The sequence below is a fragment of the Mycolicibacterium flavescens genome, assembly GCF_001722335.1.
In the GTDB taxonomy this organism is placed as follows: domain Bacteria; phylum Actinomycetota; class Actinomycetes; order Mycobacteriales; family Mycobacteriaceae; genus Mycobacterium; species Mycobacterium flavescens.
Map to the genome: position 1 here is coordinate 1 of NZ_MIHA01000032.1, position 43,328 is coordinate 43,328.

Annotated in this window: 44 protein-coding genes; all 44 read left to right on the plus strand. The window is 62.6% G+C overall.

Annotation, left to right across the window (positions count from 1 at the left end; all coding sequences use genetic code 11):
• Positions 1–191 (plus strand): aromatic-ring-hydroxylating dioxygenase subunit beta (locus BHQ18_RS27055; RefSeq protein ID WP_234794333.1); only part of this gene is annotated, 191 nt, incomplete at its 5' end.
• Between the two features lie 60 nt (positions 192–251).
• Positions 252–1,619 carry an aromatic ring-hydroxylating dioxygenase subunit alpha gene (locus BHQ18_RS27060; protein WP_069416742.1) on the plus strand — a complete coding sequence of 456 codons (1,368 nt, stop codon included), beginning with the start codon at positions 252–254 and terminating at the stop codon, positions 1,617–1,619.
• Positions 1,620–1,683: 64 nt separating this feature from the next.
• Positions 1,684–2,466, plus strand: coding sequence for an SDR family NAD(P)-dependent oxidoreductase (locus BHQ18_RS27065; RefSeq protein WP_069416775.1), 783 nt, complete (start codon positions 1,684–1,686; stop codon positions 2,464–2,466).
• 57 nt (positions 2,467–2,523) lie between these two features.
• Complete coding sequence (locus BHQ18_RS27070) at positions 2,524–3,549, plus strand: 2,3-butanediol dehydrogenase (RefSeq protein ID WP_069416743.1); 1,026 nt, start codon at positions 2,524–2,526, stop codon at positions 3,547–3,549.
• 14 nt (positions 3,550–3,563) lie between these two features.
• On the plus strand, positions 3,564–4,649 hold the full coding sequence (locus tag BHQ18_RS27075) for a beta propeller repeat protein (RefSeq protein ID WP_069416744.1): 1,086 nt from the start codon (positions 3,564–3,566) through the stop codon (positions 4,647–4,649).
• The gene (locus tag BHQ18_RS27080; protein ID WP_069416745.1) at positions 4,646–5,827 is read left to right on the plus strand and encodes an aromatic ring-hydroxylating oxygenase subunit alpha; all 1,182 of its coding nucleotides are present in this window, start codon (positions 4,646–4,648) and stop codon (positions 5,825–5,827) included. The genes BHQ18_RS27075 and BHQ18_RS27080 overlap by 4 nt, the downstream gene beginning before the upstream one ends.
• A gap of 41 nt (positions 5,828–5,868) precedes the next feature.
• Entirely contained in the window at positions 5,869–6,318 is a 450-nt protein-coding gene (locus BHQ18_RS27085) for an aromatic-ring-hydroxylating dioxygenase subunit beta (protein WP_234794334.1), read from the plus strand.
• A 28-nt stretch (positions 6,319–6,346) separates the two neighbouring features.
• Positions 6,347–6,745, plus strand: coding sequence for an SCP2 sterol-binding domain-containing protein (locus BHQ18_RS27090; RefSeq protein WP_069416747.1), 399 nt, complete (start codon positions 6,347–6,349; stop codon positions 6,743–6,745).
• A 1-nt stretch (position 6,746) separates the two neighbouring features.
• Positions 6,747–7,265: a dioxygenase family protein gene (locus BHQ18_RS27095; RefSeq protein WP_069416748.1), complete on the plus strand. Its 519-nt coding sequence runs from the start codon at positions 6,747–6,749 to the stop codon at positions 7,263–7,265.
• A gap of 151 nt (positions 7,266–7,416) precedes the next feature.
• On the plus strand, positions 7,417–8,226 hold the full coding sequence (locus BHQ18_RS27100; protein ID WP_069416749.1) for an MlaE family ABC transporter permease: 810 nt from the start codon (positions 7,417–7,419) through the stop codon (positions 8,224–8,226).
• Positions 8,223–9,080 (plus strand): ABC transporter permease, encoded by an 858-nt coding sequence (locus tag BHQ18_RS27105; RefSeq protein ID WP_069416750.1) that lies wholly within the window; start codon positions 8,223–8,225, stop codon positions 9,078–9,080. Before BHQ18_RS27100 ends, BHQ18_RS27105 begins: the two co-directional genes overlap by 4 nt.
• Before the next feature lie 5 nt (positions 9,081–9,085).
• Positions 9,086–10,432, plus strand: coding sequence for an MCE family protein (locus BHQ18_RS27110; RefSeq protein ID WP_069416751.1), 1,347 nt, complete (start codon positions 9,086–9,088; stop codon positions 10,430–10,432).
• A gap of 57 nt (positions 10,433–10,489) precedes the next feature.
• The gene (locus BHQ18_RS27115) at positions 10,490–11,518 is read left to right on the plus strand and encodes an MCE family protein (protein ID WP_069416752.1); all 1,029 of its coding nucleotides are present in this window, start codon (positions 10,490–10,492) and stop codon (positions 11,516–11,518) included.
• Positions 11,515–12,843, plus strand: coding sequence for an MCE family protein (locus tag BHQ18_RS27120; RefSeq protein WP_069416753.1), 1,329 nt, complete (start codon positions 11,515–11,517; stop codon positions 12,841–12,843). Before BHQ18_RS27115 ends, BHQ18_RS27120 begins: the two co-directional genes overlap by 4 nt.
• Positions 12,840–14,180 carry an MCE family protein gene (locus BHQ18_RS27125; protein WP_069416754.1) on the plus strand — a complete coding sequence of 447 codons (1,341 nt, stop codon included), beginning with the start codon at positions 12,840–12,842 and terminating at the stop codon, positions 14,178–14,180. Before BHQ18_RS27120 ends, BHQ18_RS27125 begins: the two co-directional genes overlap by 4 nt.
• Positions 14,177–15,316 (plus strand): MCE family protein, encoded by a 1,140-nt coding sequence (locus BHQ18_RS27130; RefSeq protein ID WP_069416755.1) that lies wholly within the window; start codon positions 14,177–14,179, stop codon positions 15,314–15,316. The genes BHQ18_RS27125 and BHQ18_RS27130 overlap by 4 nt, the downstream gene beginning before the upstream one ends.
• Positions 15,316–16,770, plus strand: a complete 1,455-nt coding sequence (locus BHQ18_RS27135; protein WP_069416756.1) for an MCE family protein — start codon at positions 15,316–15,318, stop codon at positions 16,768–16,770. Before BHQ18_RS27130 ends, BHQ18_RS27135 begins: the two co-directional genes overlap by 1 nt.
• Complete coding sequence (locus tag BHQ18_RS27140; protein WP_069416757.1) at positions 16,767–17,432, plus strand: Rv1363c family protein; 666 nt, start codon at positions 16,767–16,769, stop codon at positions 17,430–17,432. The genes BHQ18_RS27135 and BHQ18_RS27140 overlap by 4 nt, the downstream gene beginning before the upstream one ends.
• Positions 17,429–18,088: a hypothetical protein gene (locus BHQ18_RS27145; RefSeq protein ID WP_069416758.1), complete on the plus strand. Its 660-nt coding sequence runs from the start codon at positions 17,429–17,431 to the stop codon at positions 18,086–18,088. The genes BHQ18_RS27140 and BHQ18_RS27145 overlap by 4 nt, the downstream gene beginning before the upstream one ends.
• Before the next feature lie 87 nt (positions 18,089–18,175).
• Complete coding sequence (locus BHQ18_RS27150; protein WP_069416776.1) at positions 18,176–19,300, plus strand: epoxide hydrolase family protein; 1,125 nt, start codon at positions 18,176–18,178, stop codon at positions 19,298–19,300.
• Between the two features lie 162 nt (positions 19,301–19,462).
• Complete coding sequence (locus BHQ18_RS27155; protein ID WP_011559069.1) at positions 19,463–20,896, plus strand: aldehyde dehydrogenase family protein; 1,434 nt, start codon at positions 19,463–19,465, stop codon at positions 20,894–20,896.
• 315 nt (positions 20,897–21,211) lie between these two features.
• Positions 21,212–22,672: an MFS transporter gene (locus tag BHQ18_RS27160; RefSeq protein ID WP_013470367.1), complete on the plus strand. Its 1,461-nt coding sequence runs from the start codon at positions 21,212–21,214 to the stop codon at positions 22,670–22,672.
• The gene (locus BHQ18_RS27165) at positions 22,662–23,090 is read left to right on the plus strand and encodes a MarR family winged helix-turn-helix transcriptional regulator (protein WP_069416759.1); all 429 of its coding nucleotides are present in this window, start codon (positions 22,662–22,664) and stop codon (positions 23,088–23,090) included. Before BHQ18_RS27160 ends, BHQ18_RS27165 begins: the two co-directional genes overlap by 11 nt.
• Before the next feature lie 284 nt (positions 23,091–23,374).
• The gene (locus BHQ18_RS27170; RefSeq protein ID WP_069416760.1) at positions 23,375–24,766 is read left to right on the plus strand and encodes a Rieske 2Fe-2S domain-containing protein; all 1,392 of its coding nucleotides are present in this window, start codon (positions 23,375–23,377) and stop codon (positions 24,764–24,766) included.
• Positions 24,763–25,305 carry an aromatic-ring-hydroxylating dioxygenase subunit beta gene (locus tag BHQ18_RS27175; protein ID WP_069416761.1) on the plus strand — a complete coding sequence of 181 codons (543 nt, stop codon included), beginning with the start codon at positions 24,763–24,765 and terminating at the stop codon, positions 25,303–25,305. The genes BHQ18_RS27170 and BHQ18_RS27175 overlap by 4 nt, the downstream gene beginning before the upstream one ends.
• A 106-nt stretch (positions 25,306–25,411) precedes the next feature.
• A complete protein-coding gene (locus tag BHQ18_RS27180) occupies positions 25,412–26,443 on the plus strand; it encodes a 2,3-butanediol dehydrogenase (RefSeq protein WP_069416762.1) in 1,032 nt (343 codons plus the stop codon).
• 54 nt (positions 26,444–26,497) lie between these two features.
• Positions 26,498–27,751, plus strand: a complete 1,254-nt coding sequence (locus BHQ18_RS27185) for a CaiB/BaiF CoA transferase family protein (RefSeq protein ID WP_069416763.1) — start codon at positions 26,498–26,500, stop codon at positions 27,749–27,751.
• The gene (locus BHQ18_RS27190; RefSeq protein ID WP_069416764.1) at positions 27,748–28,914 is read left to right on the plus strand and encodes a thiolase C-terminal domain-containing protein; all 1,167 of its coding nucleotides are present in this window, start codon (positions 27,748–27,750) and stop codon (positions 28,912–28,914) included. The genes BHQ18_RS27185 and BHQ18_RS27190 overlap by 4 nt, the downstream gene beginning before the upstream one ends.
• 36 nt (positions 28,915–28,950) lie before the next feature.
• The gene (locus BHQ18_RS30815; protein ID WP_069416765.1) at positions 28,951–29,409 is read left to right on the plus strand and encodes a Zn-ribbon domain-containing OB-fold protein; all 459 of its coding nucleotides are present in this window, start codon (positions 28,951–28,953) and stop codon (positions 29,407–29,409) included.
• A 52-nt stretch (positions 29,410–29,461) separates the two neighbouring features.
• Positions 29,462–30,442, plus strand: a complete 981-nt coding sequence (locus tag BHQ18_RS27200; protein ID WP_234794336.1) for an FAS1-like dehydratase domain-containing protein — start codon at positions 29,462–29,464, stop codon at positions 30,440–30,442.
• A gap of 30 nt (positions 30,443–30,472) precedes the next feature.
• Positions 30,473–30,670, plus strand: coding sequence for a ferredoxin (locus BHQ18_RS27205; RefSeq protein ID WP_069416767.1), 198 nt, complete (start codon positions 30,473–30,475; stop codon positions 30,668–30,670).
• A 251-nt stretch (positions 30,671–30,921) separates the two neighbouring features.
• Positions 30,922–32,337, plus strand: a complete 1,416-nt coding sequence (locus tag BHQ18_RS27210; protein ID WP_069416768.1) for an aromatic ring-hydroxylating oxygenase subunit alpha — start codon at positions 30,922–30,924, stop codon at positions 32,335–32,337.
• Positions 32,334–32,888: a 3-phenylpropionate/cinnamic acid dioxygenase subunit beta gene (locus BHQ18_RS27215; protein WP_011559080.1), complete on the plus strand. Its 555-nt coding sequence runs from the start codon at positions 32,334–32,336 to the stop codon at positions 32,886–32,888. The genes BHQ18_RS27210 and BHQ18_RS27215 overlap by 4 nt, the downstream gene beginning before the upstream one ends.
• 99 nt (positions 32,889–32,987) lie before the next feature.
• On the plus strand, positions 32,988–33,431 hold the full coding sequence (locus BHQ18_RS27220; RefSeq protein ID WP_011559081.1) for a cupin domain-containing protein: 444 nt from the start codon (positions 32,988–32,990) through the stop codon (positions 33,429–33,431).
• Between the two features lie 89 nt (positions 33,432–33,520).
• The gene (locus BHQ18_RS27225) at positions 33,521–34,399 is read left to right on the plus strand and encodes an NAD(P)-dependent oxidoreductase (protein ID WP_069416769.1); all 879 of its coding nucleotides are present in this window, start codon (positions 33,521–33,523) and stop codon (positions 34,397–34,399) included.
• A 165-nt stretch (positions 34,400–34,564) separates the two neighbouring features.
• Positions 34,565–35,083 (plus strand): MarR family winged helix-turn-helix transcriptional regulator, encoded by a 519-nt coding sequence (locus BHQ18_RS27230; protein ID WP_036348802.1) that lies wholly within the window; start codon positions 34,565–34,567, stop codon positions 35,081–35,083.
• 451 nt (positions 35,084–35,534) lie between these two features.
• Complete coding sequence (locus tag BHQ18_RS27235; RefSeq protein WP_069416770.1) at positions 35,535–36,434, plus strand: alpha/beta fold hydrolase; 900 nt, start codon at positions 35,535–35,537, stop codon at positions 36,432–36,434.
• The gene (locus BHQ18_RS27240; protein ID WP_011891579.1) at positions 36,434–37,750 is read left to right on the plus strand and encodes an aromatic ring-hydroxylating oxygenase subunit alpha; all 1,317 of its coding nucleotides are present in this window, start codon (positions 36,434–36,436) and stop codon (positions 37,748–37,750) included. Before BHQ18_RS27235 ends, BHQ18_RS27240 begins: the two co-directional genes overlap by 1 nt.
• Before the next feature lie 2 nt (positions 37,751–37,752).
• Complete coding sequence (locus tag BHQ18_RS27245; RefSeq protein WP_069416771.1) at positions 37,753–38,265, plus strand: aromatic-ring-hydroxylating dioxygenase subunit beta; 513 nt, start codon at positions 37,753–37,755, stop codon at positions 38,263–38,265.
• 36 nt (positions 38,266–38,301) lie between these two features.
• Complete coding sequence (locus BHQ18_RS27250; RefSeq protein WP_069416772.1) at positions 38,302–39,531, plus strand: Gfo/Idh/MocA family protein; 1,230 nt, start codon at positions 38,302–38,304, stop codon at positions 39,529–39,531.
• Between the two features lie 19 nt (positions 39,532–39,550).
• Positions 39,551–40,504: a DODA-type extradiol aromatic ring-opening family dioxygenase gene (locus BHQ18_RS27255; protein WP_069416773.1), complete on the plus strand. Its 954-nt coding sequence runs from the start codon at positions 39,551–39,553 to the stop codon at positions 40,502–40,504.
• Positions 40,505–41,031: 527 nt separating this feature from the next.
• Complete coding sequence (locus BHQ18_RS29360) at positions 41,032–41,811, plus strand: 3,4-dihydroxyphthalate decarboxylase (protein WP_036348132.1); 780 nt, start codon at positions 41,032–41,034, stop codon at positions 41,809–41,811.
• A gap of 236 nt (positions 41,812–42,047) precedes the next feature.
• A complete protein-coding gene (gene hcaB / locus BHQ18_RS27265; RefSeq protein ID WP_122963548.1) occupies positions 42,048–42,899 on the plus strand; it encodes a 3-(cis-5,6-dihydroxycyclohexa-1,3-dien-1-yl)propanoate dehydrogenase in 852 nt (283 codons plus the stop codon).
• Positions 42,900–42,911: 12 nt separating this feature from the next.
• A partial coding sequence (locus BHQ18_RS27270) for a VOC family protein (protein ID WP_459167238.1) occupies positions 42,912–43,328 on the plus strand: 417 nt, incomplete at its 3' end.

Genomic DNA, 43,328 nt, shown 5'->3' on the forward strand with positions numbered 1-43,328 from the left:
CTGATGAGTTGACCGTGCGCTCGAATCTCTTGTTCTTCCGCAGCCGCGGAGACAGCGGCCGCTGGGAGTTGCTGTCGGCCGAACGGGTCGACGTGTTGCGCCGGACCGACGATTCGCTGCGGCTCGCTCGGCGCGAGGTGTTGCTCGACCACTCGACGTTGCCTATCGACAACCTGTCGGTAGTCCTGTAGGGCCAGCTCCGTTCACCACCTCCGCGTGGATATCGCCGATTCCAGAAAGGGCCCAACCATATGACCACCGAAACAACCGGAACAGCTGACGCGACCGATCCCTACCTGCGGCGCGCGTTGCGGGAGGTAGCGGACGGGCTCAAGGTCGGGCGCTTACCGGCCCGCGTCGTCAGCGATCCCGCGCTACACACGATCGAGATGGAGCGGATCTTCGGGCGCGCCTGGGTGTTTCTCGGACACGAGTCGGAGTTGGCCAAGTCCGGCGACTTCGTCGTGCGGCACATCGGGGCCGATTCGGTGATCGTTTGCCGGGACAACTCCGGCCGCATCCAGGCGCTGTCCAATTCTTGTCGCCACCGTGGTGCGCTCGTGTGCCGCGCTGAGATGGGAAACACCGAGCACTTCCAATGCCCGTACCACGGCTGGGTGTACAGCAACACCGGAGAGCTCGTCGGCGTGCCGGCGATGAGGGAGGCCTATCCCGGCGGCTTCGACAAGTCGCAGTGGGGATTACGTCACATCCCCCATGTCGACTCGTACGCCGGATTCATCTTCGGCAGCGTCGATCCGAAGGCGCCGAGCCTGACCGACTACCTCGGCGACACGACCTTCTACCTCGACCTCATTGCGAAGAAGACAGCGGGCGGTCTGGAGGTGATAGGGGCACCGCATCGATGGGTGATGTCAGCGAACTGGAAGACAGCCGCCGACAATTTCGTCGGCGACTCCTACCACACCCTCTTTGCTCACCGCTCGATGGTCGAGCTAGGCATGGCGCCCGGTGATCCAAACTTCGCGAGCGCACCAGCGGAGATCTCGCTGCAGAACGGCCACGGCGTCGGCGTACTCGGCTTTCCGCCCACGCTCGCCGATTTTCCCGAGTACGAGGGATACCCCGACGAAGTCGTCGACCAGATGGCGACGTCCTACCCGTCGCCGGCACACAAGGACATGATGCGACGCTCAGCCTTTATTCACGGCACCGTGTTCCCGAATCTGTCGTTCATCAACGTGACCATCGCGCCGGACCACATGTCGCCCCCTACCCCCTTCATCACGTTCCGGGTATGGCATCCGCTCTCCCATGATCGGATGGAGATCCTCTCCTGGTTCCTGGTCGAACGCGATGCTCCGGAATGGTTGCGCGAAGCGTCCCAGGCGTCCTACGTCAACAACTTCGGCCCAGGCGGGGTTTTCGAACAGGACGACGCCGAGGCATGGAAGGCCATCACCGAATCTGTCCAGGGCCCGTTCGCCGGTGCAGGCCTGCTGAACTACGAAATGGGCATGGACTTGACTCCGCTCACCGACTGGCCAGGGCCGGGAGAGGCCCTCCCGAGCGGGTACGCCGAGCAGAATCAGCGGCGGTTTTGGGGGAGATGGCTGGAATACATGGGTCAGCCTCCCGCATTCGGCGGGCGTGCTTGATGAAGCTGCTGCCCAGGCTGTGCGCGAAATGCGCCCGTACAACGATCGGCGCCGCGTGAGTGCCATGACGGCGGGGGACCGCCGGGTCGCAATCGTCACCGCCGCCGCCGCGGGAATCGGAAAGGCGATCGCCCTGCGGTGGTGCCGCGAAGGTGGGTGCTGTGTCATGGCCGACACCGACGGCGAGGGCCTCGATGCCGCCGTGGCCGAATTGGCCGAGTCCGGCGCGGCGGTTTGCGGCGTCGCCGGCGACGTTTGCCTCAGCGAGGTTGCCGACAGTGTCGTCGAACGGGCGCTGACCGAGTTCGGGCGGCTCGACACACTGTTCAACGTCGTCGGCGGGAGCCTGGCCCGCAACGTGGAGGAGATCAGCGAGGAGCAGTGGCGCAGCCAGATCGACATGAACCTCGGCAGTGTCTTTCAGATGTCCAAACCCGTCATCCCACTCCTGCGCCAGGGTGGCGGCGGGTCGATCGTCAACGTCGCGTCGACGGCCGGGATCCTCGCCGAGAACAGGTGCTCCGCCTACAGCGCAAGCAAAGGCGGGGTCGTGCTGCTCACGAAGAACATGGCCCTCGACTTCGCCCGCGACAACATCCGCGTGAACGCGATCGCCCCCGGGGGCACCCGCACGCCGAGGATCGAACGGTTCCTGGCCGAGCACCCCGAACACGCCTCGATGATGGTGGACCTCTGCGCGATGCAGCGTTTCGCAGGACCAGACGAGATCGCGGCGCCGGCTGTGTTTCTTGCCTCGCCCGAGGCGTCCTACATCACCGGTGCCGTACTGCCGGTCGACGGAGGCATGACCGCCGGCGTCACTTTCCGGGCGTTCGAGGCGGTATGAGCATGATCCCCAACCGCTGGAATCGGCACCGGACCCACGAAAGCATCGCGAGCTGAGATGGAAGCGATCGTTCTCAACGGCACCAACGACGTCCGTCTGACGTCGGTGCCAGACCCGGCGCCGCAGGACGGTGAGGTCATCATCGAAGTGGCGGCGACAGGACTGTGTGGAACTGACCTCCACGAGTATGTCGCGGGGCCCACCTTCTCGCAGCCGCCGGTGGTGCTCGGTCACGAGGTCTCGGGCCGGATCGTGGAGGTCGGAGCGGGCGTCGACCAATCCCGCATCGGGGAGGGCGCCGCGGTGATCCCGATGGATTTCTGCGGGAGCTGCCACTACTGCCACCGGTCGCTCTACCACCTGTGCCAGCGCCCAGGATGGATCGGCTTCACCCGAAACGGAGGCCTCGCGAACTACGTCGCAGTGCCCTCTCGGCTCGCAGTCCGAGTGCCGGACGTGGTGGACCTCGAGGAGGCGGCGCTGACCGAGCCGACGGCGGTGGCGTTCCACGCGGTGCGGCGAGCGGAACTGCTCCTCGGCGAAACGGTGATGGTCCTCGGTGCCGGGGCACTCGGGCTCACCGTGATCCAGTGTGCACGCGCGGCCGGAGCTGCGCGAATCTTCGTCACGGAACCAAGCGGCGTGCGGGCCAGCCTGGCGCGCGACCTCGGCGCCACGTTGGTGCTCGATCCGCATGACCCCGGGACCACCGCGTGCATCCTGGAGGAGACCCGCGGCGTAGGGGTGGACGTGGTCTTCCATGTGGCGGGCAGCGCGGAGGCGTTCACACAGGGCCTGGACTGCCTCCGCAAACAGGGCCGTTTCATGGAGATGTCGTCGTGGGCCGGCGCGGCCTCGCTCGATGTCAACCGCCATCTGCTCAAGGAGATTCAGCTCCGGATGGTTTTCGGTTACGACATGTTCGACGATTTCCCGGCCGTTCTCGCCCTGATCGCCGACGGAAAACTCGCGCTCGCGCCGCAAATCACCGCTCGAGTCCCGCTGGACCGCGCCGTCAAGGAGGGATTGGGCGGGCTATTGGAGGGCCGGGAGGGTCTGGTCAAGGTGCTGGTGAAGCCGTGAGTGAGGGAGGCTTGATGGTCGTTGCCGCGACAAGCCGCGGTGTATTCACCGTGTCCGGCGACGGCAAGGCCCGGGCCTGGCCCGAGTTGCCGGGGCAGGTCATGGCCATGGCTGTCCAGGACGAGCGCGTCGCCGTCGCCGTCCACAAGCACGGCGTGTTTCTGGCCACCGCGGGCGCAGACCACTGGACTGACCTCGGCGATGGCCTCGCCCACCGCGACGTGCGCGCGCTGGCGTTCGACCCGCACACGCCCAACGCGCTCTACGCCGGAACAGAACCAGCGCACTTGCTGCGGTGGCAAGACGGGATCTGGGCCGAGTGTGGAAACGTCCTCGGCGTACCCGAAGCGAAAAGGTGGAGCTTCCCCATCCGCCCGGGAATCGCGCACGTCCGTACCATCGCCGTGCACCCACTAGAAGCTGACGTCGTCTACGTCGGCATTGAAGTTGGATCCCTCCTGATCACCCGGGACCGGGGACAGACGTGGGAGGAGATCGATGGCCTCGGTCACGACATCCACCGCGTGGTCCTGCACCCGGAAGCTCCCGACCGGCTCATCGTCACCACCGGCCAGGACACCAAGCCTTACCGCGGCGGCAAGGGCATTTACCGCAGCACCGACCGCGGATCGAGTTGGGTGCAGTCCAACAACGGACTTGGCGAGCGCAACTACACCGAAGACGCGATCGTGGTGCATCCTGCCGACCCCGACGTGGTGTTCCTCGCCGCCGCCGACGGCATCCCACCGAAGTGGGCCGCAGTGCGCCGGCTGGTGATGGGCGTGCTCAGCGGCAACGTCTATTTCTTGTCGCCGTCCAAACTGCGCCGACGCCGCGGCGCCGACGTGGGATTCTTCCGCAGCAACGACGGTGGCGCCTCCTGGGTACGGCTGGATACCGAGGACGACCGCGGCCTGTTCGACATGGTCTGGGCGCTGGAGGGCGAGCTCACTGATGGCGGCGAGCTGCTGCTGTACCACGGCACCACGGCGGGTGGGCTTTACGTGTCGGAAGACGAGGGCCACACCTGGAAGTGCCTGGCCGACGGCCTGGGCGCGATCACCCACATCGCGACGCCGAAGAAGGGAACAGCGCAGTGAAGCACGGACCGACGCTGGAGTTCGACCACGTACAGCCGGCGATCCGGAAACGGTTCACCTCTGCCGCGGACATCCCCAAGGAGGTGTTCAGCGACCCCGACGTCTACCGGGAAGAGCTCACCCGCATCTTCTATGGCCCCTACTGGCATCCGATCGCGCACCGGGCCGAGCTGGCCAAGCGCAACGCCTTCCGGACGAGATGGCTGGCCGACGTGCCGCTGCTGATGGTGAGGGACGGCGATGACCGCATCCGCGTGTTCGTCAACTCCTGCGCCCATCGGGGAACGCTACTGGAACAGCGCCGGTGCGGGGTGGCGGAGCGATTCGAGTGTCCGTATCACCGGTGGCTCTTCAACAATGACGGCCGTTTCGCCGGCGCGCCCCGCCGCATGCAGTTTCGCCCGGACTTTCGCGAGGAGGACTACGGCCTCCGGGAGCTGCACGCAGTCGAGGCGTGGGGTTTGATCTTCGTCAGCATGGCTGAGCAGCCGCCGCCGTTCGACGATTATCTCGGCGATAGCGCGGATCCGTTGCGCGACTGCATGGTCGATGACGGGAACTTGACGTTGCTGGGCTACCAGACGGTGGTGTTTCAGAGTAATTGGAAAACCTACATCGACAACGATCCCTATCACGCGCCGCTGCTGCACAGCGCATTCAAACTGCTCAACTGGCAGGGCGGCAGCGGAAACGTCTTGGTCAGCAAGCCCTATGGGCACATGTCGATTCTGTACGATGCGCAACCCTACGTGGACAACGGTTTCCTGGCTGACCCGAGTGTGGTCACGCGGATGGGGGATGACAGCCGAGCCCGCGTGATTGCGTTACGGCCGGTTACCGGGATCGTGCGTCACGTCGACACAATCAACATCCGGTACGCCCGCCCGCTGGGGGTTGATCGAACCGAGGTGCGATACACGTTCTTCGGCCATGCCAGTGACACCGAGGACTTCGCACGCCACCGAGTCCGCCAGTCGTCAAACCTGCTGGGGCCGAGCGGCTTCATCAGTATCGAGGACGCCGCCGTCTACAACCGCGTGCAGGCGACCGCGCGTGACGGCGGCTATCAGCGCTTTGTCGCCGGCGTCGGCCGACCATTGTCGGAGTCGTCGCAGAACGACGAGGTCGCCAATACCGGCTGGTGGGCGCACTACCAGGAGGTGATGGAGTTTTGCTGACATCGAGCGTCGAAGATCGGCGGGCACGTGCCGCGTACCTGGTGGACGAACTGCTGGCAGCCTACGCCCGCGCAGTCGACGATCAAGACTTCACCGCGTGGCTTGCCCTGTTCGCGCCGGAATGTGCCTACGAGGTGCGCGCGATGGAGAACGTCCGTGAGGGGCTGCCGCTGGCGTACATGATGGACGATTGCCGAGAACGGCTGGCCGACCGCGTGAAGATGATCCAGGAGGTCTGGGCGGGCACGGTTGAACCCTACGACACCCGCCACTTTCAGCAGCGTGTGGCGATGCGTGAGCTCGGCGAAGACCGCTGGGACGTACGGTCCAACGTCCTCGTCACCTACACCGGCGCCTCCGGCGAGCCCGGGATCTTGGTCAGCGGCTACAGCGAAGACGTCGTCGTCTTCGACGGTGAAACCGCGCTGTTTCAGCAGAAATTCGTGGTGGTGGACAACACTCCGCCGCGCTATCTGGTGTACCCCGTTTGACTCGTCGACCGAAAGAGAGGATTCGATAATGAGTGCCGTTGCGTTGATGTCGCCCGAGTGGGCACGCGCGTACCGCGACCTGTGGAACGACTCGGCCGAGATCCGGCAGGGCGCCAAAGAGTTGAGCATGCTCATCGAATGGCGAGTTCAGGACGCCAACGACCAGGTCTCACAGTTGGCGATCACCGAAGGTGAGGCCGTCTACGGCGGGGTGCAGATCGAAGGGCGAAAGCCTGACTTCGTTCTGACTGCCACCGCGAGCGTCTGGCACCGGGTCGCGGATGGCGAGCTCGGCATTGCGAACGCCATCTCAACGCGCAAGATCAAATTCGTCGGCCCGATCAAGGTGGCGATGGCCAACATGGCGGTGCTCGGCGCCGGACTCCGCCTCGTGGGCCAGGTCGACGGACTCGTCTGGGGAGATTGAGATGGCAGCTGTTTCACGGTGGCAGTGCGACCGGGCGGTCGGTGCGTCCGGGGCCATTCAGTTTCACGGGGTGATCACGGATGAAGATGGTCGACGAGTTCCTAACGTCCTGATCGAGACCTGGCATTCCGCGGGCGACGACAACAACGCGGCGACGAAGATCGGACGGCTGCGGTGCGACGGCCGGAACTACACCCTCCCGAAGAGCGTCATCACCGACCAACAGGGTCGTTACAGCATGAGAATGGTGCCGCCTCGAGCACCCGAGCACGGAACAGCGCCGTTCATTGCGGTGTCAGTACATGCCCGCGGGCTTCTCGATCGGCTGATCACCCGCGCCTACCTTCCAGGGTGCCATCTCGCCAAAGACTCCCTGCTCCGCCGCCTGCCCGCCGAGCGGCGGCAAGCCCTTATTGCCACCCGCGACGACATCGGACTGCGTTTCGACATCACGCTGCGGCCAGCAATTTACGTGACGGCTGAAATCTCTGATGAGCCGCTCCCGGAAGCAGCGAAATGACCGTTTGGGGGGTCCCGCTGATCGGGCGATGCGGTCTCGCCGTACCTGCTGTCACGGACGCATTCTGGCGGTGCTGTTGGCGTCGGAGTGGCCGCGGCGACGCCGACTCCGGTCCCGGAGTCGCACCTCAGCAAGGTAATGGGGGCTTCGAGTGAAACGCTTTACGCTCCGTAACACGGTCGAAGCCTTCCCGACTGCGGCTGACGTCAAAGCGTTGAAACCGCTCAGCGTGATCGGCGGGCTCTACGCGATGACGCTGGACATGTTCGTCAGCATGGTGAAACCACCGTTCCAGGGGCGCGAGTATCTGCTTCAATGCTGGTTCGTGGCGCGGGTGTCCATGGTTCCCGCGCTGACGTTGTCGATTCCCCTCGTGGTCTTGACATCATTTACCTTCAACACGTTGCTCGGCGAATTCGGCGCCGCCGACTTCTCCGGTACCGGCGCAGCTTTGGGCGCGGTCAACCAGATCGGCCCCTTCGTCACCGTTCTCGTCGTCGCCGGTGCCGGCGCTTCGGCGATGTGCGCCGATCTGGGGTCGCGCACCATCCGCGAAGAAGTCGACGCGATGCGGGTCCTCGGCCTTGACCCGATCCACTCTCTCGTCGTCCCCAGGGTGCTGGCGACGACGACGGTCGCGGTGCTTCTGTCCGCCGTCGTGACCCTGACCGGCCTGGTGGGCGCTTTTCTGTTCTCGGTGTACTTCCAGCACGTGACACCCGGGTCCTTCGTCGCCAGCATGACGCTGCTCACCGGTCTCGGCGATGTCCTCGTGTCCCTCGTCAAGGCCACACTATTCGGTTTCGTGGCGGGTCTGATCGCCTGCTATCAGGGTTTGCGCGTGCAAAAAGGCGCGGCCGGCGTGGGTAACGCGGTCAACGAAACCGTTGTGATCGCGTTCTTGCTGCTGTTCGTCGTCAATGCCATCGTCACCGCGGTCGGATTCGAGGTCACGAAATGAGCACAAGCGCGGTCTTAAGGCAAAGATATCCCCGCAGTGCTCGCGTTTTGAGTCAGTGGAGGGCCGGGTGGAGAGAGCTTGGCGAGCAGGCCCGCTTCTACGGTCAGTCGATCAGCTCGACCGTGCAGGCGGCCACGACCTACCGTGCCGAGGTGCTACGCCAGATCGCCGCGATTGGTCTCGGCGCAGGATCCTTGGCGGTGGTGGGTGGCACAGTCGCTGTCGTCGCCTTCCTGAACTTGTCGACCAGCGCCGCTCTGGCGAGTCAGGCCTTCAACCAGATGTCGCAAGTCGGCGTGGAAGCGCTGGCCGGCTTCACGTCGGCGTTCGTCAACGTTCGGTTGGTCACCCCGGCCAGCTCGGCCTTCGCGTTCGCCGCCACGATCGGTGCTGGTACCACCGCGCAGCTCGGTGCGATGAAAATCAACGAGGAGGTCGACGCGCTCGCGGTGATGGGCATCCGGCCGATCGCCTACCTAGCCTCAACTCGTCTGCTCGCCGGCGTGATCGTGGTCGTCCCGCTGTACTGCGTGGCCTTGTTGATGTCGTTCTTCGCGGTGCGGGTCATCACCACCGCGTTCTATGGGCAGGGGTCCGGAGTGTTCGGCCATTACTTCGACACCTTTCTCAGTCCGCAAGCCGTGTTCTTCTCCTTCGCCGTCACGGTCGCCGCAGCGCTGGTGATCCTGCTGATCCACACGTACTACGGACTCAACGCCACTGGCGGTCCCGCCGGTGTGGGTGAGGCGGTCGGGCGCGCGACCCGGACGTCGCTGATCGCCTCGCAGATGGTGATTCTCTTGGTCACTCTGGCTCTCTACGGCCAGACCGGCACCTTCAACTACGCGGGGTGAGGCGCATGGCTGACGGTACGGGTGCTCGGCGGATCTCCCCCGGGTGGTGGGCGATGTTGCTGGTCACGGGCATCGTGGCGGCGGTGGTGCTGAGTCTGGCCATGTTCAACAGGACGTTCACCCCGACCGTGCCGGTGACCCTGACAGCGGACCGCTCGGGTCTGGTGCTGGAGCCCAACTCGCGGGTCAAGATGCGCGGGGTGCAGATCGGCCGCGTCAGCGCGGTCACCGGCGGGGATGCCCCGCGCATCCAGCTGGCCATCCACCCCGACCAGATCCGACACATCCCGGCCAACGTCGAGGCACGCATCCAATCCGTGTCCTTGTTCGGGGCGAAGTACGTCGACCTTGTCTACCCACCCGACCCCAGCCCGCAGCGGCTGTCCGCGGGAGCAGTATTGACATCACAGAACACCGCCACCGAGGTCAACACCGTGTTCCAAAATGTGGTGCAGCTGATCAAGACGATCGACCCGCTCAAGCTCAACGCCGTACTTAGCGCGCTCGCCGAAGGGGTGCGAGGACAAGGCGACAGGATCGGTGAAGCGATCACCGCGAGCAATCAAGTTCTACTTGAGCTGAATCCACGCACCGACACTGTGCGCGAGGACTTCCGCGCGCTCAAAGGTGTCAGCGACACTTACAGTGCGGCAGCCAAGGACATCATCGACACCGTAGCCGCGGCGACCACCACCAGCGCAACAATCACCAGCCACGCTCAGCAACTCGACACGCTGCTGCTCAACGTGGTGGGGCTATCCCGCAGCGGAATCGACCTGCTAGGCGCCAGCAAAGACAACCTGGTGAAAGCGGTCAACCTGCTGGAACCCACAACGAACTTGCTGATGAAGTACAACCCTATGCTCACCTGCTTGTTTGTTGGCGCCAAGACCACACTCGACAACGGCTATGCCGACATGCTCGGCGGAAACGGCAAGTCTCTCATCATGGACGCTGCGCTGCTGCTGGGAGACGATCCATACCGTTATCCGGACCATCGGCCCATCAACGCCGCTAAGGGCGGGGAAGGTGGTAAGCCCAGCTGCGGCTCGCTGCCCGACGTCGCCCAGGACTTCCCGGTGCGCCAGCTGATCGCCAATACCGGGTTCGGCACCGGACTAGATTGGCGACCCAATCCCGGCATCGGCTTCCCCGGGTACGCCAACTATTTCCCGGTGACTCGGGCGGTCCCCGAACCGCCGAGCATCCGTTACCCGGGCGGCCCAGCACCCGGACCGATGCCCTACCCCGGTGCACCGCCCTACGGCGCTCCCCAGTATGGCCCCGACGGAACGCCCCTCTATCCCGGTGTCCCGGTCCCGCCACCGCCCTCCGCAGGACCCACACCGTGACCGCCGGCCGCGCAGATCGTCGAAAAATACCTGTAAACGTCGGAGGGGAGCATCGCCGTGACCAATAAGATGTCGGCCGTCTTGTGGCGCCTCGGAATCTTCGTCGTCGTGTGCGCTCTGGGTGCCTTCGCCCTCATCGCCGTCTTCGCGCAGCTGCGCTTCGAGCGCGAACAGCGCTACACCGCTGTGTTCGCGAATGTCAGCGGACTGACGAGCGGCGACTTTGTCCGCATCGCCGGTGTCGAGGTCGGCAAGGTCAGAACCCTCGCTGTCCGGGATGATTCCACCGTGGCGGTCGAGTTCGGGGCCGACGACTCGGTGGTACTCACCGACGGCAGCCGCGCTGTCATCAAATACGACAACCTGATCGGCGACCGTTACCTGGCGATCGAGGAAGGCGCGGGCGGAACCACGAAACTGCGGCCCGGCGACGCAATCCCGTTGGACCGCACCGCGCCGGCACTGGATCTCGACGCCGTGATCGGGGGCTTCCGGCCTCTGCTGAACGCGCTAGACCCCACCCAAGTCAACACCCTCACCAGCCAGCTCATCGCAGCCTTTCAGGGGCAAGGCGCCACGATCGGTTCCATACTGGCTCAGACCGCAGCGCTAACGAACACCCTGGCCGACCGGGACGAGCTCATCGGGCAAACCATCGTCAACTTGAACGTGGTGTTGGGATCGCTGGCCGGGCACAGCGACCAGTTCGGCAAGGCCATCGACTCACTGTCGCAGCTCGTGCACGGACTTCAAGCCCGTAAACAGGACATTAGCAACGGAGTGGCCTACGCCAACGAGGCCGCCCGCTCGATCGCCGACCTTCTCGCCCAAGCACGACCACCGCTGCAGAAAACGGTCCATGAAACCGATCGCACCGCGACCGCTGTGCTCGCCGATCGCGACTACTTCGACAACCTCCTGAACACCCTGCCCGACACATATCGGGTAATGCTCCGGCAAGGTCTCTACGGCAACTACTTCACCTTCTACCTGTGCGATCTGCTGCTGAAAGTCAATGGGAAGGGTGGGCAGCCGGTGTACATCAAACTGGTCGAACAATCCAGCGGTAGGTGCACGCCCCAATGAAGACCTTCAGCGAGCGCAACGTCATTGTCATCGGCGCCATCGGTGTCCTTCTCACCGCGGCTATCGTCGCTGGTGCGCTCAACTACAACAAGCTGCCGTTCGTTTCCTCCGGCAAGAGCTATTCGGCGTATTTCGACGAGGCCGGCGGACTGACCACCGGCGCTCCGGTGCGGGTGTCGGGGGCTCCCGCCGGCCAAGTGCAGAGCATCACCCTCGACGGGCAGTGGGTACTGGTCACGTTCACGGTAGCCGACGGCATCCGGCTGGGCGACCGTACCGAGGCTGCGGTCAAGACGACCAGTGTGCTCGGCAATAAGGTCCTCGACCTAACCAGCCGCGGCGCCGGGACGCTTGCGGGCACCATCCCCGTTGAGCGGACCACTTCGCCGTACCAGTTGCCGGACGCTATCGGAGACCTCACGACCACCATCAGCGGACTCGACACCGGCCAGCTGTCCGCTTCGCTGGCAGTGCTGTCCCAGACCCTCCAAGACACCCCCGACGATCTGCGGTTCGCCGTCGCCGGGATCGCCCGCTTCTCGGAAACCCTCAACCAGCGCGACGCCCAGCTGCGCGACTTACTGGCCAATGCCGCCAAGGCGACGACCGTCCTGGGCGAACGCAGCAACGACATCGTGCGGCTGATCTCCGACACCAACGCGGTGTTGGCGCAGCTGCGCACCCAAAGCGCAGCGCTCGACGAGATCTCGACCAGCATCTCCGCGGTAAGTCGCCAACTCGCGGGCTTCATCGCCGAGAACAAGACAACACTCAAACCCGCCCTCGAGAAACTAAACGGGGTTCTCGCGATCCTCGACAACCGGAAAGCTCAGATCCAAGAATCCATCAAGGGTCTGGCCGCCTACGCGATGCAGTTCGGCGAGACTATCGCAGCCGGCCCCTTCTTCAACGCCTACCTCGCCAACCTCGTGCCCGGACAGTTCATCCAACCGTTCGTCGATGCGGCGTTCTCCGATCTCGGTCTGGATCCCAACGTGCTCTTACCTTCTGAGCGCACCGACCCTCAGGTGGGCCAGCCCGGCACCCCGGCGCTGCCGATTCCGTATCCGAGGACCGGCCAAGGGGGCGACCCCAAACTGACTCTGCCCGACGCGATCACCGGAAACCCGGGTGATCCCCGCTACCCGTATCGCGAATCGGTACCGGCCCCTCCGCGAGGTGGTCCCCCACCAGGTCCGCCGGCACCGCCACCACCCGATCAGCAGGCCCCGCAGCCGCCGACCCCAAGCCCGGTCGTCGTGCCGGCGCCCGACGAAGTCGCGCCGGGACCAACAGATTCCTCGATCCCCCAAGGCAGACGATGACGAACTCTCGGACCAAACTCGGATTGGCAATCATTTTGGTCAGCCTCGTCGTGGGCGGCGCGATTGCGGTGACACGCGCGGCACACGAGCTCGATCGTGTTCACGTCGTCGCCTACTTCGACAACAGCAACGGTGTGTTCGTCGGCGACGACGTCCGCATCAAGGGCGTCCGCGTCGGCAGGATCGAGGCCATCGAACCGCAACCCACACAGGTCAGAATCACCTTCTGGTTCGACGCGAAATACCCGGTGCCCGCCGACGCCAAAGCCGTGATCTTATCCCCGACACTGGTCACGTCCCGCGCCATCCAATTAACCCCGGGCTACACTGGTGGCCCGACGCTGCAGAACAACGCGACCATCCCCCGGGCGCGCACCGCTGTTCCGGTGGAGTTCGACGAATTCCGCCAACAGCTCGAACGGCTGACCGCTTTGCTGCAGCCCACCGAGCCGGGCGAAGTGAGCACGCTGGGCTCCCTGGTGAACACCGCCGCCGACAACTTGCGCGGTCAGGGTCCGGCGATCCGCGACGCCATCATCAGGCTGTCCCAATCGGTGTCCGCGCTCGCCGATCACAGCCCGGACATCTTCACCAGCGTCAGAAACCTGTCGACACTGGTCTCGGCGCTGCAGGACAGCACCGTCCTGATACGTCAGCTGAATCAGAACCTTGCGTCGGTCACCGGGCTTTTGGCCAACGAGCCCACCGAAGTCGGGGACGCGGTGAAAAACCTCAATGACGTGGTGGGCGAGGTGACCGCGTTCGTCGCCGCAAACCGCGACACGATCGGCGCCACCTCGGACAAGTTGACGTCGGTTTCACAGGCGCTGACAGACAGCACCGACGACATCGAACAGCTGCTGCACATCGCGCCGACGACGCTGTCCAACGCCGCCAACCTCTACCAGCCCGCCCAGGGCACGCTCACCGGAGCTCTTAATGTCGCCAACTTCTCCGATCCGATCACCTTTTTGTGCGGCGCAGTGCAGGCCGCCTCGCGACTGAACAACGAGCAGTCGGCGAAATTATGTGTGCAGTACTTGGCGCCGATCATCAAGAACCGCCAATACAACTTCCCGCCGATCGGGGTCAACCCCTTCGTCGGTGCGACTGTTCGACCGAATGAAGTCACCTACAGCGAGGATTGGATGCGCCCGGACTACGTTCCGCCGCAGCCGACGCTGCCGGCCGCGACCGGCGCCGACCCGGACGCGCCGCCACCGCTTACCGGGCCAGCGCTGCCGGCCGAAGTGCCGATTCCCGGCCCGTCGAATCGGCAGACCGACCCAGCCGCCGGGTTGCCCGGCATGATGATTCCAATCGGGGGCGGCTCATGACATGCACGAGGCCTGCCCGCGCCGCCGCGGTGATCATGATCGCGCTGACCGTCGCCGGGCTGTCGGGATGCGGCTTTCGCGGGTTGAACTCCTTTCGGCTGCCCGGGACGCAAGGCCACGGGCAGGGCTCCTACACGATTCAGGCCGAAATGCCCGATGTCGAAACCCTTCAGCCGAACTCACGTGTCCGCGTGGGCGACGTCAATGTGGGCACCGTCACGAAGATCGAGCGTCGAGGCTGGCATGCGCTGCTCACACTCGCACTCAACGGCGACGTCGACCTTCCCGCCAACTCGACCGTGTCGTTGGGTCAAACCAGCCTGCTGGGCTCACTGCACATCGAGTTGGCACCCCCCACCGATGTTCGTCCCGCGGGAAAACTCCGGGCCGGTTCACTGATCCCGTTGACCTCAGCTGGGGCTTACCCGTCTACCGAACAGACCCTGGCGTCGGTATCCCTCCTGCTCAACGGTGGCGGAGTGGGGCAAGTACAGGACATCACCACCGCCCTCACGTCTGCGCTGGGAGGCCGCGAAGCCGACTTCCGCAGCCTGCTTACACAATTGGACACCTTCACCGCGAACGTCAACGGTCAAATCGGCGACATCATCGCAGCCACCCAGAGCCTCAACGATCTGGTCGCCCAGTTCGCGGCGCAAAAGCCGATCATCGACAAGGCCCTGGAAACAATCCCCGACGCGCTGGCGGTTATCAACGCCGAACGCGATCAGCTGGTGGAGGCGGTCGACCAGCTCGGCAAATTCAGCGCGCTGGCCGCCGACACGGTCAACCAGTCCCAAGAGTCGTTGATCCAGATCCTGAACGACATGGGACCGGTACTGGAATCACTGGCTAACGCCGGCCCGGCGCTGACCCGGTCCCTGAACCTGTTCACCACGATTCCGTTCGTGAAAGACAACCTGACCAAGTGGTGGCGCGGTGACTACGCCAACATCACCACGATCGTGGACCTGACTTTGAGTCGTATCGACGCGGGGCTGTTCACCGGTACCCGGTTCGAAGGGCACCTCACCGAACTGGAATTGCAGTGGGGCCGCACGATCGGGCAACTGCCCAGCCCCTACACCGCGCGAAACCCGTTGATCGTCCCCTACCGGCTGGATCAAGGACCGTAATGTACCTGAGCAAACGAGTCCGGCTGCAACTGGCCATCTTCGCCATGGTGACCGTGGTGGCCGGTGGAAGCATGGCCTTCGCCTATCTTCGGCTGCCAAGCCTGCTCTTCGGTGTCGGCCGCTACCAAGTCACCATGAAGCTTCAGGACGCAGCAAGCCTGTACCGCGACGCCAACGTCACCTACCGGGGCACAACGGTGGGCCGGGTCACAGACGTCCGCCTCAGCGACGCCGGGGTCGACGCCATGCTGTCGCTGCAATCGGACACCAAGATCCCAGCAGACCTCGATGCCCACGTGGGCAGCCAGACCGCGGTCGGCGAGTTGTTCGTCGACCTCGTGCCGCGAAGCGGTGACGGTGCGCCGCTGAAGAACGGCGACGTCATCCCGGCCGACCGCACCTCGGTGCCCCCCGACATCAACGCCTTGCTACGCGCGGTCAACACCGGTGTTCAGGCGATCCCCCGCGACAACCTCACGACGGTCATCGACGAGTCCTACACCGCTTTCGGCGGCCTGGGTCCCGACCTGGCCCGGCTGACCCGGGGCGCCACCACGCTGGCCATCGACACGCGCAACAACCTACCCGCCCTGACCACCCTCATCGACGACGCCAAACCCATCCTCGACACCCAAACCGAAACCTCCGATTCCATCCAGACCTGGGCGAGCAACCTCGCTCAAGTCACCAATCAGCTGCAGCTGCAGGATGAATCGGTGCAGGGCTTACTGGTCAACGGACCCCCCGCCGCAGACCAGGTACGTCAGCTCTTCGAACGGGTACAGCCCACCCTGCCCATCCTGCTGGCCAATCTGGTCAGCCTCGGGCAGGTGGCGCTGACCTATCAACCCAACCTCGAGCAGATCCTCGCCCTGTATCCGATCGAGATCGCCGGCCTCCAGGGTGCCGCGCTGGCCAACCGGAACACCAAACAGGACTACAAAGGCCTGTTCCTGTCGTTCAACCTGAACCTCAATGTGCCCCCGCCATGCAGAACGGGATACCTACCTGCCCAACAACAACGCGCACCGTCTGAAGTGGATTATCCACCGAAGCCGCCAGGTGACTTGTACTGTCGGATCCCGCAGGAGTCCGGCCTCACGAACGTCCGCGGGGCCCGCAACCTGCCGTGTGTGACTCGGCCGGGGAAGCGCGCGCCGACGGTGAAGATGTGCGAGAGCGACGAGAACTACGTACCGCTCAATGAGGGCACCAACTGGAAAGGTGATCCGAACGCGACGCTGTCCGGTCAGCCGGTTCCGCAGCCGCCGCCAGACCCGCCCCCCCCTGTGCCGGTGACCGCCCCGATTGCGGTCGCCGAGTACGACCCGAGCACCGGCAGCTACATCGGACCTGATGGCAAACAGTACAGGCAAGCGGATTTGGGCCAGAATGCTGCCGGGCAGCACACCTGGCAGGACATGCTGCTTCCGCCAAAGGACGGTGATCCGTGACCATCCACACCGCCGACGACCCCGCGGGCGACGATCCCACACCGTGCTCGCCTGCCCCTGATGACACCCTCGATGTCGGCACCGACAAGGGCGCTGGCGGTGCGGGCGCCGACAGCGAGGACACCGAAGTCGTCGACGGCAAACGCCAGCGGGACACCTCTCGCGCCTGGCGCAACCGAATGCCGCCGCAGCGACTGGCGCTTGTGATGGGATCGGTAGCAGCCGTGACGATGGGAGCACTGACCAGTTGGCTCGGCTTCCAGACCCACCAAGCGCATCAGGCCGCCGAACAACGTCAGCTATTCGTGCAGGTCGGACGGCAAGGCGCACTGAATCTGACCACGATCGACTGGCAGCACGCCGACGTCGATGTCAAGCGCATTCTCGACTCGGCTATCGGCACGTTCTACGACGAGTTCTCCCAGCGGTCACAGCCGTTCATCGACGTGGTCAACAAAGTAAAGTCGAAATCGGCGGGCACCATTACCGAGGCCGGCTTGGAATCGCATTCCCGTGACACGGCCCAGGTGCTGGTCGCGGTCAGCGTGAAGACCACTGTCGGCGATGGGCCAGAACAGGAACCCCGGTCATGGCGAATGCGCGTCACGGTGCAGAAAGTCGGCAACGATGCGAAGGTCGCCGACGTGGAGTTCGTGGTATGAGGAATTCACCAGCGAAAGTCGAGCCCGATGACGGCGACGCCGCCCACTCCGCCGGAGCCGACGACCAACCACCAACACCCGGGAAAACATCGAACAGCGCGTCGGGATGCGAGGCCGCCGTATCGCCAGAACGCTTGAACCGCAATGATATTGCCTCGACAGACAATCGTCGCGGCACTTTCGTGCGGATGCTCGGATTCTGGCTCTTGCCCTCTATCGCGTTGTTGCTCGCGCTGGGCGCGGCCTACTTCAAGTATCAAGAAGGGACCGCCGGTGACGAGGATCGCGCCCGCGTTGAAACCGTTCAGGTCGCCACCGAAGCTACGGTCGCGATGCTGTCCTACACACCCGAAACGGCAGCCGAGAAATTGAAGGCTGCGCGGGATCGACTGACGGGACCATTTCGCGGTTCATACACATCGTTGACGGAGGATGTCGTCATTCCTGGGGCACAGCAGCAACGAATCTCAGCCACCGCCAGGGTGTCAGCCGCCGCCTCCGTCTCCGTAAGCAAGAACCGTGCCATCGTCATGGTGTTCGTCGACCAAACCACCACTGTGGGCAAAGACGCGCCGACAGAGACCGACTCCGTAGTCCAGGTCAGCCTCGACAAGGTCGGATCCCACTGGTTGATATCGGGTTTCGAGCCGAAATGAGCACCATCCAAACTTCAGGGTCGGCTGGTGGCCCCCGAGTCCGCCGATAGCAGCGTGTGAGGAGTGACCTTGAGTGCCGTGCGCGCAGTGAGACCATTTAGCATCCACGTCGCCGATGACGTTCTCGACGATCTACGAACGCGTCTTTCGCGGACCCGTTGGCCGGAAGCCGAATGTGTACCGGACTGGACCCAGGGCATCCCGCTCGGGTACACCCGCGAACTGGCCGCCTATTGGGCCGACGGATACGACTGGCGGTCCCGTGAAGCCGCCCTCAACCGATTCGATCAGTTCGTCGTCGAAATCCACGGCGTGGACATCCATTTCATCCACCAGCGATCTCCGCACCAAGAGGCTTTTCCGCTGGTGATCACCCACGGCTGGCCCGGCTCGATCGTGGAGTTTCACAACGTGATCGAGCCGCTGACCAACCCGACTGCCCACGGGGGACGGGCCGAGGACGCCTTCCACGTGGTGTGCCCGGCGCTTCCGGGCTACGGCTTCTCCGGCAAGCCCACCAACGCCGGCTGGGGTGTCGGGAAGATCGCGCAGGCCTGGGAGACGCTCATGCTGCGCCTTGGCTACCAGCGCTACGGCGCCCAAGGCGGCGACTGGGGCGCAGCGATCACCACACAAATGGGCCGCAACCGCGGCCACTGCGCCGCCATCCATCTGAATATGCCGATCGCTTACCCTCCAGCGGACGGCATCACCGATCCGACCGAGGAAGAACAGCTGGCCCTGGCCGCCCTGACGACTTATCAGCGTTGGGAGACAGGCTATTCCGAGCAGCAGTCCACCCGGCCTCAGACCGTCGGCTACGGACTGGCCGATTCGCCGGTCGGCCAGATGGCCTGGATCGTCGAGAAATTCGCAGCGTGGATGGACTGCGACGGCCATCCCGAGAACGTGCTCAGCCGCGATGAGCTCCTCGACAACGTCATGATGTACTGGGCTACCAATAGTGGCTCCTCCTCGGCCCGGTTGTACTGGGAGAGCTTCAAGACCCTGGACGCGACAACTCGTGTGGAATTGCCCACTGGTATTGCTGCCTTCCCCAAGGAGGTCCTGCGCGCACCGCGAAGTTGGTGCGAACCGATCTACAACATCACCCATTGGACGACCATGCCGCGCGGCGGGCACTTCGCCGCTCTGGAACAACCGAGGCTCTTCGTCGACGACATCCGCGCATTCTTCGAATCCGTGCGGTGATGCGGCCAGCCGGCAGGCAACGAAGCTTTGGGAGCACGCTTTCGATGAGCTAAACTTTCTGTATTGCGGAGATATTATCTGCTAGAAAGAGGATGCCCGCTGACAAGCACGTGTCAACTATCAAGGAGGCGATGAGTGGTAGACGACCCACGGAGTGCAGTCATGAGAACGTGGACGCTCCCGCTAGGTGACGCAACTTTGCAGGGCCAAAGCGTCTACGACGTGGAGGATCCGTGTACCGGCGACGTGCTGACCCAGGTGCCCGACTGCAGCAGTGAGGATGTCGACAGGGTGGTGGCGACTGCACATGCCGCTCAACGCGATTGGGCGCTGCGGACGCCTCGCCAGCGCGGCACCGCGCTGCGGGCTTTGGCGACACTCATGCGCGATCACTCTGAAGAGCTCGCGCTGCTCGACGCAATTGACGGCGGCTTTCCACTGCCTGCGATGCGCGACGACGTCACGTGGGCGGCCGACGTGCTCGAGCTGATGGCAGACGACGCGCTCGACCTCGGCGGACGGACTATCCCGCTCTCGGCGAACCTGCACTACACGCTGCAGCAGCCCTACGGCGTAGTCGCTCGAATCGTCCCCTTCAATCATCCCGTCCTATTTGCAGGATCCAAGATCGCCGCTCCGCTGATGGCGGGGAACGCCGTGGTGCTCAAAGCTCCCGATCAAACACCGTTGTCGGCCATCCGGCTCGCCGAGCTCGCCAGGGAGGTCCTGCCCGAAGGCCTATTCGGGGTGGTAACCGGGCACGGGGCAACTGCCGGCGCCGCGTTGGTTGCCCATCCACTAGTCCGGCGAATCGGCTTCATCGGCTCCCCGGGCACGGGCCGACATATCCAGCGCTTGGCGGCCGAGCACGGCGTCAAATACGTCACGCTGGAACTCGGCGGCAAGAACCCGATGATCGTCATGCCCGACGCCGACCTCGAGGCGGCTGCCAAAAGCGCCGTGGTAGGGATGAACTTCACCACCACCGCGGGCCAATCATGCGGATCAACAAGCAGACTGCTGCTGCACGAAGCGATCGCTGACGAGGTGATTGATCTGGTCGTCGATCAGGTCGCTGCCATCAAGGTAGGCGACCCGCTCGTTGACGGCACGGACATGGGACCCGTCATCGACCAAGCGCAATACTCAAAGTCGTTGCGGGCCATCGAGTCAGGACGGGCGGGCGGCGCCAGCGTACTTACCGGTGGAGGACGCGCGCAGGGTGTTGGTAGCAAAGGCTGGTATGTCGCCCCGACCGTATTGGCTGGAGTGGCACCACAAGCCGATGTCGCCCGCGACGAGATCTTCGGGCCCGTTCTTTCGGTGCTGACCGTCCGTGACGAAGCCGAGGCTGTCGAAGTTGCCAACAGCGTCGAGTTCGGGTTGACCGCCGCGGTGTGGACCAACGACGTAAGCCAAGCCCACCGCATGGCTGCGGGACTTGATGCCGGCTACGTCTGGATAAACGGCAGTGCACGCCATTACTGGGGTTTGCCCTTCGGCGGTTGGAAATCGTCAGGTGTTGGATCCGAAGAGTCCACGGAGGAACTGTTGTCCTACACCCAAGTCAAGGCAGTAACCGTCACCTTGGACTGAACTGCGTCGATGCGCTGGAAGGCGTCGACTGCGGACGGTGACCTTTCTCGCAATCGAAATCCTGTGGGAGAACTGCTATTTGACGTAGGGCGTCAGTCGGCCGTGCATCGGCGCCCCAGACGATAAGCGACCGATTAGAAAATCGACTCGGGACACGGCATCGCGCCGTTGCGGGTATGTGACACGCGGCTGTTTCCCCCGGAACCCCTCCGATGCCCGCGGCGGCGGCTATGTCCGGCGTCGGGTCGGGCAGCACGCAATCGACTGGTGCACGCCGACTTGCGCTAGCATCAGTTGTAGTTTCAAAATAGTTGTGTGAATGAAACTGTTGTCGAACGACTGAGCCGCCGGCACAAGGCCTTCGTCCTGGCGTCCTGCTGCCTGAGCGTGCTCATTGTGTCGATCGACGTGACCATCGCCAACGTTGCAATCCCGAGCATCCGCGCCGACCTTTCGGCGTCGCCTTCGCAAATGCAGTGGGTCATTGACATCTACACCTTGATGGTGGCCTCGCTATTGCTGCTCTCGGGTGCCATGGCCGACCGATTCGGTCGGCGGCGTACGTTGCAGATCGGGTTGACAATCTTTGCGTCGGCCTCCCTACTGTGCAGCGTGGCTCCCAACGTCGAAACGCTGATCGGCGCCCGCTTCCTGCAGGCGATCGGCGGTTCGATGCTCACTCCTGCTGGGTTGTCGATCGTCACGCAGGTGTTCACGGGCAGAGTGGAGCGCGCGCGCGTCATCGGCATATGGGGGGGCGTCGTAGGCATCTCGATGGCCTTGGGTCCGATCATGGGCGGAATACTTCTCGAGTATGTTGACTGGCGAGCAGTGTTCTGGATCAACGTGCCGATCTGCGCGCTTGCGGTGCTGTTGACCGCGATCTTCGTTCCCGAATCCAAGTCGGTCACCATGCGCCACGTCGACCTGATCGGCTTGGTCCTGGGCATGGCCTTCCTGTTCGGACTGGTGTTCGTGCTCATCGAAGGGCCAGGGATGGGCTGGACCGACACCCGCGTCGTCGTTAGCTGTTGCCTCGCAGCGCTGGCCTTCGCGACATTCCTGCGCTACGAGTCACGCCGCCTCGACCCGTTCGTCGAGCTCCGATTCTTCCGCAGCATCCCGTTTGCTTCGGCGACGGCCATCGCGGTGTGCGCATTCGCTGCATGGGGCGCGTTCCTGTTCATGATGTCAATCTATTTGCAAGGGGAGCGCGGGCTTTCAGCGGTGAATACCGGGCTGATGTTTCTGCCCGTGGCCGTCGGCGCATTCATCTTCTCGCCCTTGTCTGGCCGGCTGGTGGGGCGATTTGGTGCCAGACCGTCGCTGATGATCGCCGGCGCATTGATCGTCGCCGCGACTCTCATGTTCGCGCAGATGAGCGACGCTACCCCGCAATGGCGAATGCTGGTCGCCTTTGCGGTTTTCGGCGTCGGTACTTCGATGGTGAACGCACCGGTCACAACCGCGGCCGTCAGCGGTATGCCGACCGACCGCGCCGGTGCGGCGGCGGCTATCACATCCACGAGCCGACAGGTGGGCGTCGCCATCGGTGTGGCCATATGTGGCCCGGTCGCTGGTGCGGCATTGGGCGACACCAACGTCGATTTCGCGGTCTCCGCCCAGCCCCTATGGCTAGTGTTCGCTGGAGTTGGTGTGCTGATCTTCACGCTCGGTGTCTACTCGACGTCGAAGCGCGCGCTGCGCTCAGCAGAGCATCTGGCGCCGCTGATCGCAGGAACCGATCCGCGACGGGAGGCTGCCGATGTCGCGTAATCCGGAAGCGGACGAGGTCTGGCGCGCGATGACCGCACTGGTCACCGACAACCGCGACAGTTGGAGGCGAGCGACCGTCGACCAGACGGGCCTACCTTTCAGTCGCATCCGGATACTGCTCCGGCTGTCCCGCGGGTCGATGACCGTCAAAGAGGTCGCGCACGCCGTGACAATCGATCCCCCGGCGGCCACGGTGGCCGTCAACGATCTGGAGGACCGCGGCTTAGTCATGCGTCAGACTATTCCCACCAACCGGCGGTACAAAGTGGTATCACTGACCGACGCCGGCTGGTCGATGGTGGCCACCATCAATGCGGTCGACGACCCGGCTCCCGAAGCGCTTGCGGCACTTGACGGTAATGAACTGAGGGCGCTGCGCGATGCGATAGCAAGAGTCAGCGCCGCCGCCAAACACTGAATGAAAGCCGCGGCCGGATCGCTCAACGAACGACTCTCAGTCCGGCCTAGCGAACCTGCAACTTGCCAGGGTCGCTGTGGGGTACTGCAGAAGTCGGGTCAGATGGCGGGATTGGTGGACCAAGGGCCGCGACTGTCGAGAAGAACTCTGTTCGGTTGGAGTCCTGGGTGGCAGACGTCGGTCTGCGAGGGGATGCCGGCTGATACCGCCGTTACCGCGGTGGCCTAAATAATAGCTTGCAAACAGTTGTCATCCTATGTAAGCTTCCGTGTGATGTAGCCCACATGAGTGCTCACGTTCTAGGGGCACAAATCGATAGGAAGGTGCGCCCGGTGGATTCGATGGCGCCTGATGCGACGACAATGCGAACCTTAGAGAATGCGCGCGGCTCCATCCTAAAGGGTCGCCTCCCTGCGTCTCTCATCGCTAATGCAGCGCTTTACGAGCTTGAATTGAAGCGAGTATTTGGTAGGACCTGGCAGTTTCTCTGCCACGAAGACGAGATCCCCAATGCGGGTGACTATGTAGTGCGCTACATCGCTGATAACTCAATTATTGTCGCGCGGCAGCAGGATATGACGATTCGGGCGATGTCGAACTCGTGTCGGCACCGCGGCACGCTGCTTTGCCGAACCGAGTCTGGGAATGAGTCGGCGTTCCAGTGTCCGTACCACGGTTGGACCTATCGAAACAACGGTGATCTCATCGCGATACCTGCGCAGCAGGCAGTGTACGGTGCTGCGTTCGACAAGAGTCGGCTAGGGTTGCGCGCTCTGCCGATGCTGGACTCGTACGCGGGCCTTGTCTTCGGGTGTGTGTCGGATGAGGCGCCGGGACTGGATGAGTACCTCGGGGACATGCGCTGGTATCTCGACTTGATGATGAAGAAGAGCCCGGCCGGCCTTGAGGCGTGGGGTGCCCCGCAGCGTTGGGTGATTGACGCGAACTGGAAGACCGGCGCCGACAACTTTGTTGGGGACGGCTATCACACGGTCATGACGCACCGTTCGATGTGTGAGCTGGGGTTGTTACCGCCCGATAATGTGGCCGTTTCGCCGGCCCACGTCAGCCTATCGGGCGGGCACGGGGCGGGCGTTCTAGGCGCACCACCCGGCATACCCGCACCGCCGTACATGGGCTATCCGGAGGAAGTCGTCTCCGGTCTCAGCGAGGGTTACGGCGATGACGTCCATGGCGAGATGCTGAAACGGACGATGTTCATTCATGGCAATGTGTTCCCGAACTTGTCCTTCTTGAACGCCTTCATCGCCAAGGACGGGGAGTCTATGCCGGTGCCCATTCTGACCTTGCGGCAATGGCGTCCCTTGGACGCAGCGCGTATGGAGGTGTGGTCGTGGTTCTTCGTGGAGCGCAACGCGCCCGAAGAGTTCAAGCAGCAGTCGTTTGAGACTTATGTTCGGACGTTCGGGGTCGGGGGTGTCTTCGAGCAGGATGACGCCGAGATATTCCAGGCTATTACCAAGGGAACACGCGGCGAGTTGGCTGGTGGTGTGGAGCTGAACCTGGAGATGGGACTGGACAATCTGGCTCCTGATCCAACGTGGCTGGGCCCGGGACGACCGTTGGCCAGTGGCTACGCCGAACAGAATCAGCGCGAGTACTGGAAGCAGTACTTCGACTATCTGGCCACACCGAGAAGGGATGAGAACGTATGACGACAACGGTGCCGCAGGATTCACCTAAGGCTGCGAGGGTTTCGCGCGACGTGCGCGAGGAAATCGAAGACTTCCTTTTCGACGAGGCCGATCTGTTGGATCGCGATGAGTTCGAAGAGTGGCTGGAATTGCTGGCACCGAATGTGCACTATTTCGCGCGCGTCCGTCAGACGCTTCGCAGAGCAGGTGGCCCGGGGTTCTCTGAGCGCTCTATGCACCTGAGTGATAACTACACGAGTCTGAAGATGCGTATTCAGCGGCACCGAACGTCGTCGGATTGGGCTGAGGATCCTCCGTCGCGGATCCGGCACTACATCACCAATGTCAGGGTCAGGTCTGGTGAGGACGGCGATGAGTACCGTGTGACGTCGAATGCGTTGCTGGTGCGCACGCGCGCGGACGAGCCTAAGGCGGAGACAGTCGCTGCCGAGCGCCGAGACATTATTCGTCGCGACGAGACGGGTTTGAAACTGGTCCAGCGCGAGATCCTGCTGGATCACACCACATTGCCCACGCACAACCTGTCATTCTGGATCTAAGGTGCCGGTGAGCTTGACATCATTACGGCGGCGCCTCCGCCGAAACTCCGGCCCACGAACGTTGTGGCCGAGCGAATTTGGGTCTGTCCTTAAGGTAGGCCGGTAGGTGCGCGCAGCTATTTATCACGGCCGCGAAGACGTGCGGATTGAAGAGCTTCCCGATCCGAGTCCACGTGCGGGCGAAGTGGTCATCGAGGTGGCCCGAGCGGGGATCTGCGGCACAGACCTGCATGAGTACATCGCCGGTCCGATGCATGCTGCGCCAGGGGTCGTCATTGGCCACGAATATTCCGGGACGGTGGTCGGCGTCGGGCCCGGCGTGCGCGAGTTCACCGAAGGTGACCGAGTCTGCGGCGTCGGCGTTTTCGGCTGCGGTGAATGCGGCTTCTGCAAACAGGGGGCTGAAGCACTCTGCGGAGCAGTCGGTTTCATCGGCTTCGCTGTCAACGGAGCACTTGCCCGCTACGCGTCGTTGCCGACGAAGGCGTTGTTTCGCATCCCGGATGAGATCAGTCTCGCCGAGGCTGCCGTCGTTGAACCGATCGCGTCGGCGTACCACGCTGTCCGCCGTAGCGGGTTGGCAGCGGGTGGGACCGTCTTCATCGCCGGCGCTGGCCCGATCGGCCTCGCCCTGGTGCAGTTCTCACTTGCCAAAGGTGCGACTCAGGTCATCGTCAGTGAGGTTTCGGCGACGCGCCGCGTTGCCGCTCACCGGGTCGGGGCTACGCGCGTAATCGATCCTCTGGCTGAGGATGCAGTTGAGGTGGTTCGGATGTTGACGAACGGAAACGGCGTCGACATCTCCTTCGACGCTGCCGGCGTACAACCCGCGCTTGATGCGGCGTTGGGCGTGCTGCGCCCCCGCGGTCGATTGATGGTCGTGGCGATTTGGGAGGCTCCGGCTGGTATCGACATCAATCGAAGCATCATGCGCGAAGCAGATATTGGCTTCTCATTTTGTTACGAAGCGCAAAGGCAGGTCCCGGCGATTCTTGACTTACTAGCTACGGGGGCGATCAGCCTCGGTGAACTCATCACCGACGAGATCCCGTTGGATGCCGTGATCAGTCAGGGCTTCGAGGAATTGCGCGTCAACCGCGATGCACACCTAAAGATACTGATCGACCCATCGGCATAGCTGCGACCGGTATCGCACGCAGTAGATGTCACACCGCCGCACCAAAGGAGTTAAGTGTCTGCCAATATGGAGAGCCTGTTCGACGGTCTGACAGTCCTCGAGCTGGGGCATGTGATCGCGGCGCCTTTCGCTGCGTCGCTGATCGGCGACTTCGGAGCACAGGTCATCAAGATCGAAGACCCCGGTTCAGGCGACATGTTGCGCGGGTCCGGTCCGAGGAAAGACGGAGTGCACCTTTGGTGGAAGTCCGCGGCGCGGAACAAGTCAAGCGTCGCTATCGATCTGCGTCTCCCCGAGGGGCAAGCGCTGGTGCGCAAAATGGTCGAACGCGCCGACGTGGTGATCGAAAACTTCCGCCCGGGAACGCTCGAGCGTTGGGGACTGGGATGGGAGGAACTGCACGCAGCGAACCCGCGGCTGATCATGTTGCGGATTTCTGGGTATGGCCAGATCGGCCCGGAGAGCGCAAAGCCGGGATACGGACGGGTCGGCGAAGCCATGAGCGGAGCGGTACACATCACCGGGCACCCTGACCGACCACCGACGCATTTCGGTTTCTCCCTGGGCGATGTCACGACAGGAATCATGGGTGCGTTCGCTGTTGCCGGAGCACTCTTCAAACGTGAAGCGATCGGGAATCGCTTCGATGGGGAATGTATCGACCTGGCTCTCTACGAGTCACTGTTTCGTGGAATCGACTGGCAGGTAATCCTCTACGACCAGTTGAACTATGTTGCCGAGCGTCAGGGCAACCAGTTTCAGGTCAGCCCGTCACCGGTGTCAGATACTTATCTCAGTTGCGATGGGGTGTGGTACACCGTGGCGACCGGCACCGTCCGGTCAGTACAGAGCCTGCTCGAACTGCTGGGCGGCACGACTCTGCGCAACGATCCGAAGTACGCGACACAGGAACTGCAGATGTTGCACCGCGAGGAGCTCGGCGAGATGGTTCGCCAGTGGTTCGCCGAAAACAACTCCGATATTGTCGAAAAGGCCTGCGCGAGCATGGGTGTCGTGGCTGCGCGGATCTTCACGCCGGCAGAGATGTTCTCCAGTCCCACGTTCGCGGCTCGCGAGAGCCTGGTCGAGGTCGCTGACCAGGAATTGGGTCCGGTCCGCGTCACCGGGGTGGTGCCGAGGTTGACGAACTTTCCCGGATCCGTGCGCAGCACCGGGCCCCGTCTCGGGATCCATGGCCAAGAGGTGCTGACTGAGTGGCTCGGCTTGGCCGACTCGGAGTACGAGGCGCTGGTATCGAGTGGCGTCGTCGGGGCGGTCGACGTTGACGGAGAGGTTCCAGGGCATTGAATTCGCTGCGGGACAAGGCTTGCATCGTCGGCGTTGGTCATACGGTCTACCGTCGTGATGCCACTGAGTCGGCAACGGACCTTGGCCTGCAGCTTGAAGCGGCCCATGCCGCGATCGTGGATGCCGGGCTGTCGGTTGGCGAGATCGATGGCCTCATCTGCCCGATCAACGGTGGCACGGCCGAAGATTTCATCGCGAATCTTGGCCTGACGAATGTTCGTTACGCGGTGACGTCCCATACCGGAGGCGCGGCAAGTGTGGCGGGTCTGGCAACTGCGGCGATGGCGGTTTGGTCGGGCGTCGCTCGCCATGTCCTCATTCCCGCGGGCTGGTGTGGGTACTCAGGTCCGCGTGCCCGCGGGATGGCATCGAGCGCGGACATGGCGATAGGCAAGGTTGTCCGGGATTATTACGCGCCACAGGGCGCGGTGTCGGCGGTGCACCAGTATGCGCTCGTGGCCGACCGCTACGTCCGCAAGTATGACGTGCCGCCTGAAGCGATGGGGGCGGTGGCAGTTGCGTTTCGTGCTAACGCGCAGCTCAACTCGAATGCGGTGATGTGCGGCCGTGAGTTGACGATGCAGGACTACCTCGACGCTCCACCGATCAGTTCGCCGTTGTGTTTGTTCGATTGCAGTTTGGAGACCGACGGCGCAGCAGCGGTGGTGGTATCAGGGGCCGAATGTGCGGCTGACGGCCCGCACCGGCCGGTGTTTGTGATGAGCGTGGCGGAAGGTCGCCCATTTCCCGTCGACGAATTCGCCAACAGGGCCGATCCATTGGAGATCGGGCTCGCCGAGGCGGCGCCGCGCGCGTTTGCCGACGCCGGTGTCGCCCCGTCTGATATCGATCTGCTCGAGGTTTACGACAGTTTCACTGTCAACGTGTTGCGGCAGATCGAAGCGGCCGGATTCTGCAAGGCGGGCGAAGCAGCGGATTTTGTACTCGACGGGTGTATCGCCGCGGACGGCCTGTTGCCGACGAATCTCAATGGCGGTTTGCTCTCCGAAGCGCACGTGCAAGGGATGAACAATCTAGTCGAGGCGGTGCGGCAACTGCGCGGGGGCTTAGCGGAGCGCCAGGTCCACGACGCGGAGTTGGCCGTAGTGACCGGTATGGGCGGCGGATGGGGTTCAGGTGCTCTCGCCATATTGCGTCGGTGACGGCGTTGTGACTGGCCGCTTCACAAGGGGCCCGATGTGAGGCGAACGGAAACGGATGTCGCAGCACCGCTGTTGCCATCCCTGGAAGGTCTCACGGCGGAGTTCTATGAGCATTGCCGACGTCAGGAGCTGTCGTTTCAGCGGTGTTCAAGGTGCGGCCGTTGGCGTCACGTTCCTCGCCTGACGTGTGCTGGCTGCGGCAGTAACTCCTGGTCTTGGCAGAGGTCGTCGGGCAGGGGAGTGGTATTCAGCTACACGGTTATTCACCGCGCGCTGCATCCCGGGTTCGACGAGGCCGTCCCGTTCGTGTGCGCCGTTGTCGAAATGGATGAGGGTGTGCGGATGGTGGCACGGATAGTGGACCTAGTTGCCGACCGGACGGCGATGCTGGTTGATGCGGCCGTCGAGGTTGTCTACGTGCACGTCGCCGATGATGTTGTGCTGCCGGCATTTCGGCTGTCCGCTGCGGAAGTGCGGGGCAATGGCCGCCGCTGACGAGTTACGCGATCGTGTCGGTGAGAAGATCCACTTTCGAGGAGCCGACTCGGTGACGCAGAACGACATCCGCCGCAAACTGGAGGTTTTCACCTTTTCCTGCCCACTGCATGACGACGAGGCGGCAGCGAAGGCGCACGGCTACCTCGGCGTCGTGGCCCCGGTGACGATGACCCCGCTGTGGGGGCTGCCGCCGTATTGGGCACCCGGACAGCCCAGTCCCTATCTGGTCGACGGGCAGGAGATGACGGGCACCATCACCGACACGCTGGCTCTGCCATTCAGCCGATCGGTCAACGTCAGCAGCGAGTGGCAATACCACACACCGCTGTACTTGGGGGACAGGTTGCAGGGGACTACGACGATCATCTCGGTAGAGCAGAAGCGCACCCGGGTGGGTACCGGAGTCTTCCTGCAATACGAGTCGGAGTACGTGAAGTTTTCGGGAGAACTGGTGGCGCTCAACCGAAATACCGTCTTCAACTACGACCCAGGCGACGCCTCCAGGCCTGAGCCCGGCACTTCGGCCCGCGCCCAGCTGGGCGACCGAGGTCCCCGCACGCGCTCAGTGGATGATGCCGATACCAGTGTCGACTGGAACACGCCAGTTCAGTTCGACGACGTTACGGTCGGTGCGCAAGTGCGCGGACCGGCTCTGGCCCTGACCTACCAGCGCATTGTGATGAACATTGCCGCGGATCGCATGTTTTCCGGGATACACCATAGCGCCGCGGCCGCTCATGCCGCGGGGCTTGCCGACATCATCTTCAATACTCGTGGCCTGGAAACTCTTTTCGAGACCGGGCTTCGTCGCTGGATGGGCCTTCGCGGCAGGTTGGTGCATCTGGGTCCGTTCAAGATGAGTGCCTCAGTTCACCCGGGCGACGTCGTGCAGGCGCGATGGACGGTGACTGGCAAGCATGCCCAGGCTGGCGCAGAAACCGTAGATCTCGATTTCGGTGTCTTCGCCGGGGATCGGCAAGCGGTGCAAGGGATTGCCACCATCGCCCTCGATGGCAAAGAGCAAAGCTGATCAGAAGTTCGTAGGACAAGAGGGGTTCCCATGAGTGTCATCAAGGCGGACGTGGAGGTCTGCCAAGGCTACGCGAACTGTGTCGTTGCAGCGGCCGACGTCTTCGACATCGGTGATGCGGGAACCGTTGTCATTCTTGATGACACGGTAACCGAGAGCGCTGAGGCAAGGATCGTCACGGCAATTCGCAGTTGTCCCGTCTCGGCTTTACGTCTCGCAACGATTTGAGTGAGACGGCCGTGAACGTGCAAGTACCAGCGGGTGAGTGCGTCGACCATGGTTGAGACGAGTTGGTTCCCGAATGTGCTTGCGTTTCAACCGGCATGAGTTCTGCTGCTTGCAGGCCGACCGGGGTCTGGCTCCACTCGACGAGGTACGACGTGAGATCGACGCCTGGCAGACGCGGTGACGGTTTGTGGTGACCTGAGTCACGGCTGTCTCGGGGGTGGTTCGGGCATTACAGCAAAGGAAAGGTAGCGATGACGTTAAGAATGATTACTTCAGGCGGTTCAGATCAAACCGCTCGTAGTCTCGTCGATGTCGATCGCGGGGAGATCAGTCGCGAAATCTTCATCGATGCTTCGATTTTCAACCGTGAGTTGGAGTATTTGTTTCCGCGAGCCTGGTTGTTTGTGGGCCATGCCTCGCAGGTGTCTGCGCCGGGCCAGTTCTTCTCGTCGAGGATGGGTTCGGATCCGGTGCTGTTGACCCGTGACGCTCAAGGTGAAGTGAATGTCCTCCTCAATTCGTGCCGACATCGGGGTATGGCGGTGTGTCGCTATGACGAGGGCCGTACGCTGCAGTTCACCTGCCCCTACCATGGCTGGTCGTACTCGATGGACGGTTCGCTGGTGTCCACTCCAGGGGATTTGCACGGTGTGCCGCAGCAGGGCATGGCCTACGGCAATGGCCTTGACAAAGCGAGTTGGGGACTTGTCAGGGCTGCCAAGGTGCACAACTTCAAAGGCCTGATCTTCGCGTGCTGGGACCCCGCCGCCCCGGATTTCGACGAGTATGTCGGCGACTTTCACTATTGGCTGGACAACCTGGCTGATGCTTTCGATGGCACCGAGGGCGCGACCGAGGTGTTCCGTGGAGTGCAGAAGTGGCGCATCAGATCGAATTGGAAGTTCGTTTCAGAAAACTTTCTGGGCGATACCTATCACGGGGCGACGACTCACGCCTCAGTTGAACAGGTGGGTATCGGCCCGGGCGGCAGAAACTCCCGGCGTCACGGTGAACGACCGGATCAGGGTGGTTTTTCGAAGGGCCGAGTGAAGACGTCGTTTCGTACGGGCCACGGTGCATCGGACAACCTGGCGTATGAGATCGCCTATCCTGAGTTCGCCGAAGAACCGGCCTTGAGTGAGTACTTCTCCCAGGCCTGGGCACTCCGTAAAGAGCGGTTAGAGGCGCAGGGCAGACAGCTCGGTGGTCGTGGCCCAGCGACGATGTTCCCCAATATGTCGTTCTCCGCCGGTTTTCCGCGGACGATCCTGGTGTCACACCCGATCAGCCCCACCGAAACAGAAGTGTGGCGGTGGTACCTCATCGACAAGAACGCACCCGACGATGTACGTGACTGGCTGCGCCGCTATTACATGCGCTACTCGGGTCCTGGAGGGATGACGGAGCAAGACGATATGGAGAACTGGAATTACGCGACGCAGGCCAGCCAGGGCGTGATAGCCCGGCGCTATCCCTACAACTATCAGCAGGGTCTCGATATGGAAACTCCCAGTGCGCTCGACCAGGCTGTGCATTCTCACCACCCCATCGCAGGCGAGGTGAATGCACGCGCCTTTTACCGGCGATGGGCCGAGTTCACCGACAACCTCTCGTGGCCTCAACTCATCGAACTTGCCAAATCCGACGAGAGAGCCGCACGGTCGTGAGTGCAACGGGCGGTGAAATTTCCACGAGGCAGGATGCGGTAGAGAAGTTGCTGCTTCAGGCCGAAATCGCCGATTTCCTCTATCGGGAAGCCGACCTGCTCGACGAACGACGTTACTCCGAATGGCTCGGTCTGCTCACCGACGACTACGAGTACTCCGTTCCACTGCGGGCGAACGTCGCCTACGACGACCTCGCGCAGCTGGAGCAGACTCAGGAAGGTCACGACATCTGCTGGTTCGACGAGAAAAAGGAGACCGTCGCTTTGCGGGTGGAGCAGCTGATGACTGGCCTGCACTGGGCCGAAGAACCCGTCTCGCGAGTGTCACACCTGGTTACCAACGTGCGTATTGAAGGAGTAGACGGCGCGGAAGTCGATGTGAGTTGCCGGTTCCTGGTGTATCGAAACCGGGTCGCCGATGAGACTGATTTGCTGGTCGGCCGGCGCAAGGACCGGTTGCGCCGCGTCGCCGGTGACTGGCAACTGTGCCGTCGCCGGCTACTCCTCGACCAAACGGTCTTACTCGCTAAGAACCTGTCGATCATTCTATGAAGCCGGACCGTGTCCTTGAACCCTTGACCTTCAGCACGGCAAAATATATTCTTCTCTAAACATATTTGATGGGTCGCGACCGATGAGGGGGCAGCTGGATTGTCTACTTCGCTCCAACCGAAGCGGCGTGCCGATGACGTGACCGCCCTGCGTGTGATGACAGAGGAAATGCGCCCGCTTCTCGTCGGCGACGGGTACCAGATGTTCGATGTGCGCGCTCCGCAATCATCGGGCCCACCGCCGCACCAGCATCCCTGGGATGAAAGCTATGTCGTGCTGGAGGGCGAACTGTGGGTAAGCCGCGGCGGCGAAGAAGCGACCCTGCAGGTGGGTGAGGCGATTCGAGTGCCGGCTGGCGTCGTGCACGCCTATCGCGTTCTCTCTGACGGCGCCCGGTGGATCACGACTTCGTCTTGCCCGGGCGGCGCGCTGGATTTCTTTTCAGACGTGGACGAAACGTCGAACGGTCCGGGTGACGTGAAGGCCCTCATTGAGGCGGCCAAGCGAAACAGTGTCCGATTCGCCGATCCGGCGCTGGGATAGCCGTCTGTTGAGCCACCAGGCCGCAGATGCCGGCATTCGCCGACGGTGTCGGTAGTCGGTTTACGGCCTGACATTCGGTGGTCGGTGTCATGAGGCGGGTCGGCGTGATCGGCTTGGGCGGCATGGGTTCCGCGCTGGCGGCGTCACTTCTTGCGACGGACCATTACGTAGTCTGTTTCGACATTCGGCCCGACGTATTACGCCCAATTGTGGAGCTAGGCGCCGAGGCTGCTGCGGACGCGCGTGAGTTGGCCGGCGCATGTGATGTCGTTTTGACGTTCCTCCCGGGGCCGAGTCAGGTGCTGGAGGTGGCGCTCGGGTCGGAGCGAGGTGTCCTGGCCGGCCTTGCCGACGGGGCCGCCCTGCTGGATATGTCGACCTGTAATCCCGAGGTCGCAGCAATCATCGGTCAGGCCTACGACGCGGCTGGGAGGCGTTTTGTCGATTGCCCCGTCAGCCGAAAGGCGCCGAACATGACCGTTCTGGTCGGAGGGCCAACCGGGGTGCTCGGCCCTGATGCCGATGTCCTCGCCGCCGTCTCGCGCACCTTGGTGTACTGCGGCCATCGAGGTGCGGGATATGCCACCAAGCTTCTCAACCAGCACATCAAGTACAGCTGGTACCTCGCTTCGGCGGAAGCCCTCTTAATCGCTGAGGCGATGGGATTGAATGCCGGCGAGGTAGCCGACGCGATCGCGGAGTGCAGCGGGGGGGACTCGGGTCTCACCACGGCGGCGGCGTACTTCCGCCACGACACCGAGTCAGTTAGGAACCGCGCCCCCGCTAGCACCATTACGAAAGACACCGCGCTCGCGGAACGAATGGCGACGAACGCCGGTATCCGCAGCAGGACGCTTGAGCCCGTCGTGGACTTCTTCCAAAGTGTTGCGGCCTCGGAGTTTCGCGACCGTGCCTACCCCGAAAGCACAGAACTTCTTCAACGAATCCGGTCGATGCCTCCGAAGTGAACCCCTACGTCTTGAGTGCGACCCCCGTCACGCTGTATAGCTAACTGAATTGTTAACGGGCCGAATATCGGTGAGCGGAAAGAAAGACCACCGACCATTTGCCGGTATGATCGGCACCCGGTGGAGATGTCTGCCAAACCGCTGATCAACGTTGCAAGGGACTTCATGAGTACCGAGAAGTTGACGATGGCCGAACAGGTCGCGGCCAAGACCCGCGAAGCCGGACCCGATCACGACCCCTCTTCGTTGGCGCTCCCGCTTGCGCTCTACCGTGCTGTGACCGCCTTCGGTCGGGTAGCCGTCGATGAGTTGACGCCGGTAGACCTCTCGATGAGCCAGTTCAACGTTCTGACCGTCCTGAAGCGCGCCGACGGGCCGATGACGATGGGCGCACTGGCCGATTCTATTTCTGTACGCCAAGCCAGCCTGACGAGCGTGGTGGACACGCTGACCAAGGCAGGTTTTGTCACACGCAAGGTGAATCCCCGCGATCGGCGCTCGGTTGTGGTCGCGATATCGAAGAAGGGCGATCAGTTCATGACCGAGTTTCTGCCCGGTCATTACGACTTTCTGCAGAGACTCTTTGCCGGTATCAACCCGCGACACAGGCAGCAGCTGCTTGCACGACTGAACGAACTAATAGATTGCTTGGAGAACTACCCGAGTGGCCAGCGCACCTCCTGATCGGTCCCCGGGTATAGGACGGTCGACGCCGCTACGGTGCTGACGTCCACTCACCGGTCCTCGCTTGGCATCCACGGCTCCAACTGAGTGGTCTATCGGGTGCACTCAGGTAGTGAGTACTCCCGAGAAGAACGTTCGCTCGTCGGCTAGGTTGCGTCCGACCTTGGTGAAACGTGGCAGTCCGCGTGGCGTTCAGGGTTTGTCGCGAGGTGCGAATGACATTGCGGCACAGAAAGAATTATTGATACGACGCTGCACGACCGCAGCGAAGAACTGTGTCGATGTGATGGTCGACAGTTTGCGTCGCCAGCCGCACCGCTGCGCCCGCTTGACGTGGGCATCGTCTCCCCTTCGAGAGTCCATTTACACAGGAGCCTAAATTTCTACCTTGCAGATATTCGTGAAGTATGATAAAAACTGGGTACTGCACTGGCTGAGGGGACGTCGAAGGTTGCATAAAGACGCTTCAATTTGTGTGAGCTTGCTTGGAGCGGAAACACGCTTCGTAGATGTCGACGGCGTCCGTACCAGGACAATTCAGGCAGGGGAAGGTCCGGACCTCATTCTCATGCACGGGGGAGGCGGTCACGCCGAAGCCTTCGCCCGCAATGTGACGGCGCTGTCGCGTCATTTCCGAGTGCATGCGCTGGACCTGTTGGGTCACGGTCTCACCAGTGGTTGTGAGGTCGCCCCGAACCGTAAGGACTATGTCACTCACCTACTCGGATACATGGACCAGGAAGGCATCGACCGAGCCCACCTGGTCGGCGAGTCGTTAGGAGGTTGGATCGCGGCGTGGACTGCGTTGGAACATCCCGACCGTGTCGACCGGTTGATCTACGTGTGCGGCGCGCGGTTGACGCTAGAGGTCGGCGCCGATGCCGAGGCTCGCACCGCTGCCGGGCGCGCAGAGCTTGCCCGGGTCACCCGGCAATTCCTGGCTGACCCGAGTCCGGCGAATGTGCGGGAGAGGATGGCGTGGCTTTTCCACCACCCTGACCGCGACCTGACCGATGAACTGGTGGCGCTGCGGTGGGCGCTTTACCAGAGCGAAGAATCGCGGTCGGCACTGACGAACGCGACGGCGCCGCCCTCAGCGGCGACTGCTGAGGACAATCTCACGGCTGAGCGATTAACCAGCTTGACCAGGCCCACGCTCGTGCTGTGGACGAGTCACAATCCCTCGGCGACGGTGGAATTCGGACGGCGGGCAGCCGAGCTAATTCCCGGCGCTGAATTCGCATTGATGGAGGATTGTGGCCATTGGCCGCAGTGGGAACGGCCGGAAGAGTTCAACCAAATCCTCACCAACTATCTTCAAGGTGATCGCGAGTCCCGAGGGCAACGTTGATGGAGACAATCGGTTCCAAAACCGGCCCGGCGCTGCCGATAGACTCCTCGGCCTTCTACGACGAGGCGGTGTACCAGCGGGAACTCGACTCCATCTTCAAGCGGTCGTGGCTATTCGTCGGCCACGAGTCCATGATCCCCAAGCCCGGTGACTTCCGCACAACCTATATGGCCGACGACGCCGTGATCGTATGCCGGGACAAGGAATCTCGTGTTCGTGTGCTGCTGAACAAATGTCGGCACCGGGGCAATAAAGTCTGTCAGTTCGACAAGGGCAACGCGAACATCTTTCACTGCAGCTATCACGGCTGGAGTTACGACACTGCCGGACGGCTGCGCAGTGTTCCGCTAGCCGAGAGCGCCTACGGGCCGCAGTTCGATAAGGCCAGCATGGGCCTCGTCTCCCCCCGGGTAGCTACCTACAAAGGACTTATCTTTGCTTGCTGGGATCAGTCGGCGCCGCCGCTGGAAGAATATCTGGGGGAGGGCCTGCTGTGGTACCTCGACAACTTTCTACTCGACTGTGACCCCAACGGCCTGCAGGTCGTTCCCGGCCTGCACCGCTACCTCATGCCCGTCAACTGGAAGTTGTTGGCCGAGAACTTCGGCGGCGACCAGTATCACTTCGCTGCCACTCACGGATCGGTTTCCGCACTGTCGAAAGCTGGGCAGACTGCCCGCATCAACTTTTCGATAGACGAGGGGCAGCACTACAGCGTGGTTCTCGACGGCTGCGCGCCCCATGGGTTGCTGCAACTGGCAGTCGGTAAGAATTTCTATCAGGACGATCTCGCCCAAGCCGAAACGCTGGGTACCGAAGCAGTCGACTGGCTAACCGAGCGGCAGCGCCTGCAAGACGAGCGGTTGGCGACATCCCCCGTGCAGCCCTACAGCTTTCACGTAGCCAATATCTTCCCAAACTTCAGCATGATTGGCATGGGCACGGCCTTTTACGGTCGGGGATTCATCATGTGGCAGCCTCGGGGACCGCGGTTGACCGAGGTTTGGGAGTGGTGTCTGGTGGAAAGCTCCGCGCCCCGTGCTGTCAAGGAACGCATGGTCTTCGTCTTGAGTCAGCGGCAATCGGCGGCCGGTCTCGTGACGCCCGATGATCACGAAAACTTCGAACGATTGTCTGACGCCCTTGACACCGGAGTCGCCCGGGATGTGCCGTTCAACTACTCACTCGGCGAGGACGTCGAACCAATGGAGTCGCTGGTTGCGGAGTTACCCGGCAATGTCAGGCCGCAGATCAGCGAAGCCTACCAGCGCGAGTTCTATCGGCACTGGCACCGAACTATGACGGAGCCGGCCTAGCCATGGAGACCAGCCAGTTGGACGTGGAACTGCGGCTGCGAATAAACGAATTCTATGCGCGGGAGACCATGCTTCTCGATGATGGGCGGCTGGACGAGTGGCTGGGCTTATTGGCGCCGGATGTCAGATACACGATGCCATTCCCAGAGTCCAGCACGCATCCGGTCGACGATGATGACGGCCTACCGCCGTTTCTGTTGTTCAACGACGACTACGAATCGCTGAAGCTGAGAATTGCCCGGCTGGCTACTGGGCTCGCCCCCGGGGAAACTCCACGCACGATCACTCAGCGCATAGTCAGCGACATCCTGGTCACCGATGTATCCGATCAAGAGCTGAGCGTCCGATCCAGCGTCATGGTGTTTCTCGTACGCCACGAACGCCACGAGAGCTTCTTCATCGGCAAGCGACAAGACGTTCTACGCCGAGACGAAGACTCGTGCCTGCTGCTGGCCGCCCGGGACATCACCCTGGCTCATAGCGTTCTTCCACGAGCGATTTCGATCTTCTTCTAATGCCCAGTCGTCCACAAGCCCTCAGTTAGGTCGCACATGACAGATGTCGCGTCACGCGAGCTCGGCCTAGGATTTCTCGGAATCGGTCAGGCAGTCGCCCGAATCTTCCAGCAGTACCCGGACATGTCGACGCTGCCGTATCGGGTTGTGGCGGCTGCGGATACCCGATCACACTCGCTCGCCCGCTTCGCCAACGAGTTTTCCGGCCAGACCTACACGAACGCAGAGCAACTGTGTGCCGATCCAAGCGTGGACGTCGTCTACATCGCCACCCCTCCCGAGCTGCATCGGGAGCATGCGCTAATGGCCGCACATTACGGAAAACACATGATCGTCGAAAAGCCGTTGGCCATGTCGATCGACGATTGCACTGCAATGGTCGAGGCGGCCCAGGCAGCGGGCGTACAGCTGATGGCCGGCCACACACACAGCTTTGACGCGCCGGTGCGAGCGATGGCCGAACTTGTCGGCAGTGGCGAACTCGGCGAGTTGCTCATGGTCAACACCTGGAACTTCAATGACTTCAATCGGCGACCGTGGCCTACTTCGGAATTGCGCTCGACCAGCGGGCCAGTTCTCAACCAGGGGCCCCATCAGGTCGATATCGTGCGGCAAATAGTCGGCGGTTTGGCCAGAACAGTGCGTGCGTCGACAATATGGGACGACGTCCGGAAATGCGTCGGGGGATACACCTGTCATCTCGGATTCAAATCAGGAGCTTCCGCCACGCTCGTCTATGACGCGCGAGCTTTCTTCGACGTCGCGGAGTTGCACTCGTGGGTGGCAGAAGACGGCGGCCGCCGCAGCCCCCAAGCCAACCAGCGAGTAGCCAACAACTTCGCTGCGCTCAGTCAGAACCCTGACCACCTTGAAGTCGCACTGGAAGCTCAGAAGGAACAGGGCCGCTACGGTGCTGCGACGACGACCGAAGAGTCACAGGAGCTGTGGGGTTACTCCGCCCCCGGAGAGATCATCCACCACCCCTACTTCGGCCTGACCGTGGTTTCCTGCGAACGCGGCGCGATCAGGCAGTCGCCCGACGGGCTGGTGGTGTACGGGCAGAACGGATTGCAGGAAATACCGGTCGCGCGCACCATGCGGGGCAGGGCCGCAGAGTTGGCTGAACTACATCGGGCGATCACTGAGGACCGCCCTGTTCAGCACGACGGTCGCTGGGGGCGCGCGACGCTAGAAGTATGTTTCGCCATCCTGCAGTCGGCCTACGAAGATCGCGAAGTCGTTCTCTCCCACCAGGTATCGCTGTGACTTCAGATGAGGAGAAATCGTGGGTGAGATTGTAGCCGGTTACGCGTCGTCCCATGCCTTCACTTTCATCCCGCCTCCCAGGTGGGAAGGCTTCCGCATAAAGAACAGGCAAAGCTACACATTGCGACGCGGTAAGACCCCACCTCGCCTGAGGAAAGACGAAGAACCATTCGACGACGCTGCGGCGCGTTACGCGCACATCGAGAACGGGCTTCAAAGGCTGCGTGACAGCATCAGACAAGACCGACTGGATTGCCTGATCATCATCGGTGATGACCAGAACGAGAACTTCGACGGTTCGGCACTGCCCCAGATAGCCATCCACACAGGAGATGGGTTCACAGTGTCTGACCGCTTCTTGCCAGACGCGCGGTTTTGGAAAAGTTCGCCCGAGCTCAGTAAGGACTTGAGTGAGCACACTGTCGAGGCGGGGTTCGACGTCGCCACCGTTGTCGATTTCCGTGAGACCACCTTGCACTCACACGCCCATGGCGAGATTGTGGCCAATATCCTTGGAGACCACCAAATCCCAGTGGTGTTGGTATTCCTCAATGCCGTTCACGTGCCGTCGTTGTCGCCTAAACGGTGCTTCGCGCTCGGCCGCGCGATTGCCGACGCCGTGCGGTCACGCCGCCCTGCAGACGAGAGGATAGGTCTTTACGCGTCCGGTGGACTTTCACACTTCACTGCCGGCTTTCCGTGGGCTGCCTACGATGGGCCGCGCGTTCACGGTTCAATCGACGACGAATTCGATCGCCGCACCCTGAAGTGCCTCGCTACCGGAAACGGCTACGAGCTGAGCAAACTGACCAGCGAAGACCTGCTCAACTCTGGCAACATCGAGCTGAGATCGTGGATATGTGCTGTCGGCGCAGTCGGCGGCAACACGCCATGGGCCAGCGTCTATGAGCCCATTCCCCGCGCCCTGATGGGAATGGCCGTCGCCTGGACGAACTGCGAAGTCACTGTTTAGCGCGTCGAACGTGAGGCACGCGAAATTTGATTCGGCGGGTGTGTGGGTTATCCGCAGACCTCCTCGACGTTTGCACTGAGAACCCCCACGGTCGACGGAAGATGTCGTCGGCCGTGACCCTGGGACGAGGGCATGTCTGCCCACCCTCTGGCCCAGTCAACCGGCAGCACCGTGGGGCGACCGAGACTTCGCTCGCGAAAGGGTATGTGTCCCAATGTCGTTGTTGCGCCGCCTGCGCGGACAATAGACCCACACCGAAACCAGAGTCTCTGTTTTACAGAGTAGATTTCTGTTATACAGTAAGGCTATTAGGTACAGCGCCTAACTGCGTGGAAGTGATTGCTCGTGGTTAACGATGCCCTTCTGCTTCGGGGCCTCAACAGCCCAAGCTCCATAAGAACGGACAAGGAGGCGAACCGGATGGCCATTTACGCTGCCAGCACCGCCCATCGCAGTTTGGGTAAGGCATCCGCAGACTTCGCTGTCGTCGTCAAGGACGGCGTCGACACCGAAACCCCGAGCTGGCGATGAGCTCCACCCCTTCGGGCGCAGGGCTAGACACCGAACGACACGCCATCGCGCTGGCCTGTCGCGTCCTGGCGGCGCGCGACTTGGCGCCAGGCATCCTCGGCCACATCAGCCTGCGCGTCGACCGAGATCGACTGCTGATCCGATGTCGTGGTCCGCGCGAGCGAGGGCTCGCGTTCACCAGCGCAGAGGACATCCGGATGGTCACGTTGGACGGTACAGCGGGCGGCAAAGGAGAACTCGACGATGGTTACCAGCCGCCGAACGAATTGCCACTGCACACCGAAGTGCTCCGCACCCGCCGCGATGTCAATGCTGTGGTTCATGCGCACCCCGAGGCGGTAGTCGCCGCCGATCTCGCCGGTCTGGCTGTCCGACCGATTGTCGGAGCGTTTGACATACCCGGTTTTCGGCTCGCCGCGGCTGGCGTGCCGGTCTATCGGCGAGGCGTATTGGTGCGCAATCGGCAACTAGCCCAGGAAATGGTTGCTGCTATGGCAGACCGGCCGGTGGTCGTTCTTCGGGCCCACGGCCTCACCAGTGCTGCGGAAACCGTCGAGCGGGCCGTACTACAGGCCATCAGCGTCGACACGATCTCGCGTTTGTCGCTCCAGATCGCTTCTGCGGGTGGCACTCTGGCTGATTTGCCTGACGCTGATGCAGCAGAGCTGCCTGATCTCGGTAACGCTTTCAACGAGACCATCGCGTGGCGTCACGAGTTGGGGCGCCTCGAAACCCATGGTTTGTCGTGTCACCCATCGGAGAAAAGGTCCTCATAGGCACATCCGGGCACGCGCTTATGTCCATTGCCGCGGGTGGTCTGGGACGCGGCTTCCGATCCCATCGGACCATTGGCGTAGACATCCCCCGCACTCTCCTCGCCCGAGCATCGAGACCCGCGTGAATCGGAGCTTCGACAGCGCTGCGCGGATAGACCCCCCATTCAGCGGCGAGGACGCTGGTGGGCAGATGCAGAGCAACAAGAGCATTGCGCATCACCGGAGGGACGATAGTTTTGAGTTGGTTGACCGGGCAAGTCGCCCTGGTGACCGGCGGGGCAGCCGGAATCGGTTTGGCCGTGGTCGAGCGTTTCTTGGCCGAGGGCGCATGCGTGGGCGTCCTGGATCGCTCGGAAGGCGACCTGGCTACCATCGGCAACGCCGACGGCAGGCTCATCGCGGTAACAGGTGACGTGACGTCGTATGCAGACAACGTCATGGCGGTGCGCGAAACGGTCGATGCGTTCGGAAAGCTCGACGTCTTCGTCGGCAACGCTGGGATCTTCGATTACTTTGCCCCTTTGGTGGGTTTCGACGGAGCCGACCTCAGCAGCGCCTTCGATGAGATCTTCGCGGTCAATGTAAAGGGCTACCTCCTTGGTGCCAGGGCCGCCGTTCCTGAACTCCTCAAAAGCGATGGCCCGAGCATGATCTTCACCGTCTCCAACTCTGGCTTCTATGCCTCCGGTGGCGGCCCGCTGTACACCGCTTCCAAGCACGCAGTCGTTGGCGTAGTGCGTGAACTGGCCTACGAGTTGGCGCCGAAGATCAGGGTGAATGGCGTCGCTCCAGGCGGCACGGTAACGGGCCTGCGTGGAATCGAGGACCTCGGCCAGGGTCAGGACGTGTTGTCATCGGTGCCCGGCATCGCCGACATTATGAGTACTACAAACCCATTGCAGTACGCGCAGCAGCCCGCCGATCACGCCGGCCTGTATCTGCTACTCGCGTCTGCAGACAACTCGCGAGCGGTGACCGGCGTCGTCATCAACAGCGACGGCGGCTTGGGCGTGCGGGGCCTCAACCAGCCGTCCGGAGGGCTGGAACTTGCCACCGGCGCGATGCGCATCGACGTCGGGTCAACATAGGAGGTTTTACACATGTTGGTGAAAGCGTTGGGTTATGTGGGTGTGGAGTCTCCGGATGCGAAGGAGTGGTTGGCGTTCGGTCCGGAGGTTTTGGGGATGGAGGCGGTTGAGGCGTCCAGTGGGTCGGTCCTGTTGCGGATCGACGACGCGGATCACCGGATCGCCGTTCATCACGGGGACCGCAACCGGATGCTGTATGCGGGCTGGGATGTGGGCAGCGAGGAGGCGCTTGAGGCTGCCGGGGAGTTGTTGCACAAGCGGGGTATTGGGTTTGAGGTGGGAACCGAGGAGGACTGCGCAGACCGCGGGGTGTTGGGCTTTTTGACGCTGTCGGATCCTTCGGGGTTGCGTCATGAGTTGTTTTACGGTCAGAAGGTGGTGCCGGGTTCCTTCCGGCCCGGTCGTGCGATATCGGGGTTCGTCACCGGT

Bases quoted from the DNA above. Each gene is read 5' to 3' on its own strand.
- BHQ18_RS27250 (WP_069416772.1), top strand. From the start codon at position 38,302: ATGACAGATGTCGCGTCACGCGAGCTCGGCCTAGGATTTCTCGGAATC.
- BHQ18_RS27075 (WP_069416744.1), top strand. From the start codon at position 3,564: ATGGTCGTTGCCGCGACAAGCCGCGGTGTATTCACCGTGTCCGGCGAC.
- BHQ18_RS27090 (WP_069416747.1), top strand. From the start codon at position 6,347: ATGAGTGCCGTTGCGTTGATGTCGCCCGAGTGGGCACGCGCGTACCGC.
- BHQ18_RS27110 (WP_069416751.1), top strand. From the start codon at position 9,086: ATGGCTGACGGTACGGGTGCTCGGCGGATCTCCCCCGGGTGGTGGGCG.
- BHQ18_RS27120 (WP_069416753.1), top strand. From the start codon at position 11,515: ATGAAGACCTTCAGCGAGCGCAACGTCATTGTCATCGGCGCCATCGGT.
- BHQ18_RS27240 (WP_011891579.1), top strand. From the start codon at position 36,434: ATGGAGACAATCGGTTCCAAAACCGGCCCGGCGCTGCCGATAGACTCC.
- BHQ18_RS27095 (WP_069416748.1), top strand. From the start codon at position 6,747: ATGGCAGCTGTTTCACGGTGGCAGTGCGACCGGGCGGTCGGTGCGTCC.
- BHQ18_RS27135 (WP_069416756.1), top strand. From the start codon at position 15,316: ATGTACCTGAGCAAACGAGTCCGGCTGCAACTGGCCATCTTCGCCATG.
- BHQ18_RS27205 (WP_069416767.1), top strand. From the start codon at position 30,473: ATGAGTGTCATCAAGGCGGACGTGGAGGTCTGCCAAGGCTACGCGAAC.
- BHQ18_RS27230 (WP_036348802.1), top strand. From the start codon at position 34,565: ATGAGTACCGAGAAGTTGACGATGGCCGAACAGGTCGCGGCCAAGACC.
- BHQ18_RS27170 (WP_069416760.1), top strand. From the start codon at position 23,375: ATGAGTGCTCACGTTCTAGGGGCACAAATCGATAGGAAGGTGCGCCCG.
- BHQ18_RS27245 (WP_069416771.1), top strand. From the start codon at position 37,753: ATGGAGACCAGCCAGTTGGACGTGGAACTGCGGCTGCGAATAAACGAA.
- BHQ18_RS27060 (WP_069416742.1), top strand. From the start codon at position 252: ATGACCACCGAAACAACCGGAACAGCTGACGCGACCGATCCCTACCTG.
- BHQ18_RS27145 (WP_069416758.1), top strand. From the start codon at position 17,429: ATGAGGAATTCACCAGCGAAAGTCGAGCCCGATGACGGCGACGCCGCC.
- BHQ18_RS27105 (WP_069416750.1), top strand. From the start codon at position 8,223: ATGAGCACAAGCGCGGTCTTAAGGCAAAGATATCCCCGCAGTGCTCGC.
- BHQ18_RS27210 (WP_069416768.1), top strand. From the start codon at position 30,922: ATGACGTTAAGAATGATTACTTCAGGCGGTTCAGATCAAACCGCTCGT.
- BHQ18_RS27165 (WP_069416759.1), top strand. From the start codon at position 22,662: ATGTCGCGTAATCCGGAAGCGGACGAGGTCTGGCGCGCGATGACCGCA.
- BHQ18_RS27125 (WP_069416754.1), top strand. From the start codon at position 12,840: ATGACGAACTCTCGGACCAAACTCGGATTGGCAATCATTTTGGTCAGC.
- BHQ18_RS27155 (WP_011559069.1), top strand. From the start codon at position 19,463: ATGAGAACGTGGACGCTCCCGCTAGGTGACGCAACTTTGCAGGGCCAA.
- BHQ18_RS29360 (WP_036348132.1), top strand. From the start codon at position 41,032: ATGAGCTCCACCCCTTCGGGCGCAGGGCTAGACACCGAACGACACGCC.
- BHQ18_RS27070 (WP_069416743.1), top strand. From the start codon at position 2,524: ATGGAAGCGATCGTTCTCAACGGCACCAACGACGTCCGTCTGACGTCG.
- BHQ18_RS27130 (WP_069416755.1), top strand. From the start codon at position 14,177: ATGACATGCACGAGGCCTGCCCGCGCCGCCGCGGTGATCATGATCGCG.
- BHQ18_RS27065 (WP_069416775.1), top strand. From the start codon at position 1,684: ATGACGGCGGGGGACCGCCGGGTCGCAATCGTCACCGCCGCCGCCGCG.
- BHQ18_RS27175 (WP_069416761.1), top strand. From the start codon at position 24,763: ATGACGACAACGGTGCCGCAGGATTCACCTAAGGCTGCGAGGGTTTCG.
- BHQ18_RS27225 (WP_069416769.1), top strand. From the start codon at position 33,521: ATGAGGCGGGTCGGCGTGATCGGCTTGGGCGGCATGGGTTCCGCGCTG.